The sequence below is a fragment of the Bradyrhizobium sp. SZCCHNR1051 genome (genome assembly GCF_032489615.1).
Taxonomy (GTDB): Bacteria; Pseudomonadota; Alphaproteobacteria; order Rhizobiales; family Xanthobacteraceae; genus Bradyrhizobium.
The window spans coordinates 1-42,722 of the sequence record NZ_JAUEYJ010000035.1 but is presented as its reverse complement, the minus strand read 5'-3'; the positions used below and the strand labels follow the sequence as shown (position 1 = coordinate 42,722).

Annotated in this window: 77 protein-coding genes; 49 read left to right on the top strand and 28 right to left on the bottom strand. The window is 59.0% G+C overall.

Going from position 1 to position 42,722, the window contains the following annotated elements:
* Positions 1-196 precede the first annotated feature (196 nt).
* The 31 genes from QW868_RS31735 to QW868_RS31585 all read left to right on the top strand — a co-directional run bounded on the left by QW868_RS31735 (position 197) and on the right by QW868_RS31585 (position 21,705).
* On the top strand, positions 197-784 hold the full coding sequence (locus QW868_RS31735) for a hypothetical protein (RefSeq protein WP_316232386.1): 588 nt from the start codon (positions 197-199) through the stop codon (positions 782-784).
* Between the two features lie 36 nt (positions 785-820).
* Complete coding sequence (locus tag QW868_RS31730; RefSeq protein WP_315731622.1) at positions 821-1,318, top strand: hypothetical protein; 498 nt, start codon at positions 821-823, stop codon at positions 1,316-1,318.
* Complete coding sequence (locus QW868_RS31725) at positions 1,315-1,500, top strand: hypothetical protein (RefSeq protein WP_315731624.1); 186 nt, start codon at positions 1,315-1,317, stop codon at positions 1,498-1,500. Before QW868_RS31730 ends, QW868_RS31725 begins: the two co-directional genes overlap by 4 nt.
* Before the next feature lie 2 nt (positions 1,501-1,502).
* Positions 1,503-1,691, top strand: coding sequence for a hypothetical protein (locus QW868_RS31720; protein WP_315731626.1), 189 nt, complete (start codon positions 1,503-1,505; stop codon positions 1,689-1,691).
* Positions 1,692-1,705: 14 nt separating this feature from the next.
* Positions 1,706-1,951 (top strand): hypothetical protein, encoded by a 246-nt coding sequence (locus QW868_RS31715; RefSeq protein ID WP_315810777.1) that lies wholly within the window; start codon positions 1,706-1,708, stop codon positions 1,949-1,951.
* Positions 1,952-2,111: 160 nt separating this feature from the next.
* The gene (locus QW868_RS31710; protein ID WP_315731630.1) at positions 2,112-2,324 is read left to right on the top strand and encodes a hypothetical protein; all 213 of its coding nucleotides are present in this window, start codon (positions 2,112-2,114) and stop codon (positions 2,322-2,324) included.
* A gap of 11 nt (positions 2,325-2,335) precedes the next feature.
* The gene (locus QW868_RS31705; RefSeq protein ID WP_315731632.1) at positions 2,336-2,755 is read left to right on the top strand and encodes a hypothetical protein; all 420 of its coding nucleotides are present in this window, start codon (positions 2,336-2,338) and stop codon (positions 2,753-2,755) included.
* On the top strand, positions 2,752-4,068 hold the full coding sequence (locus QW868_RS31700) for a phage terminase large subunit (protein WP_315731634.1): 1,317 nt from the start codon (positions 2,752-2,754) through the stop codon (positions 4,066-4,068). Before QW868_RS31705 ends, QW868_RS31700 begins: the two co-directional genes overlap by 4 nt.
* Positions 4,059-4,292: a hypothetical protein gene (locus QW868_RS31695; protein WP_315731636.1), complete on the top strand. Its 234-nt coding sequence runs from the start codon at positions 4,059-4,061 to the stop codon at positions 4,290-4,292. Before QW868_RS31700 ends, QW868_RS31695 begins: the two co-directional genes overlap by 10 nt.
* Before the next feature lie 34 nt (positions 4,293-4,326).
* Positions 4,327-4,875, top strand: coding sequence for a hypothetical protein (locus QW868_RS31690; protein ID WP_315731638.1), 549 nt, complete (start codon positions 4,327-4,329; stop codon positions 4,873-4,875).
* Positions 4,875-5,021 (top strand): hypothetical protein, encoded by a 147-nt coding sequence (locus QW868_RS31685; protein WP_315731640.1) that lies wholly within the window; start codon positions 4,875-4,877, stop codon positions 5,019-5,021. Before QW868_RS31690 ends, QW868_RS31685 begins: the two co-directional genes overlap by 1 nt.
* Positions 5,021-5,365: a hypothetical protein gene (locus QW868_RS31680; RefSeq protein WP_315731642.1), complete on the top strand. Its 345-nt coding sequence runs from the start codon at positions 5,021-5,023 to the stop codon at positions 5,363-5,365. The genes QW868_RS31685 and QW868_RS31680 overlap by 1 nt, the downstream gene beginning before the upstream one ends.
* Positions 5,365-7,080 carry a hypothetical protein gene (locus QW868_RS31675; RefSeq protein WP_315731644.1) on the top strand — a complete coding sequence of 572 codons (1,716 nt, stop codon included), beginning with the start codon at positions 5,365-5,367 and terminating at the stop codon, positions 7,078-7,080. Before QW868_RS31680 ends, QW868_RS31675 begins: the two co-directional genes overlap by 1 nt.
* On the top strand, positions 7,073-7,366 hold the full coding sequence (locus QW868_RS31670; RefSeq protein WP_315731646.1) for a hypothetical protein: 294 nt from the start codon (positions 7,073-7,075) through the stop codon (positions 7,364-7,366). The genes QW868_RS31675 and QW868_RS31670 overlap by 8 nt, the downstream gene beginning before the upstream one ends.
* Before the next feature lie 36 nt (positions 7,367-7,402).
* Positions 7,403-7,612, top strand: coding sequence for a hypothetical protein (locus QW868_RS31665; RefSeq protein WP_315810782.1), 210 nt, complete (start codon positions 7,403-7,405; stop codon positions 7,610-7,612).
* Positions 7,609-8,682 carry a hypothetical protein gene (locus tag QW868_RS31660; RefSeq protein ID WP_315731648.1) on the top strand — a complete coding sequence of 358 codons (1,074 nt, stop codon included), beginning with the start codon at positions 7,609-7,611 and terminating at the stop codon, positions 8,680-8,682. The genes QW868_RS31665 and QW868_RS31660 overlap by 4 nt, the downstream gene beginning before the upstream one ends.
* A 3-nt stretch (positions 8,683-8,685) precedes the next feature.
* On the top strand, positions 8,686-9,648 hold the full coding sequence (locus QW868_RS31655; RefSeq protein ID WP_315731650.1) for a DUF5309 domain-containing protein: 963 nt from the start codon (positions 8,686-8,688) through the stop codon (positions 9,646-9,648).
* 59 nt (positions 9,649-9,707) lie between these two features.
* Positions 9,708-10,094: a hypothetical protein gene (locus QW868_RS31650; RefSeq protein ID WP_315731652.1), complete on the top strand. Its 387-nt coding sequence runs from the start codon at positions 9,708-9,710 to the stop codon at positions 10,092-10,094.
* Positions 10,094-10,585 (top strand): hypothetical protein, encoded by a 492-nt coding sequence (locus QW868_RS31645; RefSeq protein WP_315731654.1) that lies wholly within the window; start codon positions 10,094-10,096, stop codon positions 10,583-10,585. The genes QW868_RS31650 and QW868_RS31645 overlap by 1 nt, the downstream gene beginning before the upstream one ends.
* Positions 10,585-10,905, top strand: a complete 321-nt coding sequence (locus tag QW868_RS31640) for a hypothetical protein (RefSeq protein WP_315731656.1) — start codon at positions 10,585-10,587, stop codon at positions 10,903-10,905. The genes QW868_RS31645 and QW868_RS31640 overlap by 1 nt, the downstream gene beginning before the upstream one ends.
* A complete protein-coding gene (locus tag QW868_RS31635; RefSeq protein WP_315731658.1) occupies positions 10,896-11,552 on the top strand; it encodes a hypothetical protein in 657 nt (218 codons plus the stop codon). Before QW868_RS31640 ends, QW868_RS31635 begins: the two co-directional genes overlap by 10 nt.
* A gap of 3 nt (positions 11,553-11,555) precedes the next feature.
* Positions 11,556-11,987 (top strand): hypothetical protein, encoded by a 432-nt coding sequence (locus QW868_RS31630; RefSeq protein WP_315731660.1) that lies wholly within the window; start codon positions 11,556-11,558, stop codon positions 11,985-11,987.
* 1 nt (position 11,988) lies between these two features.
* Complete coding sequence (locus QW868_RS31625; RefSeq protein WP_315731662.1) at positions 11,989-13,164, top strand: hypothetical protein; 1,176 nt, start codon at positions 11,989-11,991, stop codon at positions 13,162-13,164.
* 35 nt (positions 13,165-13,199) lie between these two features.
* Positions 13,200-14,051, top strand: a complete 852-nt coding sequence (locus QW868_RS31620; RefSeq protein WP_315731663.1) for a sialate O-acetylesterase — start codon at positions 13,200-13,202, stop codon at positions 14,049-14,051.
* Positions 14,051-14,623 (top strand): hypothetical protein, encoded by a 573-nt coding sequence (locus QW868_RS31615; protein WP_315731665.1) that lies wholly within the window; start codon positions 14,051-14,053, stop codon positions 14,621-14,623. Before QW868_RS31620 ends, QW868_RS31615 begins: the two co-directional genes overlap by 1 nt.
* Positions 14,623-16,101 carry a hypothetical protein gene (locus tag QW868_RS31610; protein ID WP_315747733.1) on the top strand — a complete coding sequence of 493 codons (1,479 nt, stop codon included), beginning with the start codon at positions 14,623-14,625 and terminating at the stop codon, positions 16,099-16,101. The genes QW868_RS31615 and QW868_RS31610 overlap by 1 nt, the downstream gene beginning before the upstream one ends.
* The gene (locus QW868_RS31605; RefSeq protein ID WP_315731669.1) at positions 16,098-16,412 is read left to right on the top strand and encodes a hypothetical protein; all 315 of its coding nucleotides are present in this window, start codon (positions 16,098-16,100) and stop codon (positions 16,410-16,412) included. The genes QW868_RS31610 and QW868_RS31605 overlap by 4 nt, the downstream gene beginning before the upstream one ends.
* Positions 16,369-16,812: a hypothetical protein gene (locus tag QW868_RS31600; RefSeq protein WP_315731671.1), complete on the top strand. Its 444-nt coding sequence runs from the start codon at positions 16,369-16,371 to the stop codon at positions 16,810-16,812. The genes QW868_RS31605 and QW868_RS31600 overlap by 44 nt, the downstream gene beginning before the upstream one ends.
* Positions 16,812-17,951, top strand: coding sequence for a tail fiber domain-containing protein (locus QW868_RS31595; protein ID WP_315731673.1), 1,140 nt, complete (start codon positions 16,812-16,814; stop codon positions 17,949-17,951). Before QW868_RS31600 ends, QW868_RS31595 begins: the two co-directional genes overlap by 1 nt.
* Before the next feature lie 302 nt (positions 17,952-18,253).
* The gene (locus tag QW868_RS31590; protein WP_315731675.1) at positions 18,254-19,687 is read left to right on the top strand and encodes a hypothetical protein; all 1,434 of its coding nucleotides are present in this window, start codon (positions 18,254-18,256) and stop codon (positions 19,685-19,687) included.
* Entirely contained in the window at positions 19,684-21,705 is a 2,022-nt protein-coding gene (locus QW868_RS31585; protein WP_315731677.1) for a hypothetical protein, read from the top strand. Before QW868_RS31590 ends, QW868_RS31585 begins: the two co-directional genes overlap by 4 nt.
* Here QW868_RS31585 and QW868_RS31580 read toward each other — a convergent pair.
* A complete protein-coding gene (locus QW868_RS31580; protein ID WP_315731679.1) occupies positions 21,687-21,833 on the bottom strand; it encodes a hypothetical protein in 147 nt (48 codons plus the stop codon). The genes QW868_RS31585 and QW868_RS31580 overlap by 19 nt on opposite strands.
* On the opposite strand from QW868_RS31580, the gene QW868_RS31575 reads away from it, so the two are divergent.
* Together QW868_RS31575 and QW868_RS31570 are read left to right on the top strand one after the other, a co-directional pair.
* Positions 21,832-22,548, top strand: coding sequence for a hypothetical protein (locus tag QW868_RS31575; protein WP_315747732.1), 717 nt, complete (start codon positions 21,832-21,834; stop codon positions 22,546-22,548). The genes QW868_RS31580 and QW868_RS31575 overlap by 2 nt on opposite strands.
* Positions 22,545-23,558 carry a phage tail protein gene (locus QW868_RS31570; RefSeq protein ID WP_315731683.1) on the top strand — a complete coding sequence of 338 codons (1,014 nt, stop codon included), beginning with the start codon at positions 22,545-22,547 and terminating at the stop codon, positions 23,556-23,558. Before QW868_RS31575 ends, QW868_RS31570 begins: the two co-directional genes overlap by 4 nt.
* Here QW868_RS31570 and QW868_RS31565 read toward each other — a convergent pair.
* Positions 23,551-23,781 (bottom strand): hypothetical protein, encoded by a 231-nt coding sequence (locus QW868_RS31565; protein WP_315731685.1) that lies wholly within the window; start codon positions 23,779-23,781, stop codon positions 23,551-23,553. The two genes, QW868_RS31570 and QW868_RS31565, sit on opposite strands and share 8 nt — an antisense overlap.
* 13 nt (positions 23,782-23,794) lie before the next feature.
* On the opposite strand from QW868_RS31565, the gene QW868_RS31560 reads away from it, so the two are divergent.
* The 6 genes from QW868_RS31560 (at position 23,795) to QW868_RS31535 (ending at position 26,064) form a co-directional block, all read left to right on the top strand.
* Positions 23,795-24,442 (top strand): hypothetical protein, encoded by a 648-nt coding sequence (locus QW868_RS31560; RefSeq protein ID WP_315731687.1) that lies wholly within the window; start codon positions 23,795-23,797, stop codon positions 24,440-24,442.
* Positions 24,439-24,648: a hypothetical protein gene (locus tag QW868_RS31555; protein WP_315731689.1), complete on the top strand. Its 210-nt coding sequence runs from the start codon at positions 24,439-24,441 to the stop codon at positions 24,646-24,648. The genes QW868_RS31560 and QW868_RS31555 overlap by 4 nt, the downstream gene beginning before the upstream one ends.
* On the top strand, positions 24,641-24,820 hold the full coding sequence (locus tag QW868_RS31550; RefSeq protein ID WP_315731692.1) for a hypothetical protein: 180 nt from the start codon (positions 24,641-24,643) through the stop codon (positions 24,818-24,820). The genes QW868_RS31555 and QW868_RS31550 overlap by 8 nt, the downstream gene beginning before the upstream one ends.
* Positions 24,817-25,023 carry a hypothetical protein gene (locus QW868_RS31545; RefSeq protein ID WP_315731694.1) on the top strand — a complete coding sequence of 69 codons (207 nt, stop codon included), beginning with the start codon at positions 24,817-24,819 and terminating at the stop codon, positions 25,021-25,023. The genes QW868_RS31550 and QW868_RS31545 overlap by 4 nt, the downstream gene beginning before the upstream one ends.
* A 173-nt stretch (positions 25,024-25,196) precedes the next feature.
* The gene (locus tag QW868_RS31540) at positions 25,197-25,580 is read left to right on the top strand and encodes a hypothetical protein (protein ID WP_315747731.1); all 384 of its coding nucleotides are present in this window, start codon (positions 25,197-25,199) and stop codon (positions 25,578-25,580) included.
* Positions 25,581-25,746: 166 nt separating this feature from the next.
* Complete coding sequence (locus QW868_RS31535; protein WP_316232385.1) at positions 25,747-26,064, top strand: hypothetical protein; 318 nt, start codon at positions 25,747-25,749, stop codon at positions 26,062-26,064.
* Between the two features lie 7 nt (positions 26,065-26,071).
* Here QW868_RS31535 and QW868_RS31530 read toward each other — a convergent pair whose 3' ends face one another.
* From QW868_RS31530 to QW868_RS31505, 6 genes are all read right to left on the bottom strand, one after another.
* A complete protein-coding gene (locus QW868_RS31530) occupies positions 26,072-26,302 on the bottom strand; it encodes a hypothetical protein (RefSeq protein ID WP_315731699.1) in 231 nt (76 codons plus the stop codon).
* Positions 26,303-26,314: 12 nt separating this feature from the next.
* Positions 26,315-26,536, bottom strand: a complete 222-nt coding sequence (locus tag QW868_RS31525) for a hypothetical protein (RefSeq protein WP_315731701.1) — start codon at positions 26,534-26,536, stop codon at positions 26,315-26,317.
* 146 nt (positions 26,537-26,682) lie between these two features.
* A complete protein-coding gene (locus tag QW868_RS31520) occupies positions 26,683-26,967 on the bottom strand; it encodes a hypothetical protein (protein WP_315810779.1) in 285 nt (94 codons plus the stop codon).
* Entirely contained in the window at positions 26,967-27,128 is a 162-nt protein-coding gene (locus QW868_RS31515) for a hypothetical protein (protein WP_315731705.1), read from the bottom strand. The genes QW868_RS31520 and QW868_RS31515 overlap by 1 nt, the downstream gene beginning before the upstream one ends.
* Positions 27,129-27,150: 22 nt before the next feature.
* Positions 27,151-27,342, bottom strand: a complete 192-nt coding sequence (locus QW868_RS31510; RefSeq protein WP_315731707.1) for a hypothetical protein — start codon at positions 27,340-27,342, stop codon at positions 27,151-27,153.
* 18 nt (positions 27,343-27,360) lie between these two features.
* Positions 27,361-27,696 carry a hypothetical protein gene (locus tag QW868_RS31505; RefSeq protein WP_315731709.1) on the bottom strand — a complete coding sequence of 112 codons (336 nt, stop codon included), beginning with the start codon at positions 27,694-27,696 and terminating at the stop codon, positions 27,361-27,363.
* A 653-nt stretch (positions 27,697-28,349) separates the two neighbouring features.
* On the opposite strand from QW868_RS31505, the gene QW868_RS33630 reads away from it, so the two are divergent.
* Entirely contained in the window at positions 28,350-28,523 is a 174-nt protein-coding gene (locus QW868_RS33630) for a YlcI/YnfO family protein (protein WP_409998300.1), read from the top strand.
* Here the strand turns inward: QW868_RS33630 and QW868_RS31500 are convergent.
* The 19 genes from QW868_RS31500 to QW868_RS31415 form a co-directional block, all read right to left on the bottom strand.
* Entirely contained in the window at positions 28,520-28,705 is a 186-nt protein-coding gene (locus tag QW868_RS31500) for a hypothetical protein (RefSeq protein ID WP_315731711.1), read from the bottom strand. The two genes, QW868_RS33630 and QW868_RS31500, sit on opposite strands and share 4 nt — an antisense overlap.
* 31 nt (positions 28,706-28,736) lie before the next feature.
* A complete protein-coding gene (locus QW868_RS31495; protein ID WP_315731713.1) occupies positions 28,737-28,985 on the bottom strand; it encodes a hypothetical protein in 249 nt (82 codons plus the stop codon).
* Positions 28,986-29,140: 155 nt separating this feature from the next.
* The gene (locus QW868_RS31490) at positions 29,141-29,599 is read right to left on the bottom strand and encodes a DUF551 domain-containing protein (protein WP_315731715.1); all 459 of its coding nucleotides are present in this window, start codon (positions 29,597-29,599) and stop codon (positions 29,141-29,143) included.
* On the bottom strand, positions 29,596-29,832 hold the full coding sequence (locus QW868_RS31485) for a hypothetical protein (protein WP_315731717.1): 237 nt from the start codon (positions 29,830-29,832) through the stop codon (positions 29,596-29,598). The genes QW868_RS31490 and QW868_RS31485 overlap by 4 nt, the downstream gene beginning before the upstream one ends.
* A gap of 113 nt (positions 29,833-29,945) precedes the next feature.
* Entirely contained in the window at positions 29,946-30,578 is a 633-nt protein-coding gene (locus QW868_RS31480) for a hypothetical protein (protein ID WP_315731719.1), read from the bottom strand.
* Positions 30,571-31,578, bottom strand: coding sequence for a site-specific integrase (locus tag QW868_RS31475; RefSeq protein WP_315731721.1), 1,008 nt, complete (start codon positions 31,576-31,578; stop codon positions 30,571-30,573). Before QW868_RS31475 ends, QW868_RS31480 begins: the two co-directional genes overlap by 8 nt.
* 390 nt (positions 31,579-31,968) lie before the next feature.
* On the bottom strand, positions 31,969-32,142 hold the full coding sequence (locus QW868_RS33625) for a Lar family restriction alleviation protein (protein WP_409998301.1): 174 nt from the start codon (positions 32,140-32,142) through the stop codon (positions 31,969-31,971).
* Positions 32,143-32,187: 45 nt separating this feature from the next.
* Positions 32,188-32,403: a hypothetical protein gene (locus tag QW868_RS31470; protein WP_315731723.1), complete on the bottom strand. Its 216-nt coding sequence runs from the start codon at positions 32,401-32,403 to the stop codon at positions 32,188-32,190.
* Positions 32,404-32,407: 4 nt separating this feature from the next.
* A complete protein-coding gene (locus QW868_RS31465; RefSeq protein WP_315731725.1) occupies positions 32,408-33,115 on the bottom strand; it encodes a DNA cytosine methyltransferase in 708 nt (235 codons plus the stop codon).
* A gap of 190 nt (positions 33,116-33,305) precedes the next feature.
* Positions 33,306-33,776: a hypothetical protein gene (locus QW868_RS31460; RefSeq protein WP_315731727.1), complete on the bottom strand. Its 471-nt coding sequence runs from the start codon at positions 33,774-33,776 to the stop codon at positions 33,306-33,308.
* Positions 33,773-34,204 carry a hypothetical protein gene (locus QW868_RS31455; protein ID WP_315731729.1) on the bottom strand — a complete coding sequence of 144 codons (432 nt, stop codon included), beginning with the start codon at positions 34,202-34,204 and terminating at the stop codon, positions 33,773-33,775. The genes QW868_RS31460 and QW868_RS31455 overlap by 4 nt, the downstream gene beginning before the upstream one ends.
* 3 nt (positions 34,205-34,207) lie before the next feature.
* A complete protein-coding gene (locus tag QW868_RS31450; RefSeq protein WP_315731731.1) occupies positions 34,208-34,519 on the bottom strand; it encodes a hypothetical protein in 312 nt (103 codons plus the stop codon).
* A complete protein-coding gene (locus QW868_RS31445) occupies positions 34,516-34,743 on the bottom strand; it encodes a hypothetical protein (protein ID WP_315731733.1) in 228 nt (75 codons plus the stop codon). The genes QW868_RS31450 and QW868_RS31445 overlap by 4 nt, the downstream gene beginning before the upstream one ends.
* Before the next feature lie 883 nt (positions 34,744-35,626).
* Positions 35,627-36,019: a putative HNHc nuclease gene (locus QW868_RS31440; protein ID WP_315731736.1), complete on the bottom strand. Its 393-nt coding sequence runs from the start codon at positions 36,017-36,019 to the stop codon at positions 35,627-35,629.
* The gene (locus QW868_RS31435) at positions 36,016-36,498 is read right to left on the bottom strand and encodes a hypothetical protein (protein ID WP_315731738.1); all 483 of its coding nucleotides are present in this window, start codon (positions 36,496-36,498) and stop codon (positions 36,016-36,018) included. Before QW868_RS31435 ends, QW868_RS31440 begins: the two co-directional genes overlap by 4 nt.
* Positions 36,495-37,145 carry an RAD52 family DNA repair protein gene (locus QW868_RS31430; RefSeq protein WP_315731740.1) on the bottom strand — a complete coding sequence of 217 codons (651 nt, stop codon included), beginning with the start codon at positions 37,143-37,145 and terminating at the stop codon, positions 36,495-36,497. The genes QW868_RS31435 and QW868_RS31430 overlap by 4 nt, the downstream gene beginning before the upstream one ends.
* Positions 37,146-37,365: 220 nt before the next feature.
* Positions 37,366-37,575, bottom strand: a complete 210-nt coding sequence (locus QW868_RS31425) for a hypothetical protein (protein WP_315731741.1) — start codon at positions 37,573-37,575, stop codon at positions 37,366-37,368.
* A 148-nt stretch (positions 37,576-37,723) separates the two neighbouring features.
* Positions 37,724-37,957: a hypothetical protein gene (locus QW868_RS31420; RefSeq protein WP_315731743.1), complete on the bottom strand. Its 234-nt coding sequence runs from the start codon at positions 37,955-37,957 to the stop codon at positions 37,724-37,726.
* Positions 37,958-38,264: 307 nt separating this feature from the next.
* A complete protein-coding gene (locus QW868_RS31415) occupies positions 38,265-38,573 on the bottom strand; it encodes a helix-turn-helix transcriptional regulator (RefSeq protein WP_315747734.1) in 309 nt (102 codons plus the stop codon).
* A gap of 96 nt (positions 38,574-38,669) precedes the next feature.
* On the opposite strand from QW868_RS31415, the gene QW868_RS31410 reads away from it, so the two are divergent.
* On the top strand, positions 38,670-38,876 hold the full coding sequence (locus QW868_RS31410; RefSeq protein ID WP_315731747.1) for a helix-turn-helix transcriptional regulator: 207 nt from the start codon (positions 38,670-38,672) through the stop codon (positions 38,874-38,876).
* Here the strand turns inward: QW868_RS31410 and QW868_RS31405 are convergent.
* On the bottom strand, positions 38,870-39,118 hold the full coding sequence (locus tag QW868_RS31405) for a hypothetical protein (protein ID WP_315731749.1): 249 nt from the start codon (positions 39,116-39,118) through the stop codon (positions 38,870-38,872). The genes QW868_RS31410 and QW868_RS31405 overlap by 7 nt on opposite strands.
* A gap of 184 nt (positions 39,119-39,302) precedes the next feature.
* Between QW868_RS31405 and QW868_RS31400 the strand changes: the two genes are divergently transcribed.
* From QW868_RS31400 to QW868_RS31365, 8 genes are all read left to right on the top strand, one after another.
* Positions 39,303-39,566, top strand: a complete 264-nt coding sequence (locus QW868_RS31400) for a hypothetical protein (protein WP_315732904.1) — start codon at positions 39,303-39,305, stop codon at positions 39,564-39,566.
* A 120-nt stretch (positions 39,567-39,686) separates the two neighbouring features.
* Complete coding sequence (locus QW868_RS31395; protein ID WP_315731605.1) at positions 39,687-40,049, top strand: hypothetical protein; 363 nt, start codon at positions 39,687-39,689, stop codon at positions 40,047-40,049.
* A gap of 26 nt (positions 40,050-40,075) precedes the next feature.
* Positions 40,076-40,300 carry a helix-turn-helix transcriptional regulator gene (locus tag QW868_RS31390; protein ID WP_315731607.1) on the top strand — a complete coding sequence of 75 codons (225 nt, stop codon included), beginning with the start codon at positions 40,076-40,078 and terminating at the stop codon, positions 40,298-40,300.
* On the top strand, positions 40,297-40,842 hold the full coding sequence (locus QW868_RS31385; RefSeq protein ID WP_315731609.1) for a class I SAM-dependent methyltransferase: 546 nt from the start codon (positions 40,297-40,299) through the stop codon (positions 40,840-40,842). Before QW868_RS31390 ends, QW868_RS31385 begins: the two co-directional genes overlap by 4 nt.
* Positions 40,839-41,456 (top strand): helix-turn-helix domain-containing protein, encoded by a 618-nt coding sequence (locus tag QW868_RS31380; protein ID WP_315731611.1) that lies wholly within the window; start codon positions 40,839-40,841, stop codon positions 41,454-41,456. The genes QW868_RS31385 and QW868_RS31380 overlap by 4 nt, the downstream gene beginning before the upstream one ends.
* 117 nt (positions 41,457-41,573) lie before the next feature.
* Entirely contained in the window at positions 41,574-41,984 is a 411-nt protein-coding gene (locus tag QW868_RS31375; RefSeq protein WP_315731613.1) for a RusA family crossover junction endodeoxyribonuclease, read from the top strand.
* On the top strand, positions 41,981-42,226 hold the full coding sequence (locus QW868_RS31370; protein WP_315731615.1) for a DUF2312 domain-containing protein: 246 nt from the start codon (positions 41,981-41,983) through the stop codon (positions 42,224-42,226). Before QW868_RS31375 ends, QW868_RS31370 begins: the two co-directional genes overlap by 4 nt.
* Positions 42,223-42,722 (top strand): hypothetical protein (locus tag QW868_RS31365; RefSeq protein ID WP_316232384.1); only part of this gene is annotated, 500 nt, incomplete at its 3' end. The genes QW868_RS31370 and QW868_RS31365, both read left to right, overlap by 4 nt.

Sequence of the window (42,722 nt, the reverse complement as noted above, 5' to 3'; positions counted from 1 at the left end):
CTATTCGACGAAGGATTGCCTTTGCTCGCACGCATGACCGGGAAAGGCCCGGATAGCGTCCGCTCCTTTGTCGCAAAGTGCCTGAAGGCGGCCGGGGACGATGCGGTGATAGTCCTCGGTCTGATCGAGGATGCTGACAGAAATCAAGTCGTTGACCCCTCAGCCTGGATAGCTGCGCGCCTGAAAGGAACGCAAAATGGACCGCAAGCAGGAAACAAAATCATTCAAGCCGCTGACGATCTCTGCCGAAAAATTGCCGGCTTCGATGGGCCAGCACGAGGAGGCGGTGTCATACGCAGCGGAGAGAGCTCGGTTGCTCCTCGGCTGTTATCGCACCGGTGATGCGAACGATCCTGAGACCTATGTGGCTGCAATTGCAGCGATTCTATCAAAATATCCGTTATGGGTTGTAACCCAGGTCACGCACCCAACTACTGGACTTCCCTCGCGCAAGAATTGGCTTCCTACGGTCAAGGAAGTAACCGACGCATGCATTGATGTTCTCGCGCCGGTCGCTGAACGCGAAGCAAGAACGCAGAGAGTACGGGAGCAGCTTGCTGAACGAGAACGGATCGAGAGTATCCGCCGCCCGACCTATCATGAGCTTCAGGCCAAGTATGGGAAAGATTTCGGTATTTCACGAAGCGAAGTCTTGGCAAAGACGGCGACGCTCGCGCCGACCGCGGATCAGATCCGCCACCACTATGCCCACTATAATCTTGGATTCGCTCCGAAAGAAACCGCTGACGAATCCGACATATTCACAGAAATCAAACCTGATTAGTTGGGGAATATCCGCAAATCAGCGCATTATCAGCACATGTCGATCGCCGAACTACGTGACCGCCTCCGGGATATTCCCGGTATCGAGACCATGACCATGCAGACGGTCATGGGACGGCAACTGTTCGGATTGAACGGGAAGTTGATTGGCGTGCCGGTGACGGCGGATGATGCCGAGATCGAGCGGGTGATCCGCCTGGCGATCTCGAGCGACAAGGCCGGGGAGATCATTCCGAGTCCGTCCGCGGCGCTGTTGCCTGAACTGACGCAGACCAAACCTGAACCGAGGGCCACGATGAGCGGAAGCTTTGCAGCCAGCATCAAGGCAATGGTGGACGCGGCCAAGGCCGATCTCGAGCAAGCTAAGGCGGATGGTCTCGCCGAGGTGCAGGGCGCTATCGGGAAGCTTGGCGAGGCCAAGAGCGCCGTCAAGCACGTCACCGGCTCAATGGCAAGGTCCATTCACGGGCAGGTGGATGACATCATGGCCGAGCTCGGGCAGATCACCAACGACCTTGGGGGCGACGCGCAATGAGCACCGGGATCATGCAGATCAAGGAACTGCTGGGGGATATCCCGGATATCGGAACGGTCACGATGCGATACGAGAACGGTGGACGGACCGAAGTCTATTCGATCGGCTCGAAGCAGGTTCGCATTCCCGCAGGAACACCGGACGCAGCAACAGCCATTCGCACGGCTTTGAAGGGGAACTGACAATGGCCCGTCTCACCGCAGATGACCGGAAGAAATTGCCGGCAAAAGACTTCGCTGGCCCGGGACGCTCGTTTCCAATCCCAGACAAGGCCCACGCCCGCGCTGCACTGCAAGACATACCGAAAGCCGACCTGACGCTGAAGGAAGCGGCGAAGATCAGGTCTGCGGCATACAAGAAGCTTGGGAAGTGAGGCCCTTGAAGTAAATGGCGAAAGTTCCTGCCGATATCCGATCTTTAGCGCGGTCGCATACCGATACCGCAATTCAGGCATTGGCGACCATTGCAGCGCGCGGGAAATCGGAGCCAGCGCGGGTGTCGGCGGCATCTGTGCTTCTCGACCGTGGATGGGGAAAGGCGCCGCAACCGATCTCCGGCGATCCCGAGGGTGAGGCGATCAAACTGATCCACCGCATCGAGCGTGTCATCGTTCCGGCAAAGGGGGAAGAGTGATGGGGGCTTCTACATCGACACAGGTCGTTCGGATCGAATCCAAGACGCGGCCATGGGGCGAGAACAGGCCGCTGACCGCTCCTCCGGAGGGCGTGCGTGAACTGACAGAGGCCGAGGCAAAGGCGCTTGCCAAGGCATTCCCACCGCTCCGGGGATAGCCATGCTGGTCACGGTCATTGCCGTCCTCTGCAGTCTCACCGGCGAGGTCTGCCGGGAGCAGGTCATCACGGACCAAGCGAAGGACTTGGAGTGCGTCTACAAGTCCCAGGAGAGTGTTGCGGATTGGATGATGCAGCACCCGCAGTACAGCCACGGATGGCGGGTGGCGCAGATCAAGTGCATCAGGGTCATTCGGAAGGACTCGGCGGCATAACGGGGGCTTAAGTGACGGACGTTCAACGGCTGCAGGACCGGATCGAACAGCTCGAGCATGTGCTTGGGGTGGGGCGATCGTTTACGGACCGGTTGCGTGAGTTGTTCGGGTTGGAGACGGAAAAGGCCATTGTCCTCGGCATGCTCTACAAACGGGAGTTCGTCACGAGGGATGGGCTTTACACGGTATTGTACGGAAGCCGGCCGGAATGCGATTGGCCGGACGAGAAGGTGCTCGATCTCCAAATCTTCATGCTTCGGCGAGCGATCAAGAGCACTGGAGTAACGATCACGACGAAATGGGGCGCGGGCTGGTACATGCCGGCTGACTCGAAAGCGGTGATCCGCGGCCGGATCGAGGCGCAGCAGCTCGAGGTCGCGGCTGTGGCTTCGCTGCGTGATCGGCGGCTGGCGTTCCTGGATGGCCGGTGAAAACCCTCCGCATCAAAACAGCGAAGGTATTTGAGCCGCTGCTTGCGCCGGCGCCATACAAGGCTGCGTATGGCGGACGAGGCAGCGGGAAAAGCCATTTCTTCGGGGAAAGCGCGGTTGAGGACGCGATGCGCTTTCCCGGCGACTTCGGCGAGGGCATGCGGATGGTCTGCATCCGAGAGGTGCAGAAGACATTGGCGAGCTCGTCCAAGCAAATCATCTCGGACAAGATCGCCAAGCTAGGCCTGGGGGAAGTGGACGGGTTCCGGATCTATCATGATCGGATTCAGACACCGAAAGACGGCATCATCATCTTCAACGGCATGACCGACCATACCGCGGAGTCGATCAAGTCGCTGGAGGGATTCAAACGGGCTTGGATCGACGAGGCGCAATCGCTTACCGCACGATCGCTGTCATTGCTTCGCCCGACGATCCACCGCTGGGACGATGCCGAGATATGGGCGAGTTGGAACCCTCGCCGAAAATCGGATGCGATCGACGACTTCTTCCGGGGGCCGAACGGACCGCCGCCGAAATCCATCGTGGTGAATGCGAACTGGCGGGATAATCCGTTTTGGAGCCGGGCCGCTGAAGAGGAGCGCCAGCTCGAACTGAAGCTTTACCCGGAGCGATATCCGCATACGTACGAGGGCGAATATGCCAAGGCATTTGAAGGGGCGTATTTCGCCGCGATGCTGGCTGAAGCGAAGCTCAAGGGCCGGATCGTCAAGAACCTGTCGGCCGATCCGCTATTGCCGCTCCGGATCTTCATCGACATAGGCGGGGCTGGGGCTAGCGCTGACGCCTTCACGATGTGGGTCGAGCAGTGGGTCGAGGACCGAATCCTGGTGCTGGACTATTACGAGAGCGTCGGCCAGGTCCTGGCGACCCACGTCCATTGGCTGCGATCGCGCGGCTATGAGAAGGCGCAGCTTTATCTCCCGCACGATGGGGTGGCGACGAACAACATCACCGGCAAGCGGTACGAAGATCATTTAAGGGAAGCCGGATTCGCTACGACCGTGATCCCAAATCAGGGCCGCGGCGCTGCGGCGATGCGGATCGAGGCAGTGCGAAGGCTGGCACCGAAGATTTGGTTCGATGAGGAGCGCACTGAGCCGGGCAGGGAAGCGCTTGGGTTCTATCACGAGAAGCGAGACACGGAACGGAACATTGGACTCGGCCCGGAGCATGATTGGAGTTCGCACGGCGCGGACAGCTTCGGGCTTGGGGCCGTCTGCTATGAACCTCCGGCGCAGAGCGCGAATTTCGGACGGAAGATCAACTATGGGGATTCAGGATGGCGGTAATTGACATCCCACAGCACCTCTACGACCGAGAGATCAACTTCTCGATCTCCTGTTTTTGGGATGGCGGTTTCATGGTCAAGCTCGGGGACGATCTGAACGGGTTCCTCGCCGAGGAGACCGTGAGCACCTTTGACGAGGCGCTGGCATGGTTGGAGCTGACGGCGGACGAGCACTACCCAGAACGGTTCCAAAACGCCCCAGCGGTAAGCTCGGACTATGGCTAAGCCTAAGAAAATGGACGTCCTCGAGCTAAAGGCCATGCTGGCGTCCGAAAAGGCGTCCGCACTGGCCGCCATGAGCGCTGCAAACCTCATGGAGGAGCGCTCGCGGGCGATGGAATACTACCTTGGCGAGATGCGGCGTGACATGCCGGCGCCGGAGGGACGATCGCGCGCGGTCTCGACGGATGTGTCAGACACTATCGAAGGCCTGATGCCGCAGTTGATGGACATCTTCGCCGGCTCTGACGAAGTGGTCCGGTTCGAGCCGGTCGGCCCCGAGGACGAGGCCGCAGCGCAGCAAGAGACGGATTACGTCAACCACGTCTTCATGCAGAAGAACCCCGGATTCATGGTGCTGTACGGGTTCGTGAAAGACGCGCTGTTGTCGAAAGTCGGTATCGTGAAGGTGTGGTGGGACGAGCGCGAGGAAGAAAGCCGCGAGACGTATTACGACCTGACCGAGGACCAGTATGTGATGCTGGCTCAAGAGGTCGAGGAATCGGACGGCCAGATGGAGATCATCGAGCACTCGGTACACGACGGCACAGGTGAAGAGATCGAGGACGAGGTGGAGGCGACAAGCTGATGGCCGATGAACCAAAACCTGAGAACGTCATCGACATGAAGGCGCAGGGCCGCCTCATCCAGGAAGCGAGAGAAGCGCGGGCCAAACGTGAGGCTGAGCGTAAGGCGCAGTATCCCGGCGGCATCGACGATATGGACCTTGGATGATGGGTGACGCTCTCGACGACGAAAGCATGATCAAGGGCGCGGTCAGACCGTTCGGAGTCTCTGTCGATTACGACGACACGTTCACGAGCTGCAAAGAGACTTGGACCGCAGTGATCGCGGTCCTAAGGATGGCTGGCGCCCGCGTTGTGTGTGTCACGTCCAGGCGCCCTGAAATGGTTGTCAGCGACTTCCCCGGCGAGGTCTTCTATTGCTCTGGCCGGCCGAAACGGGAGGTCATGCACGAGCATGGCGTGGATATCCATGTTTGGATTGACGATCAGCCGGAATATATTGGGCAAGATCCGAACAGGCTGCTGCTCAAATCGCTTGCGGGGATCGTCTGATGGGTGATGCCGGACTTCCCATGCAGCCGCAATTGCCTGTTCCGGCCGCGCCGCAGATGCCGGCCATCCAGCCGCCTGCGCCGCGGTTCCATGACGTCACCATTCGCACGACCAAGAAGCTATCCCAGGCCCGCGTTCTCGGAGTTCCACCGGAAGAGTTCGGCATCGAGCGCGGCGCTCGCGATCTGCGCACCTGCAACTATTGCTTCCATCAGGTCGTCACCAAGACCCGAGCCGATCTGAAGGGCGAGGGCTACGATGCGGAACAGATCGATGGCTTGACCGCCTATACCGGTATTACAGATGTTGAGACCAATTCCCGCGACACCGTGCAAGAGCATATGTTCGCGACCAACGCGATGAACCCGGCGGCTGAATACATCAAGCTCACCGAGCATTATGTCCGGATGGACTATGAGGGCACCGGACGGCCGTGTCTGTATCAGGTGATCACCGGAGGCGATCAGGGCGACATCCTGCGCAAGGATGGCAAGGACTGCATCACGCCATTCGATGCGGTGCCATTCGCCGCGACCACACCAGTTCCGATGACGCATCGCTTCTTCGGGCGGTCGATCGCCGATCTAGTGATGCCGCTGCAGCGCGAAAAGACTGCAATGAAGCGGGGTGCGCTGGATAACATCTATTTGCACAACAATCCGCGCGTCGAGGTCTCTAAGTCGCACGCTGATGCGAACACGCTGGACGATTTGCTCGTGTCTCGTCCCGGGGGCGTGGTCCGCACCGCCCAGCCCGGCGGCCTCAATTGGCAGACTGTCCCGGACGTCACCGGGTCGATCTATCCGATGCTGCAATACATCGACGCTGAGCTGGAAGCCCGCACTGGCCTATCGAAGCAATCCCAGGGCGTTGATGCCAACGCGCTACAGAACCAATCGGCGACCGCGGTAGCTCAGGTCTTCTCGGCCTCACAGATGCGTGTCAAGCTGATTGCGCGCGTCATGGGCGAGGGCGTCCGCGACATCTTCGCATTGTTGCACGCCACGATCCGCAAGCACGGCCAGCAGGCTCAGACTGTCCGCTTGAGAAATCAGTGGATAAATGTTGACCCGCGCGCTTGGAAGACGCGGGACGATATGACGATCAATGTCGGTCTTGGAACCGGCGGGAAAGCGCAGCAGTTCGCGCAGCAGATGGCGATTGCGAACGTGCAGAAAGAGCTAGCCGCCGCAGGCAAGACCAACATCGTCGATGACGACAAGCTATACAATACCGCGGCAGAGCTGACCAAGATCATGGGGCACAAGAACCCGGATCGGTTCTTCAACGATCCGAGCGCGACCAATCCACAAACCGGGCAACTGTTGCATCCTGCGCCGCCGCCCCAGCCAGATCCCAAGACGCAGGCGATTCAGGCCAAGGCGCAGGTGGATCAACAGACCGCGGCACATAAGGCCCAGCTTGCCCAGCAGCAGGCGCAGAATGATGCGATTCACCAGCAGGTGAAGACGCAGGCCGAAATCGAACTCGCCAAGATCAAGGCCGAGCTCGATGCCAAGCTGAAGATCATCGAGGCCCATTTCAAGGTCGAGGCGGCACATCAGAAGGCGCAGCACGACCACATCGCCGGGCAACATCAGATCGCCGGCCAGGTGCTCGGGCTGGTCTCAGCGGCGCATCAGCACGATACTGCGATGGCGCACAAACAGGCCGACCACGAGGCGCGACAGCAGGAAAGCAAGCGGGATGAGTGAAGACCGCGAAGTCACCGCCGCTCGCGGCCGCCGAGCGCAGGAACTGCTCGACGACGATCTGCTCAAGGACGCCTTCAAGGCCCTTGAGGAAGGCTATGTGTCCGCCTGGCGCACCACGGCGGTAGACAACGTGACCGGACGGGAAAAGCTGTTCCTGGCGATCAACGTCGTCGGCAAGGTCAAGGATCATCTCACCAAGGTAGCGGCAGACGGCCGGCTGGCGGCGGCTGAGATCAAGGCCATGGCCGACGAGCACGAGCGGCGGAAGCGGTTCGGCATCCTCTAAAATCTTTCCCAAACGCGCTCATGGGAACATGCGTCCATGAAGCCCGAACCGCGAGATATCGGCCCGCTTGCATGCGACGACTGCGCCTTTCAGGTTGCGGCCGACAATTCAGCATTTTTCTGTGTTCGCCGATCGCCGGATGCGCAGACGACTGACGGTCGCGCGCAGTGGCCGAAGATCGAGCGCGGTGGCCTGCCTGCATTCAAGGGCTGTGGCGATGGGCGCCGACACAAGGGCAACGCATGACCGAAGAGACCACCCAAGCGCCAGCCATCCCCGAGAGCTTTTCCAGCCCGGATGAGGCCGCGCGCTTCTGGACGCAGGCCCAAGTTGAGCAGCCTGCCCAGGAAGAGAATTCATCCGCAGAGAGCGCCGAACCGGCGACCGCGGAACATGAATCGGCCGATGAGGCCGACACCGCCCCTCTTGAGGAGGCTCCCGGTGAGACCGAAGGCAGCGACCCGGAGGCTGAACAGCTTCCCCCCGTCGAGCGCCCGCGATCTTGGAGTAAGGACGACGACGCCGATTGGAAGGCTCTGCCACGTGCCGCGCAAGAGAAGATTGCGGCCCGAGAACACGCCCGAGAGACCGAGCTTCGTCGGACTCAGAATGATGCCGCTGAAAAGCTCAAAGGCCTAACAGCCAAGGAGCAGGCAGCGGAACAGGCGAGACAAGCCGCAGAGACCAAAGCCAAGCAAGCCTACGACGTGTTGCTGCGTGAGCAGGTGCGCGACTTCCCGGACGTCAGGTCCATGGATGATGTGACCAAGCTCGCTCAGACTGATCCGCTTCGATACATCCAGTGGCAGGCCCACCAGCAAGAGCTGCAGGTCCAAGCCGCTGTGGTGAAGGAAGCGGAGCAGCGGAGTAACCAGGAGAAGCAGAGCAAGCGATCGGCGTATGCTGAAGCGCAGACGGCTGCATTGCGAGAGAAAATACCGGACTATGCCGACGCTGCAAAGCTGCAGGCGGCCCGCGAAAAGGCTCTCCCGCTCCTGAGCGAATACGGACTTGATCTCCCCACCCTCAACAAGTGGGCCGAGACCGACGCCGGATTCGAAATCCTCCAGCATGCCGGTTTCCAGCATCTGATCGCAGACCTGTTGAAGGCCCGCGACACGGAAGCTGCGAGACAGAAAGCAGCCAAGGCCCCGGTCACGAAAGCGGTCCCGCCCGTTGTGCGACCCGGCGCACGCCAGAGCGGAGGCCAAAGTTCGGCCCTGCAGTCGGCGACGCAGACTTTCAACCTCAATCCTACGCCGCAGAACGCAGCCAAGCTGGCTGTGGCCCGGCGTGCAGCCTCCTCAAGGAATTAAACCATGACGATGCCCGTCAATACGATGACCACCTACACCGCGATCGGCAACCGAGAAGACCTCTCGGACATGATCTATCGCATCGATCCCACCGATACCCCGTTCATGACCGGTGTCGAGCGCGAGAAAGCGACCGCGGTCAATCACGAATGGCAGACCCAGGCTCTCGCCGCGGCCGCTGCGAATGCCCAGCTCGAAGGCGACGATCCGACCGACGTCGCGACCACGCCGACCGTTCGCCTCGGCAATATCGCGCAGATCTCCTACAAGATCGCCCGCGTCACCGGTACCCAGCAGGCTGTTCAGCATGCCGGCCGCGATAACGAGCTGGCCTATCAGGAGATGCTGAAAGGCCTCGAGCTGAAGCGCGATATGGAAACGGTGCTCGCCGGCACCAACCAAGCCAAGGCCACCGGCAACTCGACTACGGCGCGCAATACCGCCTCCGTGTTGTCCTGGATCAAGAGCAACACCAACAAGGCCACGGCAGGAACCGCGGGCGTCGATCCTGCCGCGGCTGACGGCACCGGTACTCGTACGGACGGTACGCAGATCGCGTTCACCGAAACCCGCCTCAAGAGCGTGCTGTCCTCGATCTGGACCAACGGCGGTAAGCCCGGAACCATCATGACGGGCGCGTTCAACAAGCAGGTGTTCTCGACCTTCACCGGCCGTGCCACCACCATCGAGGATACCAAGTCCAAGAAGATCATTGCTTCGGTGGATGCCTACGAGTCCGACTTCGGCAAGCTCAGTGTCGTCGCCAACCGCTTCTCGCGCGCCCGCGACGTTCTGGTGCTGCAGATGGACATGTGGGCGGTCGCCTTCCTCAACGGCCGCAACATGATCTCGCTGCCGCTAGCGAAGACCGGCGACAGCGATCGGCGCCAGATCCTCTCAGAATATGCCCTCGTTGCCCGCAATGAAAAGGCGAACGGCGGCGTGTTCGACAATACGACCTCTTAAGCCTCACGGCATCACCGCGGGCGGCTACGGCCGCTCGCATCATCCTTCTGGAGGCTTCTATGGCACTTCCCGTTTCACGTCCTTTCTACGATGCGCCGGCGCAGGCCAGCACGGCGTCCATCGGTGCAACCCCGGCCGCTGCGGTCGCCGTTGCTCCGGTCTCCGGTATTCTCCAGCGTGTGCTGGCGTCGGCTGGCGGCACGACCACCGGCACCATCGCGGTATCCGTCACGATCAACGGCGGCTCGGATGTCACCGGTGGCGGTCTCACCATCGCGGCCGGCACCGGTGCGCGCAATAACCCGCCCTATGAGCTTGCTCTGGTCGGGGCTGGTGCGACTTCGGGCGTCTATGTCGCCGAGGGCGATCTGATCACCTTCACCCCCTCCGGCGGCGGTGGCGCCTCGATCCCTGGCGCCTTCGTGGCAATGATCCGGGCCTTCTGATGCAGATCACTAACCCCTCTGCATCATTCACGCGGCCGAACAACACCACGGCCTATGCGTCGGGCCAGCTCGTCGCCAACTCGACCACGGCGGGGTCGGTGGTGCCGATGTCGTTCGTGCTGGGCAACCAGTTCCCGATGGGCAACTTCCGCCTGACCCGAGCTCGACTTGTGAAATCCGGAACGACCGTCACGAACGCCACGTTCCGGATCATGCTCTATCAGGCCGCTGCTCCCACAGTCACCAACGGGGACGGTGGTGCGTATCTTAGCACAGGAGCCGCGAACTGGCTCGGCAACATCGACGTCACCAGCATGCTCGCGTTCTCGGACGGAGCGGCGGGGACCGGATCGTTCCCGGCGGGTTCTGAAGCCTTCATCCGCTGCACCACCGGAAGCACGGTTTATGCGCTCCTGATGGCGCAGGGGGCCTATGCACCGGCCGCCAACGAAGTCTTCACCCTCACCATTGAGGAACTGGACACGTACTGATGTCGATTGCGCGCTTTCACCTCGATCCTAACGGCCAGGACCTTGCGATTGAGCATATCCAGGACGTTGAACCTGTTCTGGATTGGAACAAAGAAGCGCGCCGCGACGAGCAGCGAAGCGATTGGGGACGGCATGTCGCACGCATCCCGAACGTGATCTATGTGAAGTGGCTCGACGAGGAGCATGCGAAGGGCAACACGCATCTTCGCATGTTCACCGAGGAGTTCGATAAGATTGTTCAGAAGAAGCTTCAAGACCCGGAATGGAGCTATCTCCGCGTTGACAAGCCAGCCTTACAAGTAGGTTGGTCATGGGGTTGATCGCAGACTATACCTCGCTCCAAGCCGCCGTCGTGGAATACCTCGCGCGCGACCAGGATACGGTCCTGATCGCTCGTATTCCGACGTTCATCCAGTTGTTCGAGGCTAAGATGAACCGCGCGCTGTTCGTGCGGCAGATGGAATCGAGGGCAACTGCGCTGACAGACAACACGCTGGCCGAACCGGAGTTCATTGCGCTTCCTGCCGATTTCCAATCGATGCGGCGGATCAGGGTCTCAAGCGCCACCGGAAAGCCTCTGCTCGACTTCAAGTCAACCGTGCAGATGGACGAATACCGCTATGCCAATGCCAATGTGACCGGACAGCCGCAGTTCTTCTCGATTTTCGGAAACGAGATCGAATTAGCGCCGACGCCGGACGCTCCATACACCATCGAGATGATCTACCGCGCCAACATCCCGCCGCTTGCAACGAACTCGACGAATTGGCTGCTGACGCTGGCGCCGGACGCATATCTCTATGGGACACTGCTGGAATCCGCCCCGTACATCAAGGAAGACAACCGCATCCAGACTTGGGCGCTCGGGCTCAAGACGACGTTGGACGATCTGAATTCGCTCGGAATGACCTCGACCTTCAACGCGGGGCCGATGACGGTCCGCGCATCGGGTCTTAACGTCTGGTGATCCATGGCCGCATTTAACAAATTCCAGGTCTTCGTACAGGACATTGCATCTGGTAAGCATCAGATGCAGACCGGGACGACCCACGTCTTCAAGGTCTATCTCACCAACACCGCTCCGGTCGCAACGAACACGACGTACAATACCCCGGCTGACCTCGCGACGGCAAACGGCTACACGGCAGGCGGCGCCTCGATCGGAACCGTGACCGGAGCGCAGACCGCCGGCACCTTCAAATTCACCGGGGGCACCAATCCGAGCTGGACTGCAGCGGGCGGCTCGATCGGACCATATCAGTATGCCGTGCTTTACAATTCGACAGCCGCCGGAACGCCTTTGATCGGCTGGTGGGACTACGGGACCGCCATCACCTTGACCAATGGCAACACCTTCACCGTGACGCTGGATGCGGTGAACGGCATCTTGACGATCGCCTAAGATGGCAGATTTCATCACCAATTGCGGATTTGTCCCGACCGCAGGCGGAACAACGGACTGGACCTATTCGAGTGCGGTCGGTGGCTATCAGAGCCCGGTCAACGCGCAGGCCGTCAACGGCTCGCTCTATGTCGTCCGGGCTCAGAGCGCGGATCTGACACAGTGGGAATATGCGGTAGGGGCGTATAGCAGCACCGGGGCCGGCACATTCGCCCGTACTACCGTGCTCTACAACTCTTCCGCAACAGGCACGAAGCAGGGCGGGGCTGGCACCAAGATCAACTTCACGACTGCACCGGCGATCGTCGCGGTAGTCGCGCTTGCGGAAGAACTCCTTCCATCGAATGTCGCAATTCCATGCGGGCGGCTTACGCTGACCAGCGGAACGCCAATCACGACCGCGGATGTTACGGCGGCTACAAATGTCTATTATACGCCGTACAACGGCAACATCATTACGCTCTATGATGGCGCGATCTGGGTTCCCGTCAAGTTCACCGAAATCACGCTCGCGCTTACCGGACTGACCGCAAACACAAATTATGACGTGTGGGGACGCATCAATTCCGGCGCTCTTGCCCTCGATACCACGGCATGGACAAATGCCACCACGCGCGCGACCGCGATTGCGCAGCAAGACGGAGTTGACGTCAAAAGCGGAGATGCTACGCGACGTCTGCTTGGGACGATCCGGATCACCGGAACGACCGGGCAATGCGAAGACAGCATTGCGCGTCGCTATGTCTCCAATCGGTACAACGATGTTCCGCGACCAATGCAGGTCAACGATCCGGCCTCGACATGGGCCTACAGCACAGCGACGTGGCGCCAGGCCAACGGAAACACGGCAAACCAACTTGATTATGTCTGCTGCGTGGCTCGCCTGGTTCAAGCAATCGTATCCGCTGCGGTCGTCACGACCGTTACGTGCAATGTTTCTGTTGGTATCGGGATAGATGTGGTTCCGACTGCAAGCAGCGGCTCCATGTTCATTACCGCGAATGCGATCGCGAGCTCAGGGTCACTCCCCACAACTGCTTATTATGCTGGTACTCCAGGGGTTGGAAGGCATTTCCTGACGTGGATCGAGATCGGCTGGGGGACCGGGACGCAGACGTGGATCGGAACTAACTTGCCGGCGACGCTATCCGGCATCGTCGGAACGGTGAACGGATAATGTTTGGCCTCCTGCTCGGGAAAGCTCCAGCGGTGATGAACGACCCCTATAGTCTGGCGCCTCTCATCCCGAATGTGACGGGAGGACAGACCAACGAGACCGTTCAAGACTGGAACAACACCAACGGAAAAACACCCGTTGATGTCTCGACGCTGAGTAATCCCATTGTCGGGATTCTCGTTGGTCAGTCGCTCTCGACCAATTGCGTGAATGGCACCTATTCGCCGACCGGCGGCACGGCCTACAACTTCAATATCGGAAACGGTGGGACCTATCAGGCATCAGATCCATTGCTCGGATGTACCGGCTATCATCCGAACCTGCCAAGCAATCCATGGCCGACCGGCTCCTGGTTCACCAGGCTGCCGGACAAGATCAAGGCACGCAGCATCACCCGGCCGGTTATCCTGGTCCCGATCGGAGTCGGAGGCTCGAATGTCTACGATTGGCAAAATCCATCCATCGGCACCGGCGGAGGCAATTTCGCTCGTTTCGCTGTGACTGCAAAACGACTGGCGTCAAGGGGTCTCACTCCGTCGTTTGTCTATTGGCAGCAGGGCGAAAGCAATAACGGCAACACGACACAGGCTCAATATTCAGCCGCGCTTTCCAGCGTCATCACGGACGGCATCCGGGCGCAATGGGCAAGCGTCCCAATCCTGATCGCGATCTCGACCTACATCAACAATCTGACAGATTCGAATGTTGCAGCGGCACAAGCGGCGGCAGTGAACAACCCGGCCGGGATCTATGCTGGCGCCAATGGCGACAGCCTAACATCGGGAGGAGGCTACCGACAGTCAGACAATACCCATTGGAACACGACCGGAGCTGACGCCTATGCTGGCCTCGCCGACACCGCCCTGCACAATGCCGGGGTGTACTGATGATCTTCGACGCCATTGGTCATCTTGCTATCGGTCAGCTTCCGGCCGCCGGCAATTCCGTATTATCGGCGAGCTTCGGCAGCTTCACCGAAAGCGGTCAAGGCGTGGTGTTCTCGATCTCTCTTCCCGATACGGTCGCAAGCTATATCCTGACGGGTTATGCCGCTAACCTATCACCAAGTCTGACTGCAACTACCGTCTCTTTCGCTGAAACCGGTAATGCGGCTCCGCTTGCCGTCAGCATCAACGCTGTTTCAGCCCCTTATGTTTTATCGGGTCAATCGGTCACGTTCAGTGGATCTGGTGCCGCGCTTGGCAACGGGATATTCGCGCTATCAGGACAATCCATCGTCTTCGCGACGCAAATCGCTGTCCTCGGGACATCCTACGCGCTGACCGGCTTCGATACGCATTACAACCGGGATCACATCAATTGGGTATGGTCGGTTGGCCCATCTGGGGCGTGGAGCGCGAGCGGACTCCCGTCATCGACATGGACGCCGGCCGGTCTTCCCTCGACGACATGGAGCAATGATCCGGCGCAACAAATCTCACCTCCTGAGGTCCACTGATGCTTAAATACGGACCATGGAATCCCGATACCAGCGACTACGAGTCGCAACAGGTCAACACTATCCTGAACGTGATTCCGCGCGCGGATGGCTATGGGCCATTTCCGAGCAATGCGCCATACACCAAGACGCTCCCAGCCCCATGCCGAGGGGCATTTTATGCGATCTCGTCGAGCGGCCCATCCAGCGGGGCCGTGACCGTGTTCGCGGGAACGTCAACGAAGCTCTACAAGCTCAACAACACGGACTATAGCTGGACTGATGTCTCGTTAGCCGGCGGGAGCTATGCGGCCCTGTCCTCCACCGCGCAATGGCAGTTCGCCCAAACTGGCAATTTGGTCTTCGCGACCCAGGCTAACAACGTTCTGCAGGTCTTCGATTTGTCGTCCTCGACAGCATTCGGGAACGCGCTGGGTTCACCCCCGCAGGCGGCCTATATCAGCGTCATCGGCCGGTTCTTGGTGCTCTCCGGGCTGCTCTCGACCCCGTACCGCATTCAATGGTCGGGTCTGAACGATTTCAACTCTGCGACGAGCTGGACGGTCGGCACCAATAGCGCCGACTTCCAGGACTTCCCGGATGGTGGCATTGTCCGAGGGATCGCCGGTGGCACGCAATCCGGGGTGATCTTCCAAGACACTTCTATCCGATCTATGGCCTATGTAGCCGGCGCGCCGTACATCTTCCAGATCGATCGGATCGCCCAGGACAAGGGCCTCTATGGCCCGTATTCGATCATCCGAGCCGGCGAGAACATCCTGTTCTATGCCTCGAACGGCTTCCACAAGATCGTTCCTGGCTCACCGCCGCAACCGATCGGGCGGGAACGGGTAGATCGCACCTTCCTCTCCGATCTCGACAAGGGCAATCTTCAGCTCTTCATGGGCGCAGCAGATCCGCGCTCAACCCGGGTCTATTGGGCCTACAAATCGGTGGCCGGTGCGGCTGGCGGATACGACAAGCTTCTAGGCTACGATTACCTCCTGGATCAGTTCTTCCCGGTCTCTTCCTCCGGGCAATTCCTGCTCGGCATTTCTCAATCCGGCATCACCCTTGAGCAGTTGGACGCGATCTCGAGCAGCATCGACGCGATGACGCTCCCGCTCGATTCCTACCCGAGTGCGGTGCAGCCACAACTCGGCCAGTTCGACACCTCGAATATCCTCGGCGTCTTCGCCGGTTCAAACATGGAAGCAACGATCCTGACCGGTGAGCAGGGCGGGGACGAGGACCGGCTGAACCTGCGCGGTTTCCGCCCGATCACCGATGCGCCGACCGTCTACGGGAAGCTGTCCTATCGCGATACCCAACAGGCCGCATCGATCCAGACCTCCGAAATGGGGCTGTCGAGGATTGGCAAGATCGATATCCGCAGAGATACGAGATATGCGCGTTTTCAAATTCGGATGCCGGCCGGTACGAACTGGTCGTTTGCCGCCGGGATCGTCCCCGATTTCATTCCGGGGGGCAAACGGTGACGGTCTACCTACCGGCGATCACCGAAACCGACCTGAAGAAGGTCATTCTGGCGCTACAGCAGCTTGGGGCCGGCCGGTCAAATGCCACCGGAACGCTCACCTTGGCTGCCAGTGCCGCGAGCACCACCATTTCTGACAAGAACTGTTCTGCCGGGTCAGTGGTGATCCCGATCCCGACCACGGCAAACGCTGCGACGGAGCTCGGCAACGGCACCATGTACCTGAGCGCTGTTTCAAATGGCTCGTTCACCTTCACCCATGCGAACAATGTCCAAACCGACCGCATCTTCAAATACGCCATCACGGGTTGATCTGCTCTGCATCGAGCCAGGATCTACGACGGCGAGGGTTTGGCCGGCGTGCAAGCACCTGATCCGAAGGGCAATCGAACGCACCAACCTGAGCGACTTCGCCCAGATCGAGCGGGATGTGCTGGAAGGCAGGCAACTGCTTTGGTTGGCCTGGAACGGAACGACGATCGAGGCGGCCGCCACCACCGAGCTCGCGATCGCGAATGGAACCAAGACGTGCCTCATTGTTGCCTGCTCCGGCACAAACCGGGACCGATGGCTGCATCTGATCGAGCCGATCGAGGCCTACGCGAAGGCTGAGGGCTGTTCAAAGATGCGGATTATCGGCCGCAAAGCCTGGGAACGGGTTCTGAACGGGTATCGTGCACAATACGCCATCATGGAAAAGGACTTCGCCTGATGGGGAGCAGCAGTTCCACCACCACCCAGCAGAGCCAGAGCAGCCCGTGGGCACCGGCTATGCCGGCGGTCAATGGGTTGTTTGGTCAGCTTCAGGGCTTGATCCCGAACGTTGGCGTAACCTCACCGGAACAGGGCGCGATCAATCAGTTGACGGCTAACGGTCAGGCCGGGAATCCCTATGCCTCTTCGATCGGAGGAGTGGCGAATAGTCTCTTGAACGGCGGCGGCGCGACGAATGAAGCCGGCCGAGTCAACCAGAATTATCAGAACTACTACGCCGCTACCAACCCACTTGCGTCGAACACGAACTACGACCCGATGCAGACGCCGGGGATCGGCGATCAACTCCAGGCCCTCAAGGACTCGATCACGACCGGGGTGAACGGCCAGTTCGCCGCGGCGGGTCGGGACATGAGCGGCTATAATCAGAAAGCCTTGGGCCAGGGTCTCACTGCTGGCCTCGCCCCGGTAATCACGGCGCAATACAATCAGAACGTCCAGAACCAGCAGGGCGCGGCGAACAACCTCTACAACGCCGGGAACACCACGACCTCGGCTTTGACCGGGATGAACACGCAGGCCAACGCGAACAAGGTAGCGGGCATTGGTGCGGCCGGCGAGGCCAACACCGCCCAGAATTGGGGACCGCAACAGGTCATAACGGCGCAGGAACTCGCCAAGTCGATTCCGTCGTCAAACCTCGGTTTGCTCGCGCAGATCGGCATTCCGTTAGCCGCGCTCGGAACCAACTCGAGCGGGACGAGCAACAGCCAGAACACCCCATCGTTGTTGCAGGATATCACCGGGATTGGAGGCCTATTCTCCTCCGGAGCCGGCGGAACGTCGGCTGCGGCAGGAATGGGCCAAGCGGCGGCGGGTGGCGCTTCCGGGATCATGGGCATGCTCGGGCTGTTATCCGATCGCCGGGCCAAAGAGGACATCGAGCAGGTGGGGACGCTGTTCGACGGAACTCCGGTCTATCGCTACCGCTATATCGGGCTGCCGACAGTCCATATCGGGCTAATGGCGGATGATGTCGAGAAAGACAAGCCAGAAGCGGTTATGGAGATCGGCGGCCTCAAGCGCGTTGATTACAAGATTGCGACTGATCAGGCGGTTGCGATGGGGGCACGTTAATGGGCCTGCTTGACGCGCTCTTTCCTCAGAATGACAGCGGCGGGCTGCTCGACTTCCTGAAGCAGAACGCTCAAAATGTCTATAATCCGGCCACTTATGCGTCTCAGCCGCCGTCTTGGTTAGCGGGCGCTCAAGTCCCGTCGCCTCTCAGCGCGCCATCTGATTCGTTTAATGATCGGTGGAACGCTCTACCAAATGCGCCGCAGCCGTTCACTCCGTCCGGCCGCACATTTGATAGTACTTCGTTCGATCCATCGACGTACGCCCCAGCACCGCAGACGCCGCCGTGGTTGACCTCAGCTATGAGCGTGCCGCCGATGCTGCCTGCCTCGGGAGGATCTGCGCCAGCGCCTACCCAGGTGGACAATAGCGATTCTGATCCGGCATCTCCGTTGGCGATCGGAAACTATATGATGCCGCGCGTTGGCCTTGCGTCAGACTATGAGACGTCGGGAAATGATGCGTCAATTCCGGCGAATGCACGTCCTACGACGGGGCAGATTGCGCCGCCTGCGGCTTCATCAGCCGCTCCGAATTTCTTCAACCGCGCCGCCGATGCGCTCGCCAGCATTTCTCATGGCGGCTCTCTGCTCGGTGCTGTTCGTGGACAATATGACGATCCGCGCACCCAGGCGGCGGCACAATCTAATCTGACTGCGCGGGCACTGATCGCTAAGGGCGTCGATCCTCAAATCGCTATTGCTGCCGTTCAACCCGGCAATTCCGAAATGCTGAAGACTTTAGTTGATCAGAAATTCGGTGCGCCGAAGCCTCCTACCGCTCTTGGTAGCGGCTATATCTACAATCCGCAGACTAACAAGGTCGAGCGTGCTTACGAGCCTGATGATAAGATCCCGGTTGGCTTTGAAAAGACAGATAATGGCTTGCGGCCGATTCCCGGAGGACCGGCTGATCCGGCCTATCTGCGTACTGCGGAAGCCCAGAAGAAAGACCCGAATGCGCCGACAGTTCTCGGGCGGGGTGGCGAGATTGTCAAAACGAATCCAGATGGTACCGTCTCGGTCTTGCACAAGAACCAAGAAGGCGGCGAGGCGACACTGAGCGACGATACAGTGAAGGCGATGGCCTCACAGTATCTTGCGGGCGACAAGACTGTTCTGCAAAACCTTGGACGTGGGGCGCAGGGCGCGGCAAATATCGTCAAGATCCGCGAAGAAATTTCTAAGCAGGCTCACGACGCCGGCCTCAGTGCCAAAGATATTGTGAACACCTTCAATGAGCAGGCTGGCGCACTCGCTGGTCAGCGTACGGTCGGCGTACGCGCGGCGAACATAAGCCTTGCCGCGAATGAAGCCAACAGCATGATTCCGATTGCGCTGATGGCGTCCGAGAAGGTTCCACGCAGTGATTGGGTACCGTGGAACAAGATGGTGCAAGCCTATCAGACAGGCACCAGCAGCCCCGAGCTTGCCAGCTTCGTAGCCGCGACCAATTCACTCGTTAATGCCTACGTACGCGCAGTGTCTCCCACTGGAGTTCCAACCGACTCTATGCGCGAGCATGCTTATGAAATGCTCAACAAGGCGCAGGGGCCAGAAGCATATAAGGCCGTAATCGAGACGATGCGCAAGGAGATGCAGGCCGCGCTTTCTGCGCCTGAGCATGTCCGTCAATCATTGCGCGGGGAAAGCAAGCCAGCAGAGGTGAACGCTTCGGCGGCTCCTACAGCCGGTGCTTACGTCTGGACTCCTGATAATGGACTACAGCCGAAATGACCATCACGGTTCACGGTCCCAGCGGCGTCACGATTGATTTTCCAGACGGAACCGATCACGACACCATCAACAAGGTAATGACGCAGGCAGTTGGTGATGGCACCAACGTACCTGCGCCAGACAAATATCAGCAAGCGGCGCAATCTGATATCGCGGCGGTGAAGGCTGCAGGGGGCGACGAAGGCGCAGGTCTAACCCGCCGCCTCGTCCATGGTGCGACACTCGGCGCCGATAGCACTATCCTTGCCGGTCTTCAGACCCCCTTGGAGATGATCAAGCGCGGCACGTTCAATCCGGCAGAAGGCTACAACTACGCCAAGGCGCGCGAAGATCAGATCATGGGTGATGCCAGGAAAAACACTGGCGCGCTCGGGACGGCGGCTGAGGTTCTTGGAGGTGCGGGTGCCGGCATGGGACTCGCCAATGCCGGCATAACGGCCGGTCGCTTCTTGGCTCCGAATGCAGGCGGATTGGCTCGGCTTGGCGCCACGACGGCGGATGCCGCGGGGCTTGGCGCAGCCGCTGGCGCCAATGAAGGTAATGGCCTGCAGGAGCGCGCGACGAATGCGTTAAAGGGTGGCGCATCCGGCCTCATTGCCGGCCCCGTTGGTTTTCTTGGAGGCAAGCTCGCCGGAGGTGTCGCTGCCCCGATCTTCGCCAATCTGAAAGCTCGGTTCAATCCTGCCGGGTATGCTGAAGGACAGGTGGCGCGCGCCATTCATGAGAGCGGCGTCTCGCCGGATGACCTCTCGCTGAATACGGTACAGGCCGCGAATGAGGGGCAACCGCAATTCACGCTCGCCGACTCCATGGGAAATGCTGGGCAGCGCATGCTGCGCGCGGCAGCGAGTGGACCGGGCGAAGGGCGAACGGCCATCGTGAATGCGCTGGAGGGTCGTCAGGCCGGACAGGGGCGCCGTGTTGTCAACGCCCTCTCGGAAGGCTTTGAGTCGCCACAAACGGCTGCGCAAACCCGCAATGCCATGACTACGGCTCGAGATGCGGCAGCGGATACAGAGTACGGGGCTGTCCGAGGTGGCGCAGGACAAGTCGATGTTGTGCCAGCCATCAATACCATCGATCGGACGATTGGAACCGGTCCCGGCCAGACGTTGCAAGCGCCGAATGACAGCATTGAAGGGGCTTTGCGGCCATTCCGCGAGCGCTTAGCACGTGTCAGCCCCAATGACTTCGAAGCTGTCCAACGCATTCGCGGTGATATGGCCGATGCAGCACAAAGTGCACGGCAAAGCGGAAACGGCAATCGAGCTCGATTGATCGGACAAGCTGTGCGCGAGCTCGATGCCAGCATGGAAGCGGCTAGTCCCGGATATCGGCAGGCCAACGCCAACTTCCGCCAGAGATCGCAGGATATCGAGGCGATTGACGCTGGGCGTCAAGCGGCGCAGCGCGGGCGCCCAGAAGACACTATCCCGAACTTCCAAAGCCAATCGCAAGCCGGTCAGCGCGCGTTCCGTACGGGCTATGCAGATCCATTGATCGAGCAGGCGCAGACTGCGCCGATCGGCGCCAATAAGGCGCGACCTCTGACTAACGACGCATTTCAGGAAGAGGCTGCCGCGATGGCGCCAGGCAATCCGATGATGCAACGTCGGATCAATCGCGAAATGACCATGTTCGAGACTCGCAATGCGGCTCTCGGTGGCTCCAAAACGGATATGAACCTTGCCGACGCCGAAGCCATGGGCGTCGATCCGCACTTAATGGGTATGGTCGGCAACATCGCGGCCGGAAACTATCATGGCGCAGTGCATAATGCGCTCGCGGCTGGCCGCAATCATCTCACCGGTAATACTGCGGAAGTACGCCGACAGGTAGCAAATATCCTGTTGCAGAATGGCGGCAATATCTCAGCTCATCAGCTTCGGGACATGGTGAACCGCACGGTGGCTCGCATCCAATTCGTGCAGGGCATTGCGCGGAATATGACTCGAGGAGCTTATGGAGGCCTAGCCGTTTCCAATCCTGCGATCGCAGATCAGCGGCGCAGCAGGTAGAGGAGTGCGACCGTTGCAATCCATCCAACCGCATAGGCGAGAGCATTCGGCAAGCCCGGCCCAAAAATCGGTTCGTGCGGCTTTGGCCTATCCGATTTCCATTGATGCGGTGGAAGGTCGATATCCATGAGCTATTCCGATTCCGTGATTCAGGCTGAAAGTAGCGGCGATCCGAACGCAACGAATGATCGTTCGTCGGCCTCGGGTCCGGCTGGGTTCATCAATGGGACGTGGATCGACATGATCCGCCAGCATCGGCCTGATCTTGCCCAGGGCAAAAGCGATGATGAATTGCTGGCGCTCAAGACAGATCCGAAGCTCGCTGGCGAAATGGCGGATGCGTATGCGAACGACAATGCCGCGATCCTAGCCAAGAACGGGCTTCCTGTCACGGACGGTACTAAATACCTCGCACATTTTGCGGGGCCGCAAGGGGCTGTCAAAATTCTGCAGGCCGATCCGAGCGCCAACGCTGGGGATGTGCTCGGCCCGCTCGCGCTGAAAGCCAATCCCTGGCTTGCCAAGACCACTGCGCAGGGCTTGCAGGCCATGATGGCAAAGAAGGCCGGCGTGGCCTCGCCAACAGCCGCTTCCCAGCCAGCAGCGGCTCCCCAGCCCGCCGCCGCCCCACAGGCTCCGCAGCCGACCGCTCCTCAACAGCCAGCGCCGATCTTCGCGCAGGCACGCGCCCCCGGTGGGCCAGGTCCGGCTATCCAACCCTATACCGATCCAGTTCCGGCCCCGGTTCCGATCTTCGCACCGCAGCGGCCACAAATTGACCTTTCCGGACTGCGCCAGGCCCTCGCCGCGCGCCAGCCGATCTTCGCCAGGGGGCTCTCATGACGCTATACAAATGGTCACAGACGGCTAACACCAACGCCAGCGCGGATTCCACGATCAATTGGGCGGAAGGCCAGCTTCCGAGCTCGATCAACGATTCCGCCCGCGGGATGATGGCGGCGACCTCGAAATATCGCGATGACATCGCTGGTGCGATCGTCACGGCGGGCACCTCGTCGGCCTATACCGTATCGAGCTATCAGGTCTTCGACACGCTGACTCATTTGAACGGGCAGATGATCGCGTTTACCCCGCATGTGACCAACGCTGGAACCTGCACGCTGAACGTCGATAGCCTCGGGGCGAAACCACTGCGCTCGGCACCGAATGCCGATCTGTTGGCCGGCACCATCATCCAGGGAACGCCTTACACTGCGACCTACAATAACACGGATGGCGTGTTCTATTTGCAAGGCTTCTATGGGAACCCATACAATATCCCGTTGGCCGCCAGCATTGAATATTGGCTTCCGACCACGCCAAATTCGAGCTTTACGTTCCTGAATGGTGCCCCGATCTCCCGGACGACATATTCGGCGCTGTTTTCCCTGATGGGAACGACATTCGGCGCGGGCGATGGCTCGACCACCTTCAATATCCCAGATTGTCGCGGGCGCGTTGTGGCGTGTCCGGATGTGTTCGGTGGAAGTGGTGACCCGAACCGCTTAACAAATGGTCCGCTCGCGAGTGTGCGCAATTCCATCGGCGGCGCTGGTGGTGAGGCAGCCCATACGCTCACGCTCGGAGAATTGCCGACCGGTATCTCGTCATCGGGGAGCAATTCGATTACCGTTACCAGCAGCCAGAATATTGCAGCGACGCCCGGATCGATCGGATCTGGTTTCGCAGGTTCATCAGGGAATCTTGCTCCCGTATCGGCATCTAACTGGAACGGGATAACGTCCCTCTCTGCCAACAATAACATTGGTGTTACATCGTCCAACACAGGCGGAGGGGCTCACTTCAACATGCAGCCGACAATCCTTGCTAACCGGATCATGAGGATCATTTAGGAAGGCGGCTTTCGACGTCTTTCCACCACGCCTGAACGGACGTATCGCGGTGATCGGGCTCGGCCTTTGGACGCCAGAGGCCGACACTGATCGCGACGCCGAGATAAAGCGCACTGAGGACCACGGCAAACAGGAATGACTTTGCTCTCATGAGACAATCATAGGGTGAATCTTCGGGAAAATCATTCCAAAACGCAGCCTTGATAGTGTCGATCTCGACCAATTGAGACCGACCAATGGCCGATTTGAAGGCTCTGACCGCTGCGAATGCCAAGCGCTGGGCTTCAGCCAAGCTGACCCGCGATTTCGGCTATGCGGCAAAGCGCCTAGTTGCGGCTAAATCCCACTATCAGGCGGTCGAGAAAGCCACGAGTGTTCCCTGGTTCGTGATCGCGGTCATCCACGAGCGGGAAAGTTCGCAGAGCTGGTTGGGCTCCCTGGCCCAGGGCGACCCCTGGAACAAAGTTTCAATCCATGTCCCGGCAGGTCGAGGTCCGTTCAAGAACTGGGAAGCCGCGGCAATCGATGCCCTGGTCAACTGCCCTCCTCACGCCGCCCGCTGGGGCGATTGGAGCGCGGGTGGGGCGCTGACCCTGCTCGAGCAATATAACGGGCTGGGATACGCCAACAAGGGCGTCCCGTCGCCCTACGTTTGGTCCGGCACCAACCAGTACGTTTCCGGGAAGTATATCCGGGACGGGATCTATGCCCCGAACGTCGTGGATCAGCAGCTCGGCTGCGCCGGCCTGCTCAAGGCGATGATGGCAATTGACCCGACCATTACCTTCACCGGGGTTGTCCTGACGCCGATCGAGCCGGCCAAACCGTCGCTGCTCGAGATCATCTTCGATTTCATCAAGGCGCTCTTTGGGGGCAAGAAATGAAAAAGCTGCTGTTCGTTCTCTATCTGGCCCTCGGCGGCTGCGCCTCAATCCCGGTCGCCAAAGCGCCCGTGGTCAAGCAGCACCGGGTAATCCAGCATCACGTCGCGCCAGTTATCACCGCGCCCGTACCTGCTCCGGTCGAGGTTCCCAAGCCGAAGCATAAACGCTGGCTCGATTTCTTCAAGAAGGACCGCCACAATGGCTGATTTGTTCGCGGCGTCGATCGGGGGCTTGGCTGGCGGCGCGCTGGTCTGGCACTTCAAGGAAAAATTCGTGTCTTGGTGGCACGGCGCGGAGACCTATGTCCAGATGCTCAAGGCGGAAGCCGCGGCGATCGAGGCAAAGGCAGCGGCGCTCAAGGCCGTGGTGTCGAAATGAACCTGGACAACATCGCGCCATTCGCGCGAATCCTCCTCCGGTATTTCGGCGCGGCTCTAATCAGCGCGGGGCTCACGATCAAACCAGACATCTTGACCGATCCTGACGTGGTGCAGATCACCTGCATCATTCTCGGGGCTGGATGCTCGGCTCTTTCCGAGGGCTGGTACTATCTCGCCAGGAAGAACGGGTGGGGGCGCTGATGAAAGTCCTATTCGCCCTCGCTCTGACTTGCGCTCTGCTCTGGACCGGATGCGTGGTTTTCGCGAACATGATGCGGCCGCCGAGCTCGGGCTCATTCGTCGGAGGGAATACGATCGCCGTTGTGTGGCTCCTGGTCGCGATCTGCGGCGCCATGGTCTATTGGGGATAGGCCATGTGGATGACCATCATCAGCTTTCTCGGTGGCCCGGTCATCAAGGGCCTGATCCAGGCATATCAGGCCAAGCTTCAGGCCGGAACGACGGATGCCAAGATCGCGGCTGATCTAGCTGCCGCCGAGATCGCGGCGCAGCAGCTTGAAATTCAGCAGACAACGGCGCTGAAGATCGCCGAGATTGGTCACCCTTGGGAAATTGAGAAGCTGTTCGCCTATGTAACCTTGGTCTATTACGCGAAGCTTCTGATCTGGGACAAGGTGCTCGGGCTCGGCACCACCGATCCGCTCGCCGGCTGGGCGCTGGTAGCGGCCAACCTTGTCATCAGCTTCTACTTCACTAAGCGCGGCTTTGAGAACGTCGCCCGGATCATCAAACGATAGGCGGACCGGCCCGGCGTTGCTGCGCTGGGCCGATCCTGACCCCCGCGAAGGCGGCAACCTCCGAGAGGGCTTGGATCGGAATGACACGCAGAGAGTTAAGGCATCGTAAAGGCGCCGCGAGGGCGCTGTCATGACGGACGAACGAATGACTGAGCGGATCCCCGATATGCTCGCCCGCCTGACATCGCTTGAGGGACACACCGAGCGGCTGGAGCGCGCATGGCAATCGTCCGTCGACGACATCAAGGCCATCATCAGATCGGAGATCCGCGATCTCAAGGATGAACAGATCGCCGACCTCAAGCAGACCAACCGCGATCTCACTGACAAGCTTTCCGCCGCGTTCAAGCGGATTGATGAGGTCGAGCTGAGGCAGGCTCAATGGAACACCGGGGCGTCTGTGATCAACTGGATGATCAGGGCCGGGATCGGAGCTGTAGGCCTTCTCGCTGGCCTGTTCGGAGCCCAGCACATCAAGCCGTGATGGGTTATTAAGACACATTTTCGGCGTAGCGAAGCAGTTCTTCTCGAAGTCGCTTGATCTCCTTGTTGCAATTCGCAAGTTGAGACAGGAGCAAGCTATTTTCCTGGATGAGCTTTACGCGACCATCCGGTAGCGTCTCGACGAGAATTTCAAGCTTCCGCTTCAGCTCTTCGATCTCGGCTCGATCGCGATTGTATTCTATCGCTTCGTTCATCTTGTCCGTCATGTCGTCAGCCATGGCCTTATCTCCTCATTTCGGCGACTTCAACGGAATGTCGGCCGCTTCAAATTCCTGGTTCGACATCACGACGTTTCGATATCCGCGATTGCCGAGAGGCCCTATGAAATCTGACCAAGGATTGCGGATAAAGGGGCAATCGGGATGGGTCAGATCCCACTTCTCTTCAACCACGACTCTGGTTTTGTCGATCGGCCGCACACGACGATAGATCAAGGCGTTTTCAGGGTTCACGGCTTTAACTCAGCGTTATGGCGTGAAGTGATCGACCGTCTCCCCGACGACGAACAGAAGCCCATACAAAATGAACGGGGATATGATCGCGCAGAGGGTTCCGACGATGATGCGGGACGTTGTTGGCATTGTGCGCTCCTGTGATGTTAAAGCGAATGGGCATGCCGTCGCAGCGCATCGGCCTGCGCGGGCGTAGCAATGATCGTGCGGCCGTGGAGCACGAGAACGTCGGCCGGCTCGCGGTAGAGCATGACGTGATGAGGCGGGTTGCGGCGCTTCCACATGCGTCTAGTGCCCCAGCGCCCGGTGAGCTTGTTCGGCACCTTCGGGCGCACCCACGGGCCGCGCACGTCGCGCTCGGTGCGGCGCTGTTGCTGCGCATCGATAATCTGGACGCTCATGCCAGAAAACGTGCTCGGTCGCGAATACATCAGTTTGTTCTCCACGGCATCATGAGCATCAGGATCGGCCAAAAGAACAGGCTTACCAGATTGAACAGCCAAACACGATTGTAGATCGCGCACTGCGGTTTGATGAACATCGCGCCGATCGGTGGCACGAAGTAGAAAAGCCATAGCCAGTGATAGCTCATGTCGTCCCTCGTTGTCTTGCCGTTAGCGTTGGTCTGTCCTGAACTGATAGAAATCAAAGCCGCTTCCGTCAGCGTAGGCCGGAACCTTCAGGATCTTGGCCAGCGCCGCCGCATGCTCCTCGTGCGCATTGATGTCGCGACAGCAGGAGCAGCCCTCGCTGTGCATGTAATCTGCAACCAGTCGGCGAAGCTCAGCGCGTTCTTTTTCGGTCATAGTCGCGTTTCCTGGTCGTTAAGGCATAGCTGAGCGAAGCCGCTCGACTTCGGCGATCAGCGCGGAAATATCAGCCGGGGCCTCCCGGATGAAAGCGCGGTTTGCTAAAGCTTCGGCCTCAGGCACGTGCCCATATTCAATCCGCTCTAGATAGGCTTCTGCTTTGCCGTCGATGCTGCCTCCGACGACCCGCAGCGCGGGATATGTGTCTCCCCACGGGCCTTTCGTGACCTCGGCGACAGGGTAATCATCGCACATGATCATCGTGCATTTGCAGCCTCCGTCCGGGCACGAATGCCATGGCCCTGGGGTAGCGGCAGCAAGCCGCGCTTTGATTGGTTCAAGATCCAGCATTGTGTTATCTCGTCTTTAAGGTCAAAGTCGATTGCACTCACCCGGTCTATACTCGACTTCGCCGGCATATCTATCTTGCGTAAGCAACCATTTCCGGGTTTTTTCTGCTTCGGCCTTTGTGTCGTGGTAGTAATAGACATTCCCTGAATACTGGAATCGACCGTCTCTTCGTTCGGTCTTGGCGACAGCCCAAGGCATTTGGTTCAACATCGCGTTATGCTCCATGCACATTAGTTCAAGGTGTTATCCACTGCTTTCCGGAATGCTTGCTCTGCCCGTTCCCACGCAATCTCTTTGGTTCGCTTGGTCTGCGTCCCTGGAGTAGCTGCTTCGTAAGCTTGTGCAGCCTTGACAGCGCGGTAGTGTAGGGACAGTAGCTCCTTCTTTTGAAAGGGGGTCACTTGGACCCCCTCCGGCACTCCGGGTGACATCGCAAGATCCCGCACTTAAGAGAATGGCCTTGGGCAATCGTAAGGCGATTGCGGCGGGCAATGTCGGCGGCGAGATCGTCTTTGGCTTTTTGGCTCCGCTGGTATTTTAGTTCGGCAGCCGCATGAGCGAGGGCGGCTTGTTCTATCTTGCGCATTCATTTGCTCCTTGGCTTGACGATAGATAAATCATATGAGATATTTGTGGCATCGTCAATACCTCATATGAGAAAAATCGGCATGGGACGCAAAAAAATGTGGGCCGAAGATATGCAGGCCAGATTTCCGGAGGGCACATTTGCCCGGATTGATGCCGTCCGGCAAGACGGGGAAGATCGAACGGACTTTGTTCGGGAAGCAGTCGAACGGGAACTGAAGCGTCGGGAGAGATTGTGTTAATCAATGCCAAGTCGATGACGCCAACCTTCGGTGCCGAACATGTCGTCTTGGTCTCCTTCGTCCAAGAACATTTCGAGGGCGTCGATGTGTTCCAGAAGTCTGTTGACGTCGGCCTGTTCGGCCTTCCCGACAAGATTCTTGCCCCTCACGATATTGATCGTCTTTTCGGTCTGTGCTTTCACGTTGTCGCTCCTCGGTTGCGTTAATCTTGCCCTAGCGCTGATCTTCGGGGCCGGTCGTGCTCCCCGCGACCCTCACGGCGCCTTGACGGTTGCATGTGTCTCGAATGAACTGGTCAGCCGCCATGATTGATTGCGTCGGCCGGTCAGAAATGACCGGATCGTTCTCGGCCAATAGCTCGCCGTCGAACGACCAGTATTGCATCACGCAGCGCACGGGATCTCCGACGATCCCTTTGCCGCGCTTCTCTTCCACCTCAATCACCTGTATGACCTTCGCCATTCCTGCCTCCTGCCGCTCCATGCGGCTCTGCCTTGTCAGTTGAGCCCAACTACGGTAAAAAAACTTTGGGCGGCAGGTGCACAGGTCTCTACCCTCGGGAGAGATTGAGCCCTCGGTGACGTTGGCTTGCATGCCGCCCATCTTGCGATCTGTGGTTAGATTGCCACCGGGGGAGCCGGCAGCGGCATCCAGTGGGTGGCACGAAATGGGCTGAAGCCAGCGCCCTCCCACCATGAGTGCTCCCATTCTTCTCTCCGGTAGAATTCTGGAATATCAGTTTCCAGAAATCGCTCGCCTTTATGCACGTACCAGTAGACGACAGCTTGAACGGGTCCATTCAACCCGTCAGGGGTATATGCCAGGATGGGAGCCCCATCCTTCGGTGCCGTCTCGATCGGTTGCCACTGACTATCGCCGCTCAATGCTGCCTCCTGGTGATTGCGTGGATCTGCATCCGTCTCTGGCGTGCCGGGTTGCGCCTGAACGCCACGCAGGCGGTCCAGAACGGTCTCGTTGTTCAGCAACCGGCGTAGCGCCTCGTTCGGCTCGGGCGGGGCGGCGAGCGTGTCCATGAGCGCCTCGTAGTCTTTCGGGTGCAGTTTGATCACGCTCATCGATCCGCTCCCATAACCTGGATGTCCCAGCCGCGGCCGGTCCGATCTTCGTCCTGGGACTGATCGGGCCAGAGCTTGCGAGCGTACGCAGCCGCGTCGGTTGCGGATACGAAGAATCGGATACCTCCATTCGCATTGATCGGAATGCCGTCCTTGTCGATCAGCTCGAAGCGAACGGGGCCAGAACGGCTGCGTGCTGCTGGCGTGCGAATTTTCTGATCTGTTCCGGTCATGTTCACCCTCTTTTGGCCCCGATCGGCGAGGCGCTGGCTGCTCTGTCCATTGTTTTTACAATGGAATTTCATTGTGCCAGGAGGGTCGAAAGACCCCCCGGACGGGTCTTTGCCTATTTTGATAGTTGTTTAAAATCAATAACTTGAGAAGTTTCGTGTGTTTCCGCGTGCTGTACGTGCGCTGTAGATGTCTCCTCATTTGCTACGACGACCGCCGATCTCGCAACCCCTCGCGCCAATCGTAACAGCGTGTCGTATCCCCAAGAATTCATCGCTGTGTTCGCGATCAGGCAAACGACGCGAACATTGTCGATGCTGTAGCCATGGCGGTTTTCGATTCGATCCAGGCTCGGAGCCCATGGATCTCGCCAGCGGCCGGGCACCGTCGTTTTCGAAAAAGCGATACCAGAAACTGCGCATTTGAAGCCAGTCGAATGCATCAGCTCGTAGACCTCGGCGGGGTCAAGATCGAATGGAATGTTGCGTTCTACAGAACTGAGACGATGCCTCTTGTGGACTGCGAGAGCGACCTGCCTCCAGTCCATGTCCGAGTCGTCGTAACTCGATCTCCAGCCACTAAGGCATTCTCGCTTAACGCTCTCCAACCTGATCTTGGCCTCTCCGAGATCTTTCGTGCGCAGGCTTTTTCGAATGCGCTGGCCTTCGTGGGTCGCAATGAGGTGGTAAAATCCATCGCGCTTGATGAGGTAGAAATCCTCATCTCTGTAGACCTCACGCTTACCCATTTTTGATCTTCCTCTTGGTCGGTTCCGTCACATCGAACAGCCCTTCCGTCAGCGTCGCGTCGTCAATCGCATGAGCATAGGTCGCGAGCACCTGGTGCGGTGACGACCATCCGCCGAGCTTGGCGACCGTCGCCACGTCCTTGCCCTGGCGCAGCAGCGCAGTGGCGAACCCGTGCCGGCATGAATGGCAGGTTAGGCGCTCGAAGCTCTCCTGAGCCTCCGCAGCCGCGGCAATCGCCGCATCCCAGGCGCGGCGTATCGATGTCTCGGGGCGGTCGAACGGAGCGGCGTCGCGCGGCAGGTTCGCCAGTGCCACCAACAACCGCTGCGGCATATGGGCGATGCGCTGCTTCTTCGTCTTGCGGTCGCGCACTAGGATCGTCTGAGCCTTGAAATCGATGTCTCGCCACTCGATCCGGCGGGCCTCTGAGATCCGGCATCCGGTAGCGAACATGGTCAGCGCGAGCGCGCCGATAGTCGGCTCGGCGTGCTTGCAGAAGGTATCCAGCCATTCCAGCGTGATCGGCGCTTTGATCTTCCGCTCGAACTGGAACCGGCGCACCCGGACCGGCGCGCACCGCTCGAGCTCGGCGCAGTGATTGATGATCGCCTGCGTCGGGGTGATCACCTGGCGGTTTCTGGTCGCGCCGCTATCGTTCGGGTGGATGTCGATTGCGCTCTGGCGGATCGCACCGGCAGTCATGTCGCGCACCCGTGCATCCTTCCAATGCAGCAACAGGCGGGTGATGTACATCTGAGACCGCTTATCCATGCCACGGCCGGCCTTCTCATAGAGCTCGACGGCCTCGGGGAAGGTCAGGTCTTGCGGTCCAACGAGACCACGTTTGAAGTGCTCTCGTTCGAGCGCGGCGATAAAGCGCGCCGCGTCGGCTTTGTTCGCCGTGCCAGTAGTTCCGCGGAGGTAATCTTCGGCGACCTTCCCCCGGTAGTGCCAGACAAAACCGTCACGGGTTTTCCGCTTGTAGAGCTTGAGGGGCATGGCTCAGTCGCCTTTATGATCGTCTCGACGTGTCGGGGAAGGAGGGCCATACGATTGCTCAAAATGCAGCACGCGCCAAGTTCTTTCGCCAGCCGCCGCAATCGCTTCGGCGACCAGCCCAGCGTCTTCGCCAGTTCCTCAGGACTGATGGCCTCGATCATGTGCGCTAACCCGAGGTTATGGGAACCGCGTCTTCGCAATTGTCGTCCGTGAGTTCGGATACGATCAGGTAGCCCTTGCCGCGACATGTCGAGCAACGCGGTGGGGTGGGCTCAAGGCAACAGCAACAATCCTCGCCGCACGTGCACGACTCTTCGTAATATCCGCCGCCGCCACAATCCCAGCAGCCGACTTTATATTTTTGCTCGGTCATGTTCGTTATCCGATGGTTTACGCTGCTGTCGCAGCATTCCACTTTTGTGCAGACTCAGCTTCGGTGTCGGCTGATGGGCCGCGCGCCCCGCAATCGTCACACTCGACCCACGCGTCTGTCACCGCGAAGTTTCCATCCGTCTCAGTCCATATCGAGACGTGAAGCGACTTGCAGAACGGGCAATGGCCCATGGTTTCGGAAAAGACCTCTCTCATGGCGTCCTCATTATCCAGTTGCTAATGCTGCTCTTTGATCCAGGCCATGATCTTGTTGGCTCGCCCGATCACGTCGGCGTCGGCCTGGTGATGCGGCAAGCCGCCGCCAGCGCTGTAGACGCCATTGGTGGGGCCATAAGTCGTCACCACGGGCCAACGCATCGCCATCTCAATGCACCAGCGGTTGAGTTCGACTTGCTTCGGAGTCGCGGCGGCGGTCTTCACTGCTTTAGCCATGTGCTCAATCCTTGTGTTGACAGTTCGTTAGCGCGATTGCTCGCCCAATGGCCGTGACCATTGCGGGAGGGTTGGAATCTCCAATTGCCTCGACGGCAGCATTTCGGTCCAGCCAACCGGAAGGCCCATTAGCCACTCGCAGATCTCGGGGTGGACCCGCATGCCAAGGGTTTCCGGCAACGGCTGCCCGCGCGATTCTGTCAATCTCTTGTGGGATGGCCTGCCAGGCGATCGATAGTCGCGCGAGACAGGGGTGGGCAAGAATGAACACTCGCCTGCGGATATGAGGCGCACCAAGGTCGCAAGCCGCAAACTCAACTCTGGCACTGTGATAGCCAGATCGCGCCAAATCGTCCGTGACTTTGGCTTCCCACTCCGCGTTCCCCGGGGGCTGCTCCACGACAAACCATTCTGTGCCGGCGTCGAGCCCAACGCGCAGCATTTCAGGCCAGAGGCTTTCGCCTGTGCGCTTGCCATGGATAGCGGCGGCAACGCTGGTGCGCTGGCAGGGAGGGCCACCGATAACAATGTCGGCGCGTACTCCGGAGAACGTGCGCACGTCATCGTGGATCGGCACACCGGGGAAATGGTGAGCGAGCAACCGGCGGCGTCGTTCGTTGATCTCGACAAACTGCACGGTTCGGAAACCTCCGGCCTCTCGCATGCCGATGGCGTGACCGCCGATGTTGCTGAACAGATCGAGGACATTCATCGTTCGCCTTGTTCTGTCTTTAACTTAAATCCGGCGCGTTTTGCTGCCGCTTGTGCAGCGCGCTCTGTCATGAACCGTCGAGCAACACCGTCTGAATTTCTCAGCATGTCTCCGTCGCACTTCACGACCCACGGAAACACGAGTCCGTTGCCATCTGGCAACTTTTCGACTGTTGCTACTAGTGTCCGCGTCATGATGTGCCTTCTTTGTCAGTTAACGCGGCTGCGCGTATATGGGCGGCAACCGCTTGGGCGCCTTCCGCACGTCCTTGAATGTAGGAGGTGTAAGGCTCCGATACTGCATTCGCGCCAGCAAATCGTTCGGCAATCTTCACGCACTCCTCGATTGCCGCCTTCCTCGCGCTGGCGAGCTGCGCCGAATAATAGTTGCGATCACGAAACGCTGTTTCTGCGGCATTGCTCAGATATGTGACGTTTGATTTTGCGTCTGCCAACTCCCGAGATATGCTTGCGAGCTGCGCCCGGAGGCTGGCTACTTCAGCCCATCCTTTCGCTCCGTGCTCGACGGATTGCTCAAGGTTTGCCTTGAGGCTGGCGATCTCGGCTTGCAGCGCCGCCATCGAATCCGGTTCGTTTCCGGCTGCCATTCGCGCGTTGGTCGCGTCCTGCCATTCATCCATGCCGTTGCGTTGATCACTCATGTCCGCGATCCTCCCTTGGCCTTGGCGAGGGCGGCGTCAATGATCGGAAGCAACCCGCGCGCATCATTCCGCAAAGGCTCGTGGTTGATCGGCCACCGATTGAAGATCGCGCCTTCGTTCTCAAGAGCCATATTGCCGAGAACGGTTCTGCATCGCTCCAGCGCCCCCACGATCTCGGCGTCAGGAGCTGGGTGGGTGTAGAGGGGCTTGGAAAACTCGCCGTTCTGCCACGCCCACGCGCTGATCGATCCATCAGGATATGCGTTGTCGTCGCCAGGAATTACCCACGCCACCGGCTCCGCGCTGGCAGCAGCGGCGCGGAGGACTGGCCACAGCACTTCTGCCTTTGCAGTAGCATCGGCCATGTTCTGGCATTCATAGATGAAGTCGATGGTTTCCTCTAACGAGGTCGGTAGCTTCTCGCTCATGGCTCAGCCTTTCAGCTTGGTGAGGGCGGCTGCCGCCTTGTTCAGCGCATTGAAGAACAGTTGCCCATCGCCGGTCGGGCCGCGCCACTCGTCCTCAGCAGCAAACGGCACATCCCAATGATTGAGCCATGTTGCAACGACGCCAGCCTTCTGCTGTAGATCCTCCAGCGCCGCAATCGCCTCGGGGAGGCCGTTCACGCTCCGGACGATCAGCGCGGCGTTGGCATTCGTGCCGACGAAAAGCTGCTTGCCTCTACTGGCGACAACTCCGCCAGACCACTTTTCCCAGGGCAGCGGCGAATTCTTCTCGGTCATGGCTTCGTCCCTTCCTTGGCCTTGTTCCATATAGGGCAACCCTCATCATCGTAGCCATGGAAAGTGTCACCGTTGAACCATGGGTTGCGTGCATTCGCCGCGTCGAAGTCAAAGCGCAGCGTGCCATCGGCGTTGTAGGTCTTTCCGGTGTTAAAGTAGCGCCCGTTTTTGATGACTCCTTGACCATCTTGTACGGCCTGCCGATCGCGCTCTGTGATGCTCATGGCTTCGTCCTTTCCGTCAATGCCAGTTTCAACCGCTCCGTCACCGCGTCGAACCGCTTCACATCGTCCCGGTGCATCTGCTCGCGCGATCCGAGAAACGGCCGCGCGTGCTGCATTGTTTGGAGGAGGTCGTCTAGGAGGTGTTCAAGGTCTGGGGTCATGAGCGTGGCTTTCGTTGGTATCAACTCGTTAGCGCTTAGCGAGAGATGATCTCGACCCGGGCCATTACGGTCCGATATCCTTCACGTTTGTATCTTTCCCACTTTCCTAGTGGCGTGAAGAGATCGATCGCTTCTCGGCGCGAATAGGCCATTGTTCCCGCGATGATGCCGAGGCCTTCTTTCGAGACGGCATACATCCGTTTATGTAGGCGCGGCTTCCGCATATGGCTCATCGTTCAACCCTTCAGCATAACCAGACAGACGCAAAGCACTCCCGGCCTCGGCTTTGGCTAGTCGAGACTTCCAGCCGCTGTACGAGGTTCGCGGAAGGCGCAGGCAGGATTGGTGCAGTCATCGTGAGGTTGCTTACCGCAAGCCGCGCAGTCCGGCAGACGCGCGCCAAGACCAGCAGATATGATAGTTTCAGAATCGGCGGTTCGCTCGCATCGCGAATATCCGCACTGCATGCATTTGTAGACCAAGTTTTCCTGGCCAAATGGTCCCTTGTGATAGGTGGGACCGTTGATATGGTAAGACGTACACTTAGGGCATTTTATCATATTGCCTCTCCTCAAAACCCGCAGCACATGCCGCCGACCGGCCCGTGGCTCAGAACCCAGATCCACCACACGACAAAGACGGCAAAGGCGACGGCCAACAAGCCAACTATCCACAACAGCGCTTTCAGAACCTTGGGCGTGGCGCGGACTTTCCTTAATTCTTCATTTCGGTGGGCGATGAGCGTTCAGTACGCTCTCGCAAATCTCGTCGTCCCCTGAATGCGCGTAGAGCGACAGTGCGAGCCCGAACGGTTCTATATTGTGCATCGCCCAGAACCGCAGTTCGTTCATGCCATGCTGCTGCGTGTGATGCGTCCGGCAGAGGGGAACTACCCATTTGTCAGATGGTTTCTCGGACCCTCCGGTTTCACGCTTTCCGTGGATCACGCTTGCCGCTCGCAGATGAGCCGCGTCCGGTCCAGGAGCACCGCAGATGCAGCACTTGAGCGAGCGGATGAACGAGAGGTGACTTTCGTTCTTCTCCCGCGGCCGCCGCTGCTTGGTCGAGGCGACAGAAAATGCGGTTGGAGGTCTGACGATGCGCTGTCCGGTCATGCTCCTACGCGCTCCTTTGCTACCCATGCCTGGTATTGGCTATCGAGCTGGTGCCAGATGACGCGGGCCTTGTGGTTAGTGTCGAGTTCGGCACGCGATGCGACTCTGCAGATTGAACGGATGCATTCAGCAGCAAGGCCGTCGTTGGCAGCCCAACCTTCGCATTGCGTTTCGTTCAAAAACGCTCGGAACGTCGCGTCATTGCATCGCAGCGCCGCCTGCTGGCTGGCCGGCAAATCCCGCCAATCCCGCTTAGCCCGATCCGGCCGGGGCTGGACCTCCGGATTGGGCTTCGCGTCGGCCGCACCCGGAGCAAGGGCAGCAACAGCAAACCAGCGCTCTTTCGATGGCTGTGGCATTCCACCGAGCACTTCATAAGCAGCATCAGATTGCTCGATCGGGACTTCAAGGATCACCTGGATAACGCCTCTGGTCTTGACCAGCTTGAAATCGCTGTAGACAGCTTTGAACGCGGTCATGCGGCTTTCCCCTGCTTCGGACCTTTGGCAATGACCAGATCCTTGAGACCGTCGATGTCAGCCTGCGTCAGGCCAAAGTCGATGCGGGCCTGGCGCTCATCCTTCCACCACGTGCCGATGCGCGGATCGCCATCAGGGAAGTTGGCGATCTTGGTCTTGCATTCGGCAATGTATTGCAGGCGCAAAGCCGGGTCTTGCGGCTGCTCATCCGATACATTGGCTTGCTCTTTATCGTACAGCGCCAAACCGAACGGATTTCCGAACGTCATCAACGCTCTTTTCATAGCGTCGGTCTCGGCTTCCTTGATCGCACTTTCATGCGCTTGGCCCTGGTCAACATCGATACCGTGGCCGGCTCCGACGCCTTCGCGCGCTACACCAAGAGCGATTACGCGTACCTTGGCGACATAGGACACGCCCCAGCCGGGGCGCTTTTGTGCACCGATCTCGCGTTCGCGCTCGGACACGCACCGAATATCGATCGTCTCACGGGTCCAGCCATCAAACCCGAAAATCCGATTAGCCTCAGCTATCGTTGTCCAGCCTTCGATATACGAGAGCTGGCGGCCAGCCTGCGCCCTGGTCTTGACGTGCGAGCGCGACAATGGCGCATCAAGCAAACGCTTTTGGTCCTCGGTAAAGCTCACAGCCCATTCTCCGTCTGCCCATCCCGCCGCTTCACAAAGCACGGGCAATGACCCAGGTTGATGTTGGCGCATCGGTTGTAGGGCTCGGCGTGAACCCAAAGCTTCGGCGCCACTGCGTTCAGGTTCTCAAGCCGAGGAAAGCGTACGCAAAGCCACCCTCTCGGCGATCCCTTGCGGGACTGCTCATGAACATTGTCGCAGTCTTCGCATGGAGTTATGTTCATGCGTCCACCGGCTTGCGCTGATATTCGGCCTGCGCCCTGACGACGCTCTCAAGAGCATCTGTCAGGACCTGACGCGCTCTCGCTAACTCAGCCTCAGCCTTCGTTTCAAAGTCGGGACGGCTCGGCATCAGCTTGGCATTCCGGATCATGATGCGGGCTCCCATCTCTATGCCGGTGAGATACGCGCTGTAATCACTCGCTCTCATGTTCGGCGCTCCATGCACTGACGGATGACTTCCAGATCGCGCTCGTACTTCTGAAACTCCGGGTCCAGCACGCGATCCTTGCAGGGGACATTCTGCGCGCGAAGCTCGGACCAGCGTCGGAGAGCGAGCGTTGCGAGGTCCTGCGGGCTCATGCGAGCACCGCGCGAAGCTCGAGTTCGGCCGCATCGATCAACTCGTCCGTCACGTCATCGACCATGCCGTCATCGACGAACTGGATGAACGCGATGTTCTGGTATTCGCCGGACTTGATCCGGTCGATCACGCCCTGACGGGTGATCTCGGGATCGACCACCGCTTCAAGCCCACGGCGGCCGTAGTCGGCCATGACGACGAAGTAAGAAGGGATGATCCGCTGGCGCATTGTCGTTCCCCGTGTTGATCGGACGGCACCGCGCTAGCCCATCCTGCAGTTGCCAACCCTGCCTGTCTTGCTCTCGGCTCCCGGCCGAAGCCGGATCGGAGTTTCAACCCTCTTTCGAGGACCCCATCGGCTGGGCCGATCCTTTCGGTACGGGGTGGCGGGCTAGTGCGGTGCCGTCTTGATGAAGAAGACGCTAAACCAAACTGGTAGGAATGGCAATAGGGGTTCGGAAAATATTTTAGCCAAAATGGTAGGAGCCGACCCGTGCATATAGGCCGATCTGGAAATCATCAACAGGATTTAGGATTTAGCGGCGCATGGCCGTAATGACCCGGAGGACCTGTTCCTGGACATCTGGGGGCTGATCTCGGAGCAACGCATCCGCGCTCGGCTGCTCAGGGTGGCGATAGAGATCAACCAGGTCGATCCCAAGCACCCATGCAATCGCAGACTTGGCGTCATCATCGGGACGGCGCTTGCCGGTTTCCCATCTCGAAACCGTAACGTCTGAGGTCTCAAGCCGGTCGGCGAGCTGTTGCTGGGTCAAACCGCGCTTCTCGCGCCATTCCGCGAGGAATAGCCGGACAGGTTTGCGGGGACCGATACGGGGAGGCATGGGAAAACTATAGTACCACTTTGGTATGGTTCCCATTGCCGAGGTGGTAGGAAATAGGGCTTGCGCGTCCTACCTTTTTGGTATAGTGGAGGGTGCATGGAAAAACCGCACCCACTTACGACCTATCGCGTCGGCCGGCAGATCAGCCAGGAAGCCCTGGCGAAAGAGCTGGGAGTTGCGCCGCATAGCGTGTGGCGCTGGGAGAACCGGAAACGCACTCCGCGGCCGAAGGTCGCGAAGCGCATTTCGAGGCACACTGGCATCGCCGTTGGAACATTGATCGAAGAAGGATTCGATCAATGACGCGACATCAGCTCCTCCAGGTTGAAGGCCTCTTCGGCTGCTTCTCGGCAGTCTCCCGAGGCCTGGATAAGTTGATCAGCACGCATTACCGCAGAATAAAGCCAGTGGATCTGTCCTCCTCGTCTGATGCCGCACACCATGCGGACATTCGGCCCATCGATTTCCGTAACAACTGTCGAGATCAGATATTCCGGAAGCCCAAAGGTATCCGGCAGCTTTTTATCGACTTCATGCTTGGTCATTGCCGCTCCCCGTCACGCGCTACGCATTCGCAATCTGGGCGGAAAAATGGAGCGACCACAAGTTACCATTTCGACTCCACGTGGAAGTACGGGGTTCCGCCATGTGGATACCTGTAACCGTCTGGCTGCTCTTGCGGTTCCTGATGGTAGTTGCGTCGGCGCGTTTCCTCAAACGGAGACAAAAATGGCACGTCAATTTGGACTGAGCCGCCCGGCCGACGTCGGGGGCAGTGCGACCGCCGGCCGGGCTCTCTCGCGCGCCGGGGAAACGCGCGAATACGAAACTCAGATTTCACCCGCATTTCGCGAGCGCGTGGCGCTGGCGTTCTGTGTGGTGTTCTTCGGGCTGATCGCCATCGTCGTCGGCGTTTCTGCGTTCTTCGCCTCGATGCTGGTCGATTGGAACGGAGTTACGGAGACCGCCATTCGCGTGGTCGATCTCGGTTAGTTCGACCGAGACCCGTAATTTGTTGAGGACGAGCTGGGCCTGGAAACCGATGCTTGTCCATGTGTCATCGTCGTTAGCGTGCTTCATGGTGCCATCACCACACCATGAGGAGAGTTTCAGGTGGTTAAAAAGGTTTTGCCAATGTCGCAAATGACGGATGCGGCCTATCTCGACGAAGCGGCCGTATGGTCGAAAGACCTGACGCGGATGAAAGCGCGTGGGCCAGGAGATATCGAGAATGCCATGCGCCAGATCGAGCGCGAATATGGCGTCGAATACGGATTTCTCTGGTCACTACGGTATCGGCGAGACCGCCTGAAGACGATCAGCCACTCGATCTATCTGAAGCTACACGCGGCGTACCGCGCGGAATGTGAACGGCAGATGCGGAAGTTGCAGCATGAACTCGAAATCACCGAGGCGGTCGCCGGGTCTGATCACGCTTCTGTTCGCTCGGCTAAAGCTCTGGTGGGTAAGGATTAGTAGGCGATAAAAGGGCAGGGGAAATCATGACGATCAATATTTCCGATCTGTTTCCGGACCTCACCCGGAAGCAACGAGAAGTCTGCGCGCTGTTGGTCAAGGGCTACTCGCACAAGGAAGCAGCTATCGAACTACGCTGTAGCCCCCGGACCATCGAGGACCACCTGCAGGAAATCCTCCGCAAGACGAAAGCGTATGACTCGCGGCGCCTGATCTACAAGGTGCTCGGAAGCCCCGAGGTCATCGCATGAGCCAACGCAATTCAGGTTATGAACGCAAAGAGCGCGATCTATACGAGACCCCGGAATGGGTAACAGAGGCGCTGTTATCTCATCTTCCTGCAAGGCCATTGCGGATTTGGGAACCGGCTTGCGGGTCTGGCAAGATGTCTCGCGTTCTTGGGCGTACCCATCATTCGGTGACGGCAACGGATGTCTACGATCCAGAGTTCATCGGCGTGGACTTCTTGACAGTCTCAGATCCGATCGATGGCCCCCACGACGCAATTATTACGAACCCACCCTACGAGTACGCCACGCAATTCATTGAACGCGCTTTGACATTCCAAAAGCCTCATCGAGGATTCGTGGCAATGCTGCTTCGTACCGACTTCGACCACGCCAAAAGCCGATCTTATCTATTCGCGAATTGCTCGGCTTTTGCGATGAAGATCGTCCTTACCAAACGTATCAAATGGTTCGAGGATTCCAAGGGGAAACCATCCTTCAACCACGCCTGGTTCTTCTGGGATCATAACTGGAGCACCCGGCCACAACTGGTATACGCGGCATGACCCCGTTCCAGAAAAAGCTCATCGACGAGCGCAAGGCACGTCTGGCTCGGATCGCAGCATGTGCCGTTCCTGACAAGCCGGTGGAATGCTTCTCCGCATCTGAACGAAGCAGCAGAGCAGAAGCTCGACAAAAGCATAAGCTGGATGCGGTCAAACCGTTCCAGGAAAAGGAATGGGTCGAGCGCCAGATCGAGCGATTTTCAATTCCAGAGATGAAGAAGCTCTGGTTCTCGATCTCCGATCGACCCAGCGCGATTTCGGTTCATACGATCCAGCGCGTCGTCTGCGACCACTATCGGATGCGAATGTCCGACATGCAATCGAGCCGACGAATGAGGGGGCTGGTCAGGCCGCGTCAGGTCGCAATGTATCTTTGCCGAATCCTGACATCCAAGAGCCTTCCCGAGATCGGCCGCCGCTTCGGGGGGCGGGATCACACCACGATCCTGCATGCGATCAAGCAGATCGAAGCGTTCAAGATCACAGATCCAGACATCGCCGCTGACGTGCAGCATCTCACCAATTTGCTTGAGGAGAAGGCCAATGAAGCCGCAACCGTTGCATCTCATCGTATCGCGTCTTCGCAGGATGAAGCTTGCGGATCGGATCGCTGAGCTTCGGACGCTCCTCGCAGCCGAGCGGCCGTATTCGGTGCGACGCAATGAACTGCAAAGCCTGCTCGACGGCGCGGTGATGAAGCAAATCAAACACGAACTGAGGAAGAGGGCGGCATGAGCAACATACCATCCTTTGCCGATGCGCCGTTCCATTGCCCGGCTGATATCGTGCTCGATCTCCCGCCACCGGTCAGCGTTAACCGCATCTGGAGGGCCAGGAAGGCCGGCAAGAAGCGCGTCAGAATCAGCCCTGAATACGCGGCATGGAAGATCGAGGCTGACAAGCTGTCGATCGCTACCGGCGCATTTCGTGGTCTGAAACCGATCCGCGGTAAATTCGAGGCACAGCTCATCATCCGGCGCCGGAATGGCGACCTCGACAACTTCAGCAAGGGAGTTTTGGATTGGCTGCAAAGCCGAGCCGTGATCGTCAACGACAAGTTCTGCGAGCGGCTTGTCGTTGAGTGGGGCGAGGCCCCGGCAGGAGCGCGCGTTATCGTCAAACCATTGGGGACAGATCAATGACGGAAGTAGGCCACAACGCGAACGCGCAGCTCAAGAGCATTGTTGAGCGGATCGAAAATCGGGAAGCTGCGAAGGCCGAGATCGGCGACGATATCAAGGATATCTACGCCGAAGCCAAGGGTACGGGATACGACGTCAAAGCGCTGCGGACGATCATTCGCCTGCGCAAGCAGTCTCCGGACGACATTGCTGCGCAGGAAGCCGTGCTCGACGCATACAAACATGCGCTGGGGATGGCATGAGTTGGTGGTGGCGTGCCTATAACGAAGCTGTTGACGATCCGAAGCTGATCCTTCTCAGCGATAAGGCCCATAGGGCCTGGTTCAATCTCATGTGCGTCGCGTCAGCATACGGCGGCGCGCTTCCAGATATTAAGGTGGTCGCCGTCAAGTTGAGAATAACGCCACCGCAAGCGGCTGCCATCATTGCCGAGCTGGTACAGGCCGAGCTTATCGACAGGATGGAAGATGGCCGTATGCAACCCCACAACTGGAGCTCGCGGCAATACAAGTCAGACGTTTCAACCGAGCGAGTGAAACGTTTCAGAAACAGCAAACGAAACGTTTCAGAAACGCCCCCAGAGTCAGAGTCAGAGACAGAGAAGAAAGATTCCGAAGCTAACGCTTCGGGCGCTGAAGCGCCGATCGATCATCGCAAACGGCTATTCGACGAAGGATTGCCTTTGCTCGCACGCATGACCGGGAAAGGCCCGGATAGCGTCCGCTCCTTTGTCGCAAA

Bases quoted from the DNA above. Each gene is read 5' to 3' on its own strand.
- QW868_RS31735 (WP_316232386.1), top strand. From the start codon at position 197: ATGGACCGCAAGCAGGAAACAAAATCATTCAAGCCGCTGACGATCTCT.
- QW868_RS31730 (WP_315731622.1), top strand. From the start codon at position 821: ATGTCGATCGCCGAACTACGTGACCGCCTCCGGGATATTCCCGGTATC.
- QW868_RS31725 (WP_315731624.1), top strand. From the start codon at position 1,315: ATGAGCACCGGGATCATGCAGATCAAGGAACTGCTGGGGGATATCCCG.
- QW868_RS31720 (WP_315731626.1), top strand. From the start codon at position 1,503: ATGGCCCGTCTCACCGCAGATGACCGGAAGAAATTGCCGGCAAAAGAC.
- QW868_RS31715 (WP_315810777.1), top strand. From the start codon at position 1,706: ATGGCGAAAGTTCCTGCCGATATCCGATCTTTAGCGCGGTCGCATACC.
- QW868_RS31710 (WP_315731630.1), top strand. From the start codon at position 2,112: ATGCTGGTCACGGTCATTGCCGTCCTCTGCAGTCTCACCGGCGAGGTC.
- QW868_RS31695 (WP_315731636.1), top strand. From the start codon at position 4,059: ATGGCGGTAATTGACATCCCACAGCACCTCTACGACCGAGAGATCAAC.
- QW868_RS31690 (WP_315731638.1), top strand. From the start codon at position 4,327: ATGCTGGCGTCCGAAAAGGCGTCCGCACTGGCCGCCATGAGCGCTGCA.
- QW868_RS31685 (WP_315731640.1), top strand. From the start codon at position 4,875: ATGGCCGATGAACCAAAACCTGAGAACGTCATCGACATGAAGGCGCAG.
- QW868_RS31680 (WP_315731642.1), top strand. From the start codon at position 5,021: ATGGGTGACGCTCTCGACGACGAAAGCATGATCAAGGGCGCGGTCAGA.
- QW868_RS31675 (WP_315731644.1), top strand. From the start codon at position 5,365: ATGGGTGATGCCGGACTTCCCATGCAGCCGCAATTGCCTGTTCCGGCC.
- QW868_RS31670 (WP_315731646.1), top strand. From the start codon at position 7,073: ATGAGTGAAGACCGCGAAGTCACCGCCGCTCGCGGCCGCCGAGCGCAG.
- QW868_RS31665 (WP_315810782.1), top strand. From the start codon at position 7,403: ATGAAGCCCGAACCGCGAGATATCGGCCCGCTTGCATGCGACGACTGC.
- QW868_RS31660 (WP_315731648.1), top strand. From the start codon at position 7,609: ATGACCGAAGAGACCACCCAAGCGCCAGCCATCCCCGAGAGCTTTTCC.
- QW868_RS31655 (WP_315731650.1), top strand. From the start codon at position 8,686: ATGACGATGCCCGTCAATACGATGACCACCTACACCGCGATCGGCAAC.
- QW868_RS31650 (WP_315731652.1), top strand. From the start codon at position 9,708: ATGGCACTTCCCGTTTCACGTCCTTTCTACGATGCGCCGGCGCAGGCC.
- QW868_RS31645 (WP_315731654.1), top strand. From the start codon at position 10,094: ATGCAGATCACTAACCCCTCTGCATCATTCACGCGGCCGAACAACACC.
- QW868_RS31640 (WP_315731656.1), top strand. From the start codon at position 10,585: ATGTCGATTGCGCGCTTTCACCTCGATCCTAACGGCCAGGACCTTGCG.
- QW868_RS31635 (WP_315731658.1), top strand. From the start codon at position 10,896: ATGGGGTTGATCGCAGACTATACCTCGCTCCAAGCCGCCGTCGTGGAA.
- QW868_RS31630 (WP_315731660.1), top strand. From the start codon at position 11,556: ATGGCCGCATTTAACAAATTCCAGGTCTTCGTACAGGACATTGCATCT.
- QW868_RS31625 (WP_315731662.1), top strand. From the start codon at position 11,989: ATGGCAGATTTCATCACCAATTGCGGATTTGTCCCGACCGCAGGCGGA.
- QW868_RS31620 (WP_315731663.1), top strand. From the start codon at position 13,200: ATGAACGACCCCTATAGTCTGGCGCCTCTCATCCCGAATGTGACGGGA.
- QW868_RS31615 (WP_315731665.1), top strand. From the start codon at position 14,051: ATGATCTTCGACGCCATTGGTCATCTTGCTATCGGTCAGCTTCCGGCC.
- QW868_RS31610 (WP_315747733.1), top strand. From the start codon at position 14,623: ATGCTTAAATACGGACCATGGAATCCCGATACCAGCGACTACGAGTCG.
- QW868_RS31600 (WP_315731671.1), top strand. From the start codon at position 16,369: ATGTCCAAACCGACCGCATCTTCAAATACGCCATCACGGGTTGATCTG.
- QW868_RS31595 (WP_315731673.1), top strand. From the start codon at position 16,812: ATGGGGAGCAGCAGTTCCACCACCACCCAGCAGAGCCAGAGCAGCCCG.
- QW868_RS31590 (WP_315731675.1), top strand. From the start codon at position 18,254: ATGAGCGTGCCGCCGATGCTGCCTGCCTCGGGAGGATCTGCGCCAGCG.
- QW868_RS31585 (WP_315731677.1), top strand. From the start codon at position 19,684: ATGACCATCACGGTTCACGGTCCCAGCGGCGTCACGATTGATTTTCCA.
- QW868_RS31575 (WP_315747732.1), top strand. From the start codon at position 21,832: ATGAGCTATTCCGATTCCGTGATTCAGGCTGAAAGTAGCGGCGATCCG.
- QW868_RS31580 (WP_315731679.1), bottom strand. From the start codon at position 21,833: ATGGATATCGACCTTCCACCGCATCAATGGAAATCGGATAGGCCAAAG.
- QW868_RS31570 (WP_315731683.1), top strand. From the start codon at position 22,545: ATGACGCTATACAAATGGTCACAGACGGCTAACACCAACGCCAGCGCG.
- QW868_RS31560 (WP_315731687.1), top strand. From the start codon at position 23,795: ATGGCCGATTTGAAGGCTCTGACCGCTGCGAATGCCAAGCGCTGGGCT.
- QW868_RS31555 (WP_315731689.1), top strand. From the start codon at position 24,439: ATGAAAAAGCTGCTGTTCGTTCTCTATCTGGCCCTCGGCGGCTGCGCC.
- QW868_RS31550 (WP_315731692.1), top strand. From the start codon at position 24,641: ATGGCTGATTTGTTCGCGGCGTCGATCGGGGGCTTGGCTGGCGGCGCG.
- QW868_RS31545 (WP_315731694.1), top strand. From the start codon at position 24,817: ATGAACCTGGACAACATCGCGCCATTCGCGCGAATCCTCCTCCGGTAT.
- QW868_RS31540 (WP_315747731.1), top strand. From the start codon at position 25,197: ATGTGGATGACCATCATCAGCTTTCTCGGTGGCCCGGTCATCAAGGGC.
- QW868_RS31535 (WP_316232385.1), top strand. From the start codon at position 25,747: ATGCTCGCCCGCCTGACATCGCTTGAGGGACACACCGAGCGGCTGGAG.
- QW868_RS31530 (WP_315731699.1), bottom strand. From the start codon at position 26,302: ATGGCTGACGACATGACGGACAAGATGAACGAAGCGATAGAATACAAT.
- QW868_RS31520 (WP_315810779.1), bottom strand. From the start codon at position 26,967: ATGTATTCGCGACCGAGCACGTTTTCTGGCATGAGCGTCCAGATTATC.
- QW868_RS31515 (WP_315731705.1), bottom strand. From the start codon at position 27,128: ATGAGCTATCACTGGCTATGGCTTTTCTACTTCGTGCCACCGATCGGC.
- QW868_RS31510 (WP_315731707.1), bottom strand. From the start codon at position 27,342: ATGACCGAAAAAGAACGCGCTGAGCTTCGCCGACTGGTTGCAGATTAC.
- QW868_RS31505 (WP_315731709.1), bottom strand. From the start codon at position 27,696: ATGCTGGATCTTGAACCAATCAAAGCGCGGCTTGCTGCCGCTACCCCA.
- QW868_RS33630 (WP_409998300.1), top strand. From the start codon at position 28,350: ATGAGAAAAATCGGCATGGGACGCAAAAAAATGTGGGCCGAAGATATG.
- QW868_RS31495 (WP_315731713.1), bottom strand. From the start codon at position 28,985: ATGGCGAAGGTCATACAGGTGATTGAGGTGGAAGAGAAGCGCGGCAAA.
- QW868_RS31490 (WP_315731715.1), bottom strand. From the start codon at position 29,599: ATGAGCGTGATCAAACTGCACCCGAAAGACTACGAGGCGCTCATGGAC.
- QW868_RS31485 (WP_315731717.1), bottom strand. From the start codon at position 29,832: ATGACCGGAACAGATCAGAAAATTCGCACGCCAGCAGCACGCAGCCGT.
- QW868_RS31480 (WP_315731719.1), bottom strand. From the start codon at position 30,578: ATGGGTAAGCGTGAGGTCTACAGAGATGAGGATTTCTACCTCATCAAG.
- QW868_RS31475 (WP_315731721.1), bottom strand. From the start codon at position 31,578: ATGCCCCTCAAGCTCTACAAGCGGAAAACCCGTGACGGTTTTGTCTGG.
- QW868_RS33625 (WP_409998301.1), bottom strand. From the start codon at position 32,142: ATGGGCCATTGCCCGTTCTGCAAGTCGCTTCACGTCTCGATATGGACT.
- QW868_RS31470 (WP_315731723.1), bottom strand. From the start codon at position 32,403: ATGGCTAAAGCAGTGAAGACCGCCGCCGCGACTCCGAAGCAAGTCGAA.
- QW868_RS31465 (WP_315731725.1), bottom strand. From the start codon at position 33,115: ATGAATGTCCTCGATCTGTTCAGCAACATCGGCGGTCACGCCATCGGC.
- QW868_RS31460 (WP_315731727.1), bottom strand. From the start codon at position 33,776: ATGAGTGATCAACGCAACGGCATGGATGAATGGCAGGACGCGACCAAC.
- QW868_RS31455 (WP_315731729.1), bottom strand. From the start codon at position 34,204: ATGAGCGAGAAGCTACCGACCTCGTTAGAGGAAACCATCGACTTCATC.
- QW868_RS31450 (WP_315731731.1), bottom strand. From the start codon at position 34,519: ATGACCGAGAAGAATTCGCCGCTGCCCTGGGAAAAGTGGTCTGGCGGA.
- QW868_RS31445 (WP_315731733.1), bottom strand. From the start codon at position 34,743: ATGAGCATCACAGAGCGCGATCGGCAGGCCGTACAAGATGGTCAAGGA.
- QW868_RS31440 (WP_315731736.1), bottom strand. From the start codon at position 36,019: ATGACCGGACAGCGCATCGTCAGACCTCCAACCGCATTTTCTGTCGCC.
- QW868_RS31435 (WP_315731738.1), bottom strand. From the start codon at position 36,498: ATGACCGCGTTCAAAGCTGTCTACAGCGATTTCAAGCTGGTCAAGACC.
- QW868_RS31425 (WP_315731741.1), bottom strand. From the start codon at position 37,575: ATGAGAGCGAGTGATTACAGCGCGTATCTCACCGGCATAGAGATGGGA.
- QW868_RS31420 (WP_315731743.1), bottom strand. From the start codon at position 37,957: ATGCGCCAGCGGATCATCCCTTCTTACTTCGTCGTCATGGCCGACTAC.
- QW868_RS31415 (WP_315747734.1), bottom strand. From the start codon at position 38,573: ATGCCTCCCCGTATCGGTCCCCGCAAACCTGTCCGGCTATTCCTCGCG.
- QW868_RS31410 (WP_315731747.1), top strand. From the start codon at position 38,670: ATGGAAAAACCGCACCCACTTACGACCTATCGCGTCGGCCGGCAGATC.
- QW868_RS31405 (WP_315731749.1), bottom strand. From the start codon at position 39,118: ATGACCAAGCATGAAGTCGATAAAAAGCTGCCGGATACCTTTGGGCTT.
- QW868_RS31400 (WP_315732904.1), top strand. From the start codon at position 39,303: ATGGCACGTCAATTTGGACTGAGCCGCCCGGCCGACGTCGGGGGCAGT.
- QW868_RS31390 (WP_315731607.1), top strand. From the start codon at position 40,076: ATGACGATCAATATTTCCGATCTGTTTCCGGACCTCACCCGGAAGCAA.
- QW868_RS31385 (WP_315731609.1), top strand. From the start codon at position 40,297: ATGAGCCAACGCAATTCAGGTTATGAACGCAAAGAGCGCGATCTATAC.
- QW868_RS31380 (WP_315731611.1), top strand. From the start codon at position 40,839: ATGACCCCGTTCCAGAAAAAGCTCATCGACGAGCGCAAGGCACGTCTG.
- QW868_RS31375 (WP_315731613.1), top strand. From the start codon at position 41,574: ATGAGCAACATACCATCCTTTGCCGATGCGCCGTTCCATTGCCCGGCT.
- QW868_RS31370 (WP_315731615.1), top strand. From the start codon at position 41,981: ATGACGGAAGTAGGCCACAACGCGAACGCGCAGCTCAAGAGCATTGTT.